This is a genomic window from Dysgonomonas termitidis, assembly GCF_042654545.1.
GTDB lineage: Bacteria > Bacteroidota > Bacteroidia > Bacteroidales > Dysgonomonadaceae > Dysgonomonas > Dysgonomonas termitidis.
This window is the reverse complement of record NZ_JBHSGN010000133.1, coordinates 1-57,671: the sequence shown is the minus strand read 5'-3', so window position 1 is coordinate 57,671 and position 57,671 is coordinate 1. Positions and strand designations below refer to the sequence as shown.

Annotated in this window: 38 protein-coding genes (1 of these 38 running past the window's edge); 20 read left to right on the top strand and 18 right to left on the bottom strand. The window is 42.2% G+C overall.

Annotated elements, in window-relative coordinates:
- Positions 1 to 334, bottom strand: the start of a protein-coding gene (locus ACFO6W_RS22070; protein ID WP_380000547.1) for a tyrosine-type recombinase/integrase. It extends 845 nt beyond the left edge of the window; the window shows 334 of its 1,179 coding nt (coding positions 1-334); it begins with the start codon at positions 332 to 334; its stop codon lies off the left edge, out of view.
- An 814-nt stretch (positions 335 to 1,148) separates the two neighbouring features.
- On the opposite strand from ACFO6W_RS22070, the gene ACFO6W_RS22065 reads away from it, so the two are divergent.
- A complete protein-coding gene (locus ACFO6W_RS22065) occupies positions 1,149 to 2,309 on the top strand; it encodes a hypothetical protein (RefSeq protein ID WP_380000545.1) in 1,161 nt (386 codons plus the stop codon).
- 66 nt (positions 2,310 to 2,375) lie between these two features.
- Here ACFO6W_RS22065 and purN read toward each other — a convergent pair whose 3' ends face one another.
- Entirely contained in the window at positions 2,376 to 2,975 is a 600-nt protein-coding gene (purN, locus tag ACFO6W_RS22060; RefSeq protein ID WP_380000543.1) for a phosphoribosylglycinamide formyltransferase, read from the bottom strand.
- Between the two features lie 154 nt (positions 2,976 to 3,129).
- On the opposite strand from purN, the gene ACFO6W_RS22055 reads away from it, so the two are divergent.
- The 3 genes from ACFO6W_RS22055 to rnc are packed head-to-tail and all read left to right on the top strand — an operon-like array spanning position 3,130 to position 5,487.
- A complete protein-coding gene (locus ACFO6W_RS22055; protein WP_006798850.1) occupies positions 3,130 to 3,366 on the top strand; it encodes an acyl carrier protein in 237 nt (78 codons plus the stop codon).
- Positions 3,367 to 3,387: 21 nt separating this feature from the next.
- Entirely contained in the window at positions 3,388 to 4,650 is a 1,263-nt protein-coding gene (gene fabF / locus ACFO6W_RS22050; protein ID WP_380000541.1) for a beta-ketoacyl-ACP synthase II, read from the top strand.
- 9 nt (positions 4,651 to 4,659) lie between these two features.
- A complete protein-coding gene (gene rnc / locus ACFO6W_RS22045) occupies positions 4,660 to 5,487 on the top strand; it encodes a ribonuclease III (RefSeq protein WP_380000539.1) in 828 nt (275 codons plus the stop codon).
- A gap of 71 nt (positions 5,488 to 5,558) precedes the next feature.
- Here rnc and ACFO6W_RS22040 read toward each other — a convergent pair whose 3' ends face one another.
- The 4 genes from ACFO6W_RS22040 to asnA form a co-directional block, all read right to left on the bottom strand.
- Entirely contained in the window at positions 5,559 to 7,559 is a 2,001-nt protein-coding gene (locus ACFO6W_RS22040; RefSeq protein ID WP_380000537.1) for a hypothetical protein, read from the bottom strand.
- A 503-nt stretch (positions 7,560 to 8,062) separates the two neighbouring features.
- Positions 8,063 to 9,034: a hypothetical protein gene (locus tag ACFO6W_RS22035; RefSeq protein ID WP_380000535.1), complete on the bottom strand. Its 972-nt coding sequence runs from the start codon at positions 9,032 to 9,034 to the stop codon at positions 8,063 to 8,065.
- A 537-nt stretch (positions 9,035 to 9,571) separates the two neighbouring features.
- Entirely contained in the window at positions 9,572 to 11,242 is a 1,671-nt protein-coding gene (locus ACFO6W_RS22030) for a nucleoside kinase (RefSeq protein WP_380000533.1), read from the bottom strand.
- 154 nt (positions 11,243 to 11,396) lie between these two features.
- Positions 11,397 to 12,434, bottom strand: a complete 1,038-nt coding sequence (gene asnA, locus ACFO6W_RS22025; RefSeq protein ID WP_380000531.1) for an aspartate--ammonia ligase — start codon at positions 12,432 to 12,434, stop codon at positions 11,397 to 11,399.
- Positions 12,435 to 13,043: 609 nt separating this feature from the next.
- Between asnA and ACFO6W_RS22020 the strand changes: the two genes are divergently transcribed.
- Positions 13,044 to 13,457, top strand: coding sequence for a nuclear transport factor 2 family protein (locus tag ACFO6W_RS22020; protein ID WP_380000528.1), 414 nt, complete (start codon positions 13,044 to 13,046; stop codon positions 13,455 to 13,457).
- A 112-nt stretch (positions 13,458 to 13,569) separates the two neighbouring features.
- Here ACFO6W_RS22020 and ACFO6W_RS22015 read toward each other — a convergent pair whose 3' ends face one another.
- The 9 genes from ACFO6W_RS22015 to ACFO6W_RS21975 all read right to left on the bottom strand — a co-directional run bounded on the left by ACFO6W_RS22015 (position 13,570) and on the right by ACFO6W_RS21975 (position 22,214).
- Positions 13,570 to 14,022 (bottom strand): copper resistance protein NlpE, encoded by a 453-nt coding sequence (locus ACFO6W_RS22015; protein ID WP_291107294.1) that lies wholly within the window; start codon positions 14,020 to 14,022, stop codon positions 13,570 to 13,572.
- 7 nt (positions 14,023 to 14,029) lie between these two features.
- Positions 14,030 to 14,350: a heavy-metal-associated domain-containing protein gene (locus tag ACFO6W_RS22010; protein ID WP_380000525.1), complete on the bottom strand. Its 321-nt coding sequence runs from the start codon at positions 14,348 to 14,350 to the stop codon at positions 14,030 to 14,032.
- A 114-nt stretch (positions 14,351 to 14,464) separates the two neighbouring features.
- Positions 14,465 to 17,317, bottom strand: a complete 2,853-nt coding sequence (gene gcvP, locus ACFO6W_RS22005; protein WP_380000523.1) for an aminomethyl-transferring glycine dehydrogenase — start codon at positions 17,315 to 17,317, stop codon at positions 14,465 to 14,467.
- A gap of 17 nt (positions 17,318 to 17,334) precedes the next feature.
- A complete protein-coding gene (locus ACFO6W_RS22000) occupies positions 17,335 to 17,976 on the bottom strand; it encodes an MBL fold metallo-hydrolase (RefSeq protein WP_380000521.1) in 642 nt (213 codons plus the stop codon).
- A gap of 159 nt (positions 17,977 to 18,135) precedes the next feature.
- On the bottom strand, positions 18,136 to 18,786 hold the full coding sequence (locus ACFO6W_RS21995; protein ID WP_380000519.1) for an NAD(P)-dependent oxidoreductase: 651 nt from the start codon (positions 18,784 to 18,786) through the stop codon (positions 18,136 to 18,138).
- 66 nt (positions 18,787 to 18,852) lie between these two features.
- Positions 18,853 to 19,263: an Rrf2 family transcriptional regulator gene (locus tag ACFO6W_RS21990; RefSeq protein ID WP_380000517.1), complete on the bottom strand. Its 411-nt coding sequence runs from the start codon at positions 19,261 to 19,263 to the stop codon at positions 18,853 to 18,855.
- Between the two features lie 70 nt (positions 19,264 to 19,333).
- Positions 19,334 to 19,954, bottom strand: a complete 621-nt coding sequence (rsmG, locus tag ACFO6W_RS21985; protein WP_380000515.1) for a 16S rRNA (guanine(527)-N(7))-methyltransferase RsmG — start codon at positions 19,952 to 19,954, stop codon at positions 19,334 to 19,336.
- Between the two features lie 4 nt (positions 19,955 to 19,958).
- On the bottom strand, positions 19,959 to 20,804 hold the full coding sequence (locus tag ACFO6W_RS21980) for a DUF3298 and DUF4163 domain-containing protein (protein WP_380000513.1): 846 nt from the start codon (positions 20,802 to 20,804) through the stop codon (positions 19,959 to 19,961).
- 228 nt (positions 20,805 to 21,032) lie between these two features.
- Positions 21,033 to 22,214: a vWA domain-containing protein gene (locus ACFO6W_RS21975; protein WP_380000511.1), complete on the bottom strand. Its 1,182-nt coding sequence runs from the start codon at positions 22,212 to 22,214 to the stop codon at positions 21,033 to 21,035.
- Positions 22,215 to 22,371: 157 nt separating this feature from the next.
- Between ACFO6W_RS21975 and ACFO6W_RS21970 the strand changes: the two genes are divergently transcribed.
- Positions 22,372 to 24,177: a tetratricopeptide repeat-containing sensor histidine kinase gene (locus ACFO6W_RS21970; protein WP_380000509.1), complete on the top strand. Its 1,806-nt coding sequence runs from the start codon at positions 22,372 to 22,374 to the stop codon at positions 24,175 to 24,177.
- Positions 24,174 to 24,932: a LytR/AlgR family response regulator transcription factor gene (locus ACFO6W_RS21965; protein WP_380000507.1), complete on the top strand. Its 759-nt coding sequence runs from the start codon at positions 24,174 to 24,176 to the stop codon at positions 24,930 to 24,932. Before ACFO6W_RS21970 ends, ACFO6W_RS21965 begins: the two co-directional genes overlap by 4 nt.
- A 26-nt stretch (positions 24,933 to 24,958) precedes the next feature.
- On the opposite strand, the gene ACFO6W_RS21960 is transcribed toward ACFO6W_RS21965, so the two are convergent.
- The 3 genes from ACFO6W_RS21960 to ACFO6W_RS21950 all read right to left on the bottom strand — a co-directional run bounded on the left by ACFO6W_RS21960 (position 24,959) and on the right by ACFO6W_RS21950 (position 32,358).
- Positions 24,959 to 26,188, bottom strand: a complete 1,230-nt coding sequence (locus ACFO6W_RS21960) for a glycoside hydrolase family 99 protein (protein ID WP_380000505.1) — start codon at positions 26,186 to 26,188, stop codon at positions 24,959 to 24,961.
- Between the two features lie 101 nt (positions 26,189 to 26,289).
- Positions 26,290 to 28,731, bottom strand: a complete 2,442-nt coding sequence (locus ACFO6W_RS21955) for a glycoside hydrolase family 95 protein (protein ID WP_380000503.1) — start codon at positions 28,729 to 28,731, stop codon at positions 26,290 to 26,292.
- 1,050 nt (positions 28,732 to 29,781) lie between these two features.
- On the bottom strand, positions 29,782 to 32,358 hold the full coding sequence (locus ACFO6W_RS21950; RefSeq protein ID WP_380000501.1) for a Kelch repeat-containing protein: 2,577 nt from the start codon (positions 32,356 to 32,358) through the stop codon (positions 29,782 to 29,784).
- 258 nt (positions 32,359 to 32,616) lie between these two features.
- Here ACFO6W_RS21950 and ACFO6W_RS21945 point away from each other — a divergent pair, with 258 nt between their 5' ends.
- The 13 genes from ACFO6W_RS21945 to ACFO6W_RS21885 all read left to right on the top strand — a co-directional run bounded on the left by ACFO6W_RS21945 (position 32,617) and on the right by ACFO6W_RS21885 (position 57,460).
- The gene (locus ACFO6W_RS21945; RefSeq protein WP_380000499.1) at positions 32,617 to 34,833 is read left to right on the top strand and encodes a glycoside hydrolase family 3 C-terminal domain-containing protein; all 2,217 of its coding nucleotides are present in this window, start codon (positions 32,617 to 32,619) and stop codon (positions 34,831 to 34,833) included.
- A gap of 766 nt (positions 34,834 to 35,599) precedes the next feature.
- Positions 35,600 to 38,863 (top strand): SusC/RagA family TonB-linked outer membrane protein, encoded by a 3,264-nt coding sequence (locus tag ACFO6W_RS21940; protein WP_380000497.1) that lies wholly within the window; start codon positions 35,600 to 35,602, stop codon positions 38,861 to 38,863.
- A 14-nt stretch (positions 38,864 to 38,877) separates the two neighbouring features.
- Positions 38,878 to 40,923: a RagB/SusD family nutrient uptake outer membrane protein gene (locus ACFO6W_RS21935; protein ID WP_380000495.1), complete on the top strand. Its 2,046-nt coding sequence runs from the start codon at positions 38,878 to 38,880 to the stop codon at positions 40,921 to 40,923.
- Between the two features lie 20 nt (positions 40,924 to 40,943).
- Positions 40,944 to 41,723, top strand: coding sequence for a DUF3823 domain-containing protein (locus tag ACFO6W_RS21930; protein WP_380000493.1), 780 nt, complete (start codon positions 40,944 to 40,946; stop codon positions 41,721 to 41,723).
- A gap of 156 nt (positions 41,724 to 41,879) precedes the next feature.
- Positions 41,880 to 44,141 carry a GH92 family glycosyl hydrolase gene (locus tag ACFO6W_RS21925; protein ID WP_380000491.1) on the top strand — a complete coding sequence of 754 codons (2,262 nt, stop codon included), beginning with the start codon at positions 41,880 to 41,882 and terminating at the stop codon, positions 44,139 to 44,141.
- A 15-nt stretch (positions 44,142 to 44,156) separates the two neighbouring features.
- On the top strand, positions 44,157 to 45,899 hold the full coding sequence (locus ACFO6W_RS21920) for a family 43 glycosylhydrolase (RefSeq protein WP_380000489.1): 1,743 nt from the start codon (positions 44,157 to 44,159) through the stop codon (positions 45,897 to 45,899).
- Positions 45,900 to 45,911: 12 nt separating this feature from the next.
- The gene (locus ACFO6W_RS21915; RefSeq protein ID WP_380000487.1) at positions 45,912 to 47,234 is read left to right on the top strand and encodes a glycosyl hydrolase family 28-related protein; all 1,323 of its coding nucleotides are present in this window, start codon (positions 45,912 to 45,914) and stop codon (positions 47,232 to 47,234) included.
- A 9-nt stretch (positions 47,235 to 47,243) separates the two neighbouring features.
- Complete coding sequence (locus ACFO6W_RS21910) at positions 47,244 to 49,613, top strand: glycoside hydrolase family 31 protein (RefSeq protein ID WP_380000485.1); 2,370 nt, start codon at positions 47,244 to 47,246, stop codon at positions 49,611 to 49,613.
- 114 nt (positions 49,614 to 49,727) lie between these two features.
- A complete protein-coding gene (locus tag ACFO6W_RS21905; RefSeq protein ID WP_380000483.1) occupies positions 49,728 to 52,397 on the top strand; it encodes a glycoside hydrolase family 3 N-terminal domain-containing protein in 2,670 nt (889 codons plus the stop codon).
- The gene (locus tag ACFO6W_RS21900) at positions 52,394 to 53,803 is read left to right on the top strand and encodes a GDSL-type esterase/lipase family protein (protein ID WP_380000481.1); all 1,410 of its coding nucleotides are present in this window, start codon (positions 52,394 to 52,396) and stop codon (positions 53,801 to 53,803) included. The genes ACFO6W_RS21905 and ACFO6W_RS21900 overlap by 4 nt, the downstream gene beginning before the upstream one ends.
- Positions 53,800 to 55,470: a GH35 family beta-galactosidase gene (locus ACFO6W_RS21895; protein WP_380000478.1), complete on the top strand. Its 1,671-nt coding sequence runs from the start codon at positions 53,800 to 53,802 to the stop codon at positions 55,468 to 55,470. Before ACFO6W_RS21900 ends, ACFO6W_RS21895 begins: the two co-directional genes overlap by 4 nt.
- 102 nt (positions 55,471 to 55,572) lie before the next feature.
- Positions 55,573 to 56,499 (top strand): family 43 glycosylhydrolase, encoded by a 927-nt coding sequence (locus ACFO6W_RS21890; protein WP_380000557.1) that lies wholly within the window; start codon positions 55,573 to 55,575, stop codon positions 56,497 to 56,499.
- A 25-nt stretch (positions 56,500 to 56,524) separates the two neighbouring features.
- Positions 56,525 to 57,460, top strand: a complete 936-nt coding sequence (locus ACFO6W_RS21885) for a family 43 glycosylhydrolase (RefSeq protein WP_380000475.1) — start codon at positions 56,525 to 56,527, stop codon at positions 57,458 to 57,460.
- The last annotated feature ends 211 nt before the right edge of the window (positions 57,461 to 57,671 follow it).

The window sequence follows — 57,671 nt, the reverse complement described above, 5'->3', positions numbered from 1 at the left end:
TCTTGCCCTCTGCTTCTTTGCGTTCTGTCAATGCCTGTAAATACCTGATGAAATTCGCCTTTTGTTTCAGTCCCATATTGACAAAGCCGTTTTCCTTGCTGGACAACTCATCTATTCGCTGAGCCTTGATACGGACGGCCTTGTCGAGCATACGGCGGTTCAGTTCCTTGTCTTCGGGTGTCCTTTCGGGTACAAGGTATAGTTTGGGGAACTCGTACAAGCGTTTGCCGTTCCTGTAGATATCGAAGTAAATGGACTGGCTGCCGCCGGAGAGTTGTTTGAAGCGGATCTTTACCGGTTCCTTTGCTTTGGGTTGTTTCCTGCTGTTTGTCATAAGGATCAATATTAAGTTAAAAACTAAAAATCAAGAAAGAAAAACTAAAAAAAATAAAATTAAAAATTAAACCGGGGGCAAGGTACAAACAAGGAACGACATGGCAAAAGAAAATAAGGATTAATTACCTTTTGATATATGTGTTTTTAAATAATTAGTAATCAGATGTTATATAAATACAAGAAACATAATAATTTACGAAAAACAAATAAAGTAACAATTATAAAAATCCATAAGTAACAAACAGGTAACAAATAACAGATAAAAAAGGATTATGCAAATGAAAAATAGAAATCTATTTTTGCTCTTGTTAACTAATTTAAATATCTGTATATAAGTGTATTTAGTTTCATTCATACCACTTTTATTTTCATTTTCTTTCTTGATGAATTTTGGTGATAACTTTTAAGGTAACAAAGGTAACAGTATTTACAGTCATCAGTTAACAGTCATCAGTCAACAACTCGTAAGATGTAGAACTTTGCGCCTTTGCGTCTTTGCGTGAAACAAAACAAAACGCCAGCCAACTTGTAACTCGTAACTGCCCGAAGGGCGCAAAAATAACATTCGCCGAAGCGAAGGCGAGGCAAACTTGTAACTGCTTTAATCAATATTTCAAAGAACTATCAGCTAACAGCTAAAGGCTACCGGCTCTTATTCTATAGATAAACTTCTTCAAAAAGATTAAATTTCATGCGTTTGCCCTAAAATTTTGTAAGAGCAAAATATCTTTCAATAAAAACTTGTATATTTGCTACGTATATAGTAACGTGGGTTATTGTATCGAATACATAAATTGCATAAAGAGACACAAATGAGTACAAGCAAATATATAATAATACTAATATCCCTGCTGCTTTTTCCTTTGCTTGCAGACGCCCAGATATACAGGGCTCCTACAAAAAATGAGGCAGAGCAGATAGGTAAAAAAATATATATTATCAGTACAGGAGATACCACGCGAGTAGTAAACAGAACTGGCGGCGGACTGACAGATAAATACTCAAAATTCCTGTTCCGAAAAAACCAAAGCGCAGAAGTTGATTCCATCTTTGGAGAAACAGATCCGACATACAGTGGTTTAGAGGAAGCCGCTTTAGATGTAGATAAATTACTACGTGAAATAGAAGCAGAAAAGAGGATTAATAACGAAAGAAATGATGCGCTGGGCTTCCGGCTCGCCAGAGACTACCGAAACCTGAAAAAGAAAGAACAGACAGCTATAAATATAGCGGACAGCCTGATAAAAAAAGATGCCTCTATCGAGGAATTAACGAATATGTACATTGGATTTAACGGAAAGCCTACCTATTATATCAATGGGCTGGAAGTACCGTTTTCGGTAACGAATCAATTATATCCGTCAGAAGTGATAAAACGTGAGATGCGGGTTACCGACACAGCATCGGGAAATCCTTTTGGGGAAATCTGGTATCTCGTATCGGAGAAAACACTGAACAGGCTAAAGATCCCGGTTGACCTGACTACTGATTATCTGTTCAATAATAATGTAGCTACTACGGCGACCTCTGTCCCTGTGAACAGTGCGGCTGAAGCAAAGAAAAAAACGCCAAAGACGCCGGACCCCGTCATAAGAAGAGAGATTACAGCCGATGGCAAGCAGATAGACCGTGTGGTAAAAACAGAAGAAGCTGATATACCTGAAGAGAAAAGTACGGCTGCGTCGGCCACCCGGGTTATTTCCAGAACCGTAAATGATGAAAAAGTAGGAACAGACGAAAACGCTACCTATATAATAAACAGACCGGGCATTAAACGGATAACCAATCCACCTCAGTCCACCATAAGGCAACAGCATTATAACAGCAGTAGTGTGACAACTAACAATGCGGCAAACAAAGACGAACCGGCTAAAGTTGAAGAAAAGAAACAGGAGGATAATACACCGAAAACTATCCCGAGAAAATCAGTCCGGAGAATAAAAGAAAAGCTTCAGAACCAGTATAAGGATTAATTAAGGCTGCAGGCCTGTTTATTATCCAGGGAAATAAAACTGCTTGCTGACGGCTGGCATAAGTTATTATTCGAAACCAAAATCATCAGATTCTGCCCGGCGCTTATTTAACAATTTATCTATAATCACAGGAAAGTATGTGTACTCCAGCGCATGCACTTTTTTTGCGACATCTTCGTAGCTGTCGGTTGCAGAAACAGGGCATTTAGCCTGGAAGATAACAGCCCCTTCGTCGTAATTCTCATTTACATAATGTATCGTGATACCCGACTCTGCATCACCCGATTCAACCACCGCTTTATGCACATTATCCCCATACATCCCTTTCCCGCCAAATTTAGGCAATAAGGCCGGATGTATATTAATTATTTTATCAGGATATGCACGCAGGAGATTTTCAGGAATTTTCAGTAAAAAGCCGGCTAATACAATAAAATCTATCCCTTTTTGCAACAGGCATTCCAGTACCTTGCCTGTGTGGTAAAAGTCGCTCCTGGAATATGTAACAGACTCTACTCCCAGGTTTTTAGCCCGTTGATGGACATACGCATCCTCTTTGTTCGAAACAATGAGTTGAATGTTTACATCCTCATTATTTGCAAAATATTTTATTATATTTTCGGCATTAGAACCTGAACCCGAAGCGAAAATTGCGATTTTAGTCATTAAGTATAATTTAAGATGCCTGCACACAAACAAAAAAAATGTGCAATTTTAACTATTTTATCCACAAAATATTTGTTTCATATGTATAAAAAACTGTTACTTTGCACCGACAAAATTAGAAATAAAAATTAATTATTAATCAAAACTAGAAATTATGTCAGAAGTAGCATCAAAAGTGAAAGCAATTATTGTTGATAAGTTAGGTGTAGAAGAATCTGAAGTAACAGATACTGCTAGCTTTACAAACGACCTAGGAGCTGACTCACTTGACACAGTAGAATTAATCATGGAATTTGAAAAAGAATTCGGCATTTCTATTCCAGATGATCAAACTGAAAAAATCGCTACAGTAGGAGATGCAGTCTCTTACATTGAAGCAAATGCAAAATAATTTTTTTTCCAATATTTACTTATGGAATTAAAAAGAGTAGTAGTAACAGGTCTAGGCTCGGTATCTCCTCTTGGCAACGATGTAGCCACTACATGGAACAATGCCATCAACGGGGTGAGTGGGGCTGGACCTATTACTCATTTTGACGCGTCAAAATTTAAAACACAATTCGCTTGCGAAGTTAAAGGATATGATCCTTCTGTCTATCTGGACAGGAAAGAAATGCGCAAATGCGATAGATATACATTACTGGCTATAGGTGCTTCCGAAGAAGCTATCGCAGACTCAAAACTTGATTTTTCAAAAGAGAACTGCGATCGTATAGGTGTAATCTTCTCCGCTGGCATTGGTGGTATAAAGACTTTCGAAGAAGAAGTCAGTTATTATGCGAAAAATGAAGAAAACGGACCGAAATTCAATCCTTTCTTTATCCCTAAGATGATTTCGGATATCGCAGCGGGACTTATTTCGATTCGTCATGGTCTGCGCGGTCCCAACTACGGAACCGTTTCGGCCTGTGCTTCATCTACTCATAGCGCTATAAACTCTTTCGACATTATCCGTATGGGTAAGGCTGATGTTATTGTAGTGGGCGGTGCGGAAGCAGCCATTACAGCCGCCGGTGTCGGAGGTTTTAACGCCATGACCGCATTATCCACACGCAACGATTCGCCTGAAACAGCATCACGTCCATTTAGCGCCAGCCGCGACGGATTTATCATGGGAGAAGGTGCTGCATGTCTTATTTTCGAAGAACTGGAACATGCACTTGCCCGTGGAGCTAAAATCTATGCTGAAGTCGTTGGAGGAGGTATGTCTGCGGATGCCTACCACTTAACAGCCTCTCACCCGGAAGGGTTAGGTGCTAAGTTAGTAATGAGAAATGCTTTGCAGGATGCGAATATGAACCCTACTGATATGGATTATATCAATGTGCACGGAACGTCTACTCCGGTAGGTGACCCGTCCGAGATAAAAGCTATTAAAGAAGTATTCGGTGAGCATGCATATAATCTGAACATCAGTTCTACAAAATCAATGACCGGCCACTTATTGGGTGCAGCAGGGGCATTAGAAGCCATGTTCTGTGTATTGGCGGTTCAGAACGACATCGTTCCTCCGACCATAAACTTTGCAGAGGGTGACGAAGATCCTGAAATAGATTATAAACTGAACCTTACATTCAACAAGGCTCAAAAGAGAACTGTTAATGTAGCACTTTCCAACACATTTGGTTTTGGCGGACATAATGCATGTGTGATAGTCAAAAAGTTTAAGAAATAGGAAAACAACGTGCTTAAAAAGATATATCGAGGTATAAGGCTTCTTCCTAAAAGAGGGAAGGAGCCTTATGTATCTTTTTGCAAAATACTTGGTTTCTATCCGTATAACATAACATTATACGAACAGGCCTTACTGCATAAGTCATCATCCATTAAGCTGAAAGACGGCAGATGGATCAACAACGAGCGTCTCGAATTCCTCGGTGATGCCATACTGGATGCAATTGTAGCCGATATTGTGTTCAAAGAATTCGAATACAAGAAAGAAGGTTTCCTTACCAATATGCGGTCGAAAATCGTCCAACGCGAAACATTAAACAGATTAGCTCTGGAGATTGGCATAGATAAGCTCATCAAAACATCTACACGCAACACCACGCCAAATACCCATATGTATGGCAATGCTCTGGAAGCATTGATTGGCGCTATATATCTGGATCAGGGCTACAGAGCCGCTAAACGGTTTGTATTCGAACGCCTGATACAGGAGCACCTGAATATAGAATCGGTAGCCGAACTGGAGGCCAATTATAAATCCAGACTGATAGAATGGAGCCAGAAGCAAAAAATATCGGTAAGTTTCGATCTCATCGACAGCTTTGTCAACGAAAATAATACTCCTATATTTAAAACAGCAGTAATAATTATGGGAGAACAAGCGGGGCTCGGAACAGGCTATTCAAAAAAAGAATCGCAACAGAAAGCTGCAAAAGAAGCCTATAACAAACTACAACGCAGTACCACTTTCCGCAATCATATATTTGAATTATATGAACAGCAGCAACAGTTGCAAAACGAAAAGTACGTAAACACTTCTGAAAAAAGAGAAGACGAATAATTTTATATTTTAAGATAAAAGAAAGCCACTTCATTTTATGAAGTGGCTTTCTTTGTAGACTGTACAGCATCTTATTTCACTGTATTGATACCATTAAATTCAGCCTGTTTTATAGCCCAGGCCATTATATTGCCAAATAATATTGAATTATATACTGTCTGATTTACATTTCCCATCGCCGATTCTCCATAATCGATACGGGGTATAGGCTGCATGGAGGAATTTATAGTGAATGGACAAATACCTTTATCTGCATATGTATTACCATAGTATGGCCCCAGATTAGAATTGAATCCGCCATCGCCTACCCAGAAAAGATTCAGGGTCTTATGCCTGAACATCGTCACCCCTGGAAGAATATTGCTACCTGTGGCATTCAACCGGCTACCTCCGCTATATGTATATATATCGCCTGCGGGCAGCCCCTGTATAACATATGTCTGTGAAGCATCTTCTCCCCATAGTTTTCCTCTGGCATCGCCAAACGGCCCGTTCAATATTTCATCATTTACGGAACTCAACGGATAAACAGCACTTCTTGCATTCTTCATGCCTCCTGTGATGTTAGGATCAGCGAAAATGTTGCGAAAGAGGGCCTCCGCACTCACAGCATTGCTTGTATAGTATTCTGTGAACATAACCAGTACACCGCCTTTATTCAGATATTCTGTAAGTTGTTGTATCGTATTTGCATTAAAAGATACGAAAAAGCCCAGTACAACAATATCCGGATTCTTAGCCAGCTCGGTACTAAGCGCTGTTGCATTTATATAACCCGCACCGTCGATATTGCCCTGGGTCTCACCTTTTATATAGCTGTAAGAAAAAGGCTTCTCCACTTTCACCGTACTACTTTCCAATGAGCCGAAGTTTATATCGGCATTCATCACCGCCAGTGATGCCGAGTTTTGAATATAATATCCATAATTCGTATTATAATAACCGATTCCCAATATCTTTTTTGGCGTATAGCACATATATACAGTCGCTTTACATGTCGCAACAGTCTTTTTACTATTAGAAGTGATAGTAAAGACCTTGTCATTCATACTATCCGGTATTCCATAACCCAACAATTTTACCGGCTGACTGGTATTATCCAGTATTCCTTCGGCTCTGAAATAAATACCATCCACAGTATTGGTCTCTATTATATAGCTTGCCCCCAGCGCTTCCGCATCGACAGTTAACACCATATCCATATAGTGTGCGTCAGGATCGAGAGGTACATCTATTTTATAAACCCCTCTAACCTTCGTCTTGCTACAATCCATTGTATAAAAGGGTTTCTTCGATGAATCTTCCACCTTGACATATAACGGATCACATGAAGATAAAGGCTTCCCGTTGAAAACGATCTTCATCAGATCCCCCTCACTGCCAATTCCGGCTGAGGGTGTATAATTAATTGGCGTGCCGGCTCCGGGTATAGTAATAAAGTAGTATCCAGTAGTCATGAATATACCTGATACAGTAAAGTAATAGCCGTTAGCCGGGTCTGGCATAACTGTAATCGTGTAAGCCCCCGCCTTTGTTACAAGCAAAGGAATAGTTACATAATTGGATGAGTTTAAAGATACCTTGTTCTGATATTGACCGTAAAACTTTAGTGAATCACAATTGGTTATAGTAGCTATGGCATTACCCATTTTCTCCTGGAAACAGTTCCATTTTTCCCCATCCCACTGATTTAGCCCCAGGCATAACTCTTTTTCATCATCTGCCGTTAAGTTATATACAATGAGACCTGTATGGGCTATTTTTTCCGAAGCATACCCCGGATCTGTATCGTCCGGATTATAGGCAGGATTATCATAATTTGAAGGGCTGTAACCTGATTCCCTTACGAAGGGGTATAACTGATACTTCCTTTCCAGATTTACTCTGGGCAGGAGTAAACCTCCCTTGTCAACAGTCGGACCTCCGGTTTTATCCATTTTCTCTTTTATATCCAATAGTGCGGCTTTCTCCGGCGGGAGATTTGATCCGATCGTAACCTGAGCTTTCAGTCCGTAAATAGGCAATAACATGAACAGCAGACTGTACAGCCAGCAGATTTTATGTAGTCTCATAAATTAAAATTGATAAATAATTATTCTATAGTTTTGATTATTACATTATTGTTTCATAAAAAGAAATTTAGCCAGCAATAGTTCTGCACGACGGTATACTGCAATGGACCTTCACAGGCATGTAAAAGAGCAGATATAAGAAGACAAACAATGCTAATGCAAAACTATTGTTGTCTAAATTCCTCTTACTTATTTCATCATATATTTTATAAAACAAATTTTAAAGAACCACAAAACATGAAGTATTAATACTTCAGATATACAAGATTAGGTCCAGAGAGACCTGCTTTTGAAATACAATGCATGCTGTCTTTATATGTACTATTTATAGAAATAGCACTTGTCTTCATATTTGTCTTTATTATAATCTTATTTAATGGTAAAATTAAATATTCACCATTTATATCATCAGCACAAAACTGAGAATAAGACATTTGAATTTGTCAATAAAAGAGGCCTAAAAATTCCCACCCCCTAGAAACTGACAATATCTTTTTCCTTGGTTAAAGCGTCAGATCCTCAATATTTTTAACAAACTCATTTTGTTTATTAAAAAAATCGGAACGTTGGATTTCATTACTTTGAGATATCAACGTCGAATACTTTAATAATGAATCGATCCACATCTTATGTCTTCTCGAAACCTCTGTATTATAGATAGTGATCGGGTCCGTATAGGTCCAGAACTGGGTACCGGTCTCATTATCATGCCTGAACCAGATGCTGTTTGAGCTAATGTTTAAAGTAGAGCAATACAAGTCGGTTTTTACTCCATTCTCATCAAACCCTTTTCTTGTATCATTTTCAAGTTTACTTATTACTTTATATAAGTCTTCCTGCAATAAGAGCAACTCTTCTTTTGTTATCAGTCTCCGCCTGTAAAAATATATTATTTCTTTAACGGTAGACAGGATAAAACTAGGACATAATATAGCTGTAACCTGATTTACCTTAGTTGCCGCATATCTGTATCTTTTATGTACAGTTGAAATTTGGACAGGAGGAGAAAATTCCGATAAATAAAAATTGAGAGGAACCTCCTGTGTTTTATGAATCCATTTGTAATAATAAAATTTCGAAAGATTCTCATACAACATATAATAAGGAAAAGGCAGCTGATTTGCGGTAAAGAATATCTCCGACTCTTTACTTTTTTGCATCTTTTTGTATATTTCAGCTGCAACATCCACTATTTCCGAATACATATCCAGGGGATCTTCCGATTTTGGGACAGGTAAGTCAAAAAAGGCCCTGTTTTTCTGTTCCTGTCCGGCTATTTCATCCAGAGAAAGGCCCAGTCTCAAGGATATTGCAATAACCTCTTCAAAAGTGAAAGGAATTTCGTTTCTTATACGCCGATACGCCGATTCTCTACTAAGATTCAATAAATCCATTAAAAAGGAAACAAGCTTTTCGCCTTCAGGCAAAGAGTTGTTGATTGACGTAACAAGCATTTGGTTTATTACAGTTTTCATAAAAAAAAGAAGACACCAGGTGGTATAGTTATTAATAAATATTTGTGTGTTTGCATTTAATAACAATGCACTTTTGCTATAAACAAAAATAGACGATCTAATTTCATTACCTAAGCATATTTAAGTCAAAATTACTACATTATCTACATATTTATGAAATAAAACAACTTAATTACACAAATAATAAGATAAAAAAACATATTAGCCTTACCTTATGTCACATTTTTAAACATCGTAACATTTTTATTTACACAAATTGACAATATATGACACAATAAAAAATGAAAAAAGAAATATTAAATAGTTATGGAACGAAAAACATCTGCATATTTTTTATCTTCTCCCTCTTTTAGCCTGATAATATATTGAAAAATTAATTTAACACTCACGTTAATCCGCATATTTATAAAAACTCCACAGAACTCAATGAGTAAATACAAAAAAACGATTTTCAATAATGGTATTTTATCCATGAATATAACAAAGAGGGCTGTCAGATATTCGAACAGCCCTCTTTTAGTATTTTACCTTATTACATTAATACTTAAAGCTGCTTCCACCCACAAATTCCCTCAATAATGAGGTTGGAGGCAGCTCCCTGTCATTTATATAATTGAAGTATTTGAGAAACTTCAATAATCTATGAGCCTCTGCATACTCTGCCGCACTATTCGGCACTTGCGACAGAATCGGCTCGGCATAACGGCGCAATGCCGCAAATTCATACATCATAGCCGAATTAAACATTACATCGGCATTTTCCTGATACGGGAAAATCCATTTATCCTCTCCCTTACGTACACTCGCCCAACGCGACAATGTATCTATGGCCGAATAACTACGATAACGATAATCACGAATCAAACGGCGCAACAAGCGGTTATCCGTTGTAGGTATCCAGTTGTGATTATCCAACGAAATTGTAGTTAAAGCCGAAACATACACTTTGAACTTCTGATAGTCGGGAATCCCTATTGTTAAATCCGGATTTAGCCCGTGTATTCCTTCTATAACTAATATAGTGTGCTCATCGAGCTTCAGCTTATCTCCTTTATATTCTCTCTGGCCTGTAGTAAAGTTGAATGTAGGCAATTCCACCTCTTCACCTTTAAGTAATTTCTCAAGGTCTTCATTGAACTTAGGTATATCCAGCGCGTATAGTGATTCAAAATCATAGCCGCCATCCTCATCCAAAGGAGTCTTGTCCCGGTTTACAAAATAATTATCAAGAGATAATCCGACAGGTTTTAACAAATTGACCATCAACTGTACCTCGAGGCGCATACGGAATGTCGTCTTTCCCGAAGAAGAAGGCCCTGATATGAGCACAACCCGGACCCCGTCTTCGGAGCGGGCTGCAATCTGCTCGGCGATATTGGCAATCGTTTTTTCCTGATAGGCCTCCGACACCTTTATTACGCCCGGCATCAGGCCTTCCTGATTGGCTTTATTCATATCGCCAACATTATCCAAACCTATTATATTAAGGAACTTAAGGTGCTCCTTATATACATTATACATCTTAGGTTGTTCTATGACAGGCTCCAGTTCAACCGGATTACTCCGATTAGGCACACGTAGCAATAAGCCATCATTGTACAACAGTAAATCGTATATGTTAATATATCCGGCTGATGGCACCAGGCAACCGTAAAAGTAGTCGACTGAATCCCCCAGGCGGTAATACTTGGAATACATCTCACCTGATGTTTCCAGTAAGATGGCTTTATCTTCGAACCCTCTTTCCCTGAACATTTTCACAACCTGCACAGTTTCTTCTTCAACTCCTTCGAAGCGCATATCGGCATTGATGTATTCTTCTATCTTCGCTTTTATAGACTCAATTGCAGCCTGATCTATAACAGAAGACACATTAATAATGCGGCAGAAATAACCTAGCGAAATAGGATGCTCGATATAAAGCTGTCCCTCCGGAAAAATCTCCGAAACTGCTTTTGCCAGCAAGAAGCACAATGAACGCACATAAGTCCGCATTCCGGAAGGCTCTGTCAGATCAACGAATATCACTGTCTTATTATGGTAAGCCTGATAGTCCAGCGGTTCTGTCTTATTATTAACTTTCGCATTTACTACCGGAAATTCTGTTTTCAGAGAAAAACCTTTTAATATATCAATCAGGCTTGTTCCTACGGGGAAGTCCTTATAGCTGTCTGTATTTGTGCAGTGAATAGTTACCTTATTTTCCATGTTTTGTCTAGTTGAATAATTAAAATAACGAAGGATGTCTTTAATAAAAAACATCCTTGAATTATAAAGTTAAGAAAAATAATCCACTTACAGCTCAATCCCGATTCTTTCAGCGTCTGAATAGCGCTTATTTAAATCTTTTTATGAAAAGCCCCTATATCAACGGCATCCCCAGACTTTCAGCCTCCAAACGCATTTTTGCCGGCCATATACCAGCCTGTATTTCACCAATATGCCCTTTACGCAAGTAAAACATACAAAGCCGGGACTGACCTATTCCTCCTCCGATAGACTGAGGTAGTTCACCATTCAGCAAACGCCTGTGGAAATATAATTGCGTGCGGTCTTCCTGCCCCGATTTTTTCAATTGCTCGAGCAATACCTCCCTGTTGACACGGATGCCCATTGAGGAAAGTTCCATTCCCTGGTTCAATACCGGATTCCAGACAATAAGGTCTCCATTCAGTCCATTAAAACCATTTTCAGATCTGGTAGTCCAGTCGTCATAATCGGGAGCACGTCCATCATGCGGTTCGCCGTCACTCAGTTCTCCTCCAATACCTATAATAAAAACAGCACCATATTTTTCTGCGACTTTATTTTCCCGCTCCTTAGATGAAAGGCCCGGATATTTGTTCAGTAATTCCTCTGCATGGATAAATTTTATCTCACCGGGCAAGATCGGAACTATAGCAGGGAATGCCTCATACACAAGATATTCGGTACGAACCAAGGCGGCATAGATACGACGAACCACTTCTTTCAGGAAGTCAAGATTACGATCTTTCGGCGACATCACCATTTCCCAGTCCCACTGGTCAACATACAGAGAATGCAGGTTACCCAGTTCCTCATCGGCTCTGATCGCGTTCATATCCGTATATATACCGTAGCCTTCATTTATACCATAATCAGCCAAAGTCAGACGTTTCCATTTCGCCAGCGAATGAACAATTTCGGCTCGTTCGTCGCCCATATCTTTGATCGGGAAATTAACGGCACGTTCCACACCATTCAGGTCATCGTTTATTCCCATTCCTTTCAACACGAATAAAGGAGCGGTTACACGACGCAGCCGGAGTTCGGACGATAAATTTTGCTGGAAGAAGTCTTTTATTCGCTTGATACCCATTTCGGTTTGTTGCAAGTCAAGCAAAGCAGTGTACTGTTTTGGTTTTATTAAATAGCTCATTTTTATATTTTGAACGTTTTCGCTGTTAAATAACACACAAAGTTAACTTTTAAATATTAATATGAAAACATTTTCAGATCAATTAATGCATTATGATATCCCGGATCTAATGTACCAATGAGTAAATATGCCGATGTTCCAAGGAATTGTTGAACTATTAGCCGATAGCCGTTAACTTTAACTATCATATAAGATTAAGGCTGCCACTTGTTAAAAGGTAACAAAGGTAACACTTGTTTCAGTGAACAGTAAACAGTTAACAGTACGTGGTCTGTCATGCTGAGAGAAACGAAGCATCCCGTCAGAGAGTAGTAAACAACCTGTCTCTTGTATCTTTCTCCAAAAAGGTAACAAAAGTAACAGTATTTTCAGTCATCAGTCAACAACTCGTAAGATGTAAAACTTTGCGCCTTTGCGTCTTTGCGTGAAACAAAACAAAACGTCAGCTAACTTGTAACTCGTAACTGCTTTAATCAATATTTCAAAGAGCTAAAATAATATAGATAAACATTTTCTTTTTTTCTACAGATTTCTATCTTTGTTTTTTAGCGCTTTGTCAGAATAGCTTAAAGCTTTATTAACAATTTTGGTTAATTGTAATTGCATAAAATGGATAAGAAGTTGAAGATGGATATAAAAGATATATTTTATCAATATATAGATGCCATAAATGAACATAATGTGGAGAAAATTTATCATTTAATGGCTGATGACTATATATTTTCTGATGCATGGGGTGGAAAATCTAAAGGAAATGATAAAATGAAAAATGGATGGAAAGATTATTTTAAAATGTTTCCCGATTATAGAATAGAAATTACAGATATATATTTTGATGGAAATAAAATAGCGGTATTTGGCCTTGCTAGTGGAACATTTGAAAATAAAAAAACAGAATTGAATGAAAATTATTGGAAAGTACCGGCTGCATGGCAGGCTGAAATAATAAATGGAAAAATAAAATCATGGCAAGTATATGCCGATCAAAAAAAAGTATTTGATATACTGGATAAAAATAAATGAGAATAAGTAGAACGTAAATAACGATTTACCATAAAACTAAAAGATACTTTATTCAAGAAAAAAGTCCTTTCCATAATCATGAAAAGGACTTTCTTTATATAAAATCAAAGAATTATTTCTTCAAAATATACAGGTCAGCCATATCTCCGGTTATTTTATTACCTTCCATATCCAACTGTGTCAATGTATTCTCTCCTACGAAATACTGGTTAGGCGCATCTTTCACACCATCCAAAATAATTGTATTACCGGCAGCATTCCAGGTATATTTTCCTTTTTCTTCCGATTTACTGTTTTTCTTATTTACATACTCTGTATTTTTAACGTATGTACTGTCAGATAATGTAATAGATACAATCATGCCTTCGCCACTGGCTGTAGGCATTTTGCCAGTATATGTTCCCACATAATCCAGCGAATTTTTAGCATTATGCTCGTCTTTTACCTGCTTCGCGATTTCAGAGAATTCATCGACAGAAGCTTTTTCTTCCTGTCCTTTTTGAGTGCCACCACCACAGCTATACATCAATCCCATAGCTGCAATAATGATAAATAATTTTTTCATGTTTCTATTATTTTTTTTGTTCACTATTGTGTATTTTGACCTCATACCCCAATTTTTCAATTGCGGCTTTAAGATTTTCCACGGTTGTCTGAGTTTTCTTGAATTCGATCTGTACTGTTTTATTTTCAAGATCTACTTTCATATCCGTTACCCCTTTTTCGAATGCGATATTCTTTTCAATACGCTTCTGACAATTCTCACAAGTCATCGAAACATCAAATAAAACTGTCTCTTTATCATTCTTCAAAGGTTTTTTATTCTGAGCATCCAGTGTTGTACTTATACCCATCATTAATATAACCGTCATTAAAAACAATTTCAATTTCATAGTTTTACAATTTTGTGTTTATTTTACAATAAACAAATTAATACGATTTTAGTTTAAACTATCTTTATATGTTTACAACAATTCACATCCCAAAGTCCTACTACAATAGATGCCTTATCCCATATCACACAGGCAGGTAATCAGGTTCCTGTCCCCAAAAGCATTATCTACACGGGCTACATTTATCCAGAATTTATTATCCTTCACAAATTGAAGCGGATAAGCAGCCTTTGATCGCGGATAAGCATGTTTCCATTCGTCCGCACATACTTCATATTCAGGATGAGGAGCATTTACCAGCACATTATCTTCTTTGGTATATGTACCGTTTTCCACTTCCCTGATTTCCTCCCATATCTGGTTCATTGTATCTACAAAACGGTTAAGTTCCGCCAGACTTTCACTCTCGGTAGGCTCTATCATCAATGTACCGTGTACAGGGAAGGACAATGTAGGCGCGTGATAACCGTAATCCATCAAGCGCTTGGCAATGTCCGATTCGGTTATACCGGATGTATCTTTCACCTTGCGGCATTCCAGTATCAATTCATGTCCTACCCTGCCCGATGTACCTCTGTAAACGACACCATAGGTATCCTTAAAACATTCGGCCAGATAGTTTGCATTCAGTATAGCTATTTTAGTCGCATGCGTAAGCCCTTCCGCACCCAGCATACGGATGTATCCATAAGTGATAGGCAATATTCCCGCACTACCAAACGGAGCAGAAGCAACAGTATTCACCGTGCTGCCATCCAGCTCAGGATGGTGAGGAAGAAACGGGATCAGGTGCTCAGCCACACAAATAGGACCCTCACCCGGGCCTCCGCCACCATGAGGAATAGCAAATGTTTTGTGGAGATTGAGGTGACATACATCGGCGCCGATAAAGCCCGGATTGGTCAGTCCGACCTGTGCATTCATATTTGCTCCGTCCATATATACCTGCCCTCCTTTTTCATGGACAACCTTGCACATTTCCTTTATTTCCTTTTCGAAAATACCGTGTGTAGACGGATATGTAATCATGCACCCTGCCAGATTGTCTTTATGCAGATCAGCTTTCGCCTGTAAGTCTTCCAATACTACATTCCCATGCGCATCGCAATCTATGGTAACAGTCTCGTATCCGGCCTGTATAGCGGATGCCGGATTGGTACCGTGAGCCGATGCAGGAATAAGGATAATGTTGCGATGCCCCTGTCCGATACTCTCCTGATATTTACGGATTGTCATCAAGCCCGCATATTCTCCGGCTGCACCCGAATTAGGTTGAAAACTAACGCCTGCAAAACCTGTTATTTCTTTGAGGTATTCACCCAGTTCTTCTATCAATTCGTTATATCCCTGAGTCTGCGACTGAGGTGCAAACGGATGGATATTCTGGAACCCGCCCAATGAAAGAGGGAGCAGTTCTGATGCAGCATTCAGCTTCATGGTGCATGAACCGAGCGAAATCATAGAATGGGCAAGTGATATATCTTTTCTGTCGAGGCGTTTAATATAGCGCATCAACTCCGTTTCGGTATGATATGAATTAAATACTTCGTGCTGCAAGTATTCGCTTTTACGGAGAAACTCATCTTTAATAGTCAGTTTTTCGGGAAGATCATCAATCATAAATACCTCCATACGTCCGGCAGCAAGGGAAAACACAGCCAGAAGTTCATGGGCTTTATATTCCGTGATAGTCTCATCTATACTGACACCGACTTCCCCACCCTCATAATAACGCAGATTGATATCGCGCATTTCAGCATATTCGCGTAAAGAATATTGAGAGACACCACTAGCCAGACCTATTTTTAATGTATCGAAATACTGCTCGTTAAGGACAGTATAGCCCAGTTCTTTCAGTTCATCCGCTATCAATGCTGTTGCCGAGTGAATCCGTTTCGCTATCTCCTTCAAGCCTTTAGGCCCGTGATATACGGCATAGAAACCGGCCATAGTAGCCAACAATGCCTGAGCCGTACAAATATTTGAGGTTGCTTTCTCCCGCTTGATATGCTGTTCGCGGGTTTGCAATGCCATACGATACGCCGACTTACCATAAGCATCTTTCGATACACCGATGATACGTCCGGGCACATTCCGTTTGTTTTCTTCTTTTGTTGCGAAGAATCCGGCTGAAGGCCCCCCATAAAACATCGGAATACCAAACCGCTGGCTGCTTCCGAATGCTATGTCTGCACCCCATTCTCCCGGAGGGACCAACAGGGTCAATGCCATCAGATCGGTAGCTACAGCGACTTTACATCCTGCTGCATGCACTTTTTGAGTAAAAGCTGTATAATCTTCGACACTACCGTTCGAATTCGGGTATTGGATAATAGCACCGAAAAATTCACTGTTAATATCAAATACCTTATAATCGCCAACTACGACCTCTATACCTTGCGGCACGGCACGGGTATTGATTACAGCGAGTGTTTGCGGGAATATATTTTTATCAACAAACAATTTGTTTGCTCCGTTTTTCACCTGATCGCGGCTGCGCAGGGCATGCATCATTGCAGCGGCTTCCGCTCCGGCTGTAGCTTCATCTAGCAGGGAACAGTTCGATAAAGGAAGACCTGTCAACTCGCTCACCATTGTCTGGAAGTTCATTAAAGCTTCGAGACGGCCTTGCGATATTTCCGCCTGATATGGTGTATAAGACGTGTACCAGACAGGATTTTCGAACACATTACGGAAAATAGGCGCAGGACATACCGTATCGTACCATCCCATCCCTATATACGAAGCGCATATACGGTTTTTCGAGGCCATCAATGCCATTTCTTCGGCATATTCGTGTTCGCTGAGAGCCTCCGGCAAATTCAATCCACTTTGCAGCCGGATATTCTGAGGAATCGTCTGGTCTATCAGCTCATCAAGGGATTTTACCCCGATTTTAGCCAACATTATTTTCTCTTCTTCTGCATTGATGCCAATATGGCGATGTTGGAATCTTTCGCTTTTCATGTGCTTTCCGTTCTGTTTTATTGTAAATAAAAATTACTTTTAATTTCTTCCCCTATTGTAGTTAATGGCCCGTGGCCTGAATATATGACTGTTTCTTTAGGCAGTGTAAGCAGTTTGCTCTTTATACCGGCAATAAGCTGTTCATGGCTTCCTCCGGCAAGGTCGGTACGCCCTACGCTTCCCCTGAACAATACATCTCCGACAAAAGCGCAGCCAGCATCCTGATTATAGAAAATGATGCTGCCCGGCGAGTGCCCCGGTATTTCCAGGACTATAAATCTCTGATTACCGAATGTCACCACATCGTTTTCATTCAGATACTTGCTAATCCGGGGAATTTCAGCACTTTCATTCTTAAAGCCGAACATTTGCAATTGGGCCGGCAATTGCTCCAGAAGAAATTCATCTCCTTTGTTTGCCTCTGTTTCCAGATGGAACTGTTCGTATATAAAATTATTTCCGAATATATGGTCGAAATGCAGATGGGTATTCAAGAGGTGCTTTACCACCAGGTCGTTATCGAGGATAAAATTCAGCAAGAGCGTCTTCTCATCCGGGAAGAAACAGCCCGGATCGATGATGACACACTCCTTCGTTTCATCATATGCCACATATGTATTTTCGCTAATCGGGTTAAACTCAAATATTTTTACGTTCATAGATTTTACAAATGACTTTCTGTTAAAAAACAGCCTAAAGATAAAACTTTTTTCGTTTCGAAACTAGCCATTTAAGCTTATATCTTATGTTATAAATATACAAAAAGGCAGTATTCACATTCGAAATACTGCCTATACCGTATAGATTCTATATATCAATTAATATCCGGCCGTAAAGCGTTGGCGGGAGAATTTATGATTTTCAATCTCGTCAACAACAGCTACCGAAAGATCTTCGACAGACAATACCGATTCGCCATCCTTATCAAATACAGGTTCATCCGTTCCCAGCCTGTATTTACCTGTTCTTCCGGTCTTAATACCCGGATGCATATTGATAGCAGGTGAAAACATTGTCCAGTCAAGTTCTTTTTCTTTTTTCAGCACATCCAGGTAATCCCTTGCCGCAGTTGCTCCGGGTTTAATACTTTCGGGAAAATCAGCGCCATCTACGATTTGCCGGCCATCTATATACAGGCTACCGGCCCCTCCTATCATTACATAACGTTTTACTCCGGCTTCCTTTACTGCTTGCCGGATAGCTTCCGATCCTTTCATAAAATCATTATAAATGTTCGGATTCGACCATCCGGGATTAAAAGCACTCAATACGACATCATTTCCCTTCAATACCGCGGCTAATGCTTTTAGGTCTGTTACATCTGCTGCAACCGCCTTTGGCTGGCCATCCTTCACCGGAATCTTATCTACCGAACGGGCCAGTGCTGTTACTTCAAAACCTCTGTTTACCAACTCTTGTAATAAATGTGAGCCTACAAACCCTGTTGCTCCTATCAATGCTACTTTCATACTGTTTTATTTTTTAATGTTATCCTTTTCTGTATCTATATTTATTACAGTTTTGCGTAAAAAAAATCATTCGAATTTCTTCTTGAAATCGGCCAGTGTCTGGCCCGAAAGTTTTGCGATTATAAAATCTTCTGCTTCCATATTCAAATCGTGCAAATGTTCATTAATCTGTTTCCCTACCGGACATTTCGGATTCGGGGATGCTAATGAATTGCCCAACGCTGTCTGCGAACTGACTATTCTATATATATCTGAAAGAAGTATCTTGTCTGCCGGTTTTGCCAGCATACTACCTCCGTTTTTACCTTCTTTACTTACAACAATCCCATGCCTGCGAAGGTTCGACAATTCTTTTCTTACCAATACAGGATTGATATTCATACTTCCTGCCAGATAGTCGGAAGAAATCCATTCATCCAAACTCGTAGCCAGGAGTACTAATATATGCATTGATATTGAAAACTTACGATCGCTCATACTGTAATATTTATAATTACAGTACAAAGGTAGATATATTTTTCTCTTAGCAAAAAGAATTAACAATTATTTAAATAAGAACGTAAACGATTTTCTTGGTCTTGAAATATTCTTCTTCGAAGAACATAGATAAGTCATCTGCTTCGGCTGTCTTCTTAAAAGGCTTCAGTTCGCCTTCAAGGTTTCCCCCTTTAAGGCAAATCAGACCGTTTGGCAAAGCATTGTGCTGTTCTTTCGAAATATTCTTTTTTATAATTTTTACTAGATCGGGCAGCGGCATTACTGCGCGGCTTACTACAAAGTCAAATTTTTCTTTTACTTCTTCGGCCCTACAATGGCGGAACTGGATATTCTTCAATCCGATAGCCGTAGCCACCTCGGTCGCCACCCTTATTTTTTTACCGATACTATCTACCAGCAGGAACTTACATTTTGGAAACAATATAGCCAGTGGCACTCCGGGAAATCCTCCGCCCGTACCTACGTCCATAAGCTGTGTCCCGTCAGTAAACCGTATAAGCTTTGCTATAGCAAGAGAGTGCAGGACATGATGTGTATAAAGATTTTCTATATCCTTGCGCGAAATTACATTTATCTTTGAATTCCAGTCAACATATAAATCATAAAGAGCTGCGAATTGTGCCTTCTGCTCTTCGCTGATATCCGGAAAATACTTAAGAATTATTTCCATATTATTATTTCCCGGCAAAAATTGATATTGGTGAATTATCTCTCAGCAAATCCCTGATTTCATTATAGGAAAGGGATACACGGATCTCCCCAAGAGAAGGAGCCGAATATTCTCCCGGATTGAAAATATAGGTCAGACCATTATTATCTACAAGGAAATTTTCATTCGATGTCAGGTCTTCAATTCCCCAGTAACCGAATTCGAGAAGGTCTTCTGGCTTCTGCACTTTATTTTGAGCAACTATTTTTCTTATCAGAATAGCATTCAGTAATTTCCTGTATTCAGGCAAGAATATATCCTGTTCACTCAATATATTCCCGGTCTTTAAATCTATCACAATATTGCGGTAAGCCGTAGAAGAATTCGCCCCGCCTTTATAATCCATCGATGATATCTGATACGATAATATATCGTCCATATCGAATATCACTTTTGTATCCAATGTTTTATAATACGAAAAATAATCCTCTGTGTCGCCTGATTCCTGCCAGTCGGGAAACTGCTCTTTGGCATCAGTCTTATATTTCTCCACATAATCTTCCACATATTCATTGATGGCATCCTGCGGCTTCATTTGCTCGTATTTCTCATCTTCCATCAGGGCAAAATTCAATACCTTCTGTACCGTAGCCAGGATCTTCTCATCCGTAAACTTCACGGGGAAGATATATGTAATCTTTAACGAACATGACGGTTTTGTAGAATCGTTATCCAAATGATATATCTTGGAAACCGATATGGAATCGTAAGATATCTCGTTCGGTGTATTCATCTTTTTCTCTGTCTTACAGGATATAAAAACAGCGAACGATAATACTAATAAGCTGATAGATGTAAGTATGATTTTCATATATACTATTATTTAACAATACAAATATACGACAAAATGGAAGAATGCCGATTTTTACCTAACATTTTTACATTTCGATATCCTTTTATCTTTATAGATAAAGTAAGCTACTTCCTGTAAATCCAGTCAGTAGCCTACTTAACATAGAAACAAAAAACTAATGGATTTGTTTACCTCTTCAGCATTTGCATCGGTATAGTTTTGCTCGGGCACAAGGCCGGAAGTCCATTATTTACTGATAGTATAACCCTTCTGATTGGCAAATGCAAGAACGGATTCGTTAATAGCCTTGCCTAGATCGTCGCTGGTATCATCGTTTTTCAGTTGCTTGTCTATATAGTCCTGACGTTTTTTTGCCAGTTCATTTATTTCTTTTTGTATAGCGGCTCTTTCGGTTTCTTTTCCGGCAATTACATTTTGTATTTCAACCTTCGATTTATCCTGCAATTCTTCCGGAAGGTCGGATTGCCTTATATTATCCAGGGCATCTTTGTCTTCTTTAACCCTATCCACCAGATCCCAGCTACTATTCTTATAAACGCTTGCCGATTTACTCACCGCACGTTCCGCCATATTCGACCACGATATGGATTTCGCATTCACATCCTGAACGGCCTGCATTTTTTTCCGTGCAAAACCATTGTGCCCATATCCCAGATAAGTCGCATTCAGACGGTCGTTACAAATACTTATTCTGTCATCGTAAGGAGTATCGTAATAGCGCACTTTCGCATTATGGTCGATATTAAAAAACTTCCCTTTTCCCCTTATAGCGGCATCACGCCACATTCCCTGAACACCTGAGCTATGATTGCCGCAATGTATTGTATTCACAAATATATCCTTGCCCAAAGCTCGGTCTATAGCAGATTTATAAGAAATACGCCCTTGAGTGAAAGGTTCATTACCCGCGATATAAATAAGCTTCATATCCGATGTGTTTCTGCCCCAGTCCAGCACTTCTACGGCTTTATTTATCACTGCCCCGCAATATTCGTCTCCTCCGTAGGTGGTCAGAGCGAATAGCTTTTGAGAAATCAGATCGAGATCGGTAGTCAGAGGCGTCACCTGCCGGATATAATCGCTCGTGCGTACACCGTCATTACCATATTCATACAAAGCAATTTCTATACGGGGAGCTTTCCCTTCGTACCGCAGTGTGGTAAGTGTATTCACTATGTTCCATAAACGAGACTTAGCCTGTTCAATCAGTCCGTCCATACTGCTCGATGTATCGAGTAGAATAGCAACCTGTATTTTCGTCCCCCTGTTCATTTCATTATCAGTTGCAGATACGGACAATTCCGGATTCTGTTCCTTTCCTCTGTTTTCAGCTGTTGCTGCGGAACAGCCGGCAGTTGTTGCGACAAAAGTGAATAACACCGAGCTTAATAGTACAAACTTTTTCATATCATTGTGTTTTAATTGGTTTCTTTGCTCAAATGTATTACGTTAAGAATTAACAATAGTGGAAAAATGGGTGAACGGTCATTTTGAATTGGTGAACTATAAGGTATAAATGTTTTAAAAGTATTTACTTTACAATCTCAATCAAACACAACAGCTTATGCATATCAGATATATACTTATACTCCTTCTTATCCTGATCTCAGCACCAGGTTGGGCGCAGCAGCCGAAGAGCGCATCCAAGCAATCAAGGGAGAATATACGGATACAGGAGGTTTCCAAAGCCATAGAAGAAGGTAAGTCCGATATGGAAGTGGCCGAAAGTTATGAGAAACTGGCAAAAGAACTGTCCGAAAGAGGAGAATATGCAAAAGCCGAAGATTATCTGACAAGAGCTAAACGAATATACCAGATCCGCAGAGAAAAGGAGAAACTGGCCGCTGTGGAACGGGAGCTGGCAAAAGTTCAGGAAGCACAGGATAAGAGGTATGATGCCTTTCTTAACTTTAGTTCTGCACAGGCAAACACCTCCAACAAAAAGATGCAGCAAATCAATACCAATGATATGTATCGTGTGCAGAACTACAACAATCCGGCTGTACAATCGGGATATATACAACAGAATATACTGCTGGCCGAAGAACTGGACAGCAAGGAAGATAAAGTCCTTGCCTACCGGCAAATGGCACAAGTGAACAAAGATATGGACAATACTCCCGAAGCAATCAGAAACCTCGAGAAAGCCTTGATCACTGTCCAGGGCCAGCCGGAAGCATCCATGCAGATACGGCAGGATATAGCCAGCACCTATGCCTCCGACAACCAGATAGGAAAAGCAATAGAAATAAACAAGGATCTGGTTGCGGAAGCCAAAGAAACGAACAACCCCAAAGCCGAGATCAAGCAACTGCAAGCCCTGTCTGAAAATTACCTCGAGGCCAATAAGCTAGCCGAGAGTGTATCCGCCCTGCAACAGGCATACAGCCTCGCCATAGATAACGGACAGACCATAGAGGCCAAAAACAGCCTTAAGTTGCTCGTAGAACAATATCAGAGGATGCATCAACCCCAGAAAGCCCTGGATGCTTATTCCGACTTCATGAAGAAGCTCGAAGACCTTGTAAAGAACGACAGTACGCTGCTGGACGAAAGATTCTTTCACGTACAGGAGGAGAAAATACTCCGGCTGGAAAAAGAACGGGCGCTAAAAGATGAACTGATATCCAGAACCAACAGGTTCAACTATGTACTACTCATAGCCATTGTGCTTATACTCATCTCACTCGTCTTTATAGCCAAAGCCCTCTATTCCATCAAGAAGAAGAATAAGCGGATAGCCCTGCAATCGCTGCGCAGGGAAATGAACCCCCACTTCATTTTCAACAGCCTCAATAGCGTGAACCAGTTCATAGCGCAAAATAACGAACTGGAAGCCAACAAATACCTGTCTTCCTACTCCAAGCTGATGCGCAATATCATGGAGACTTCAAACAAGGACTTTATTCCGTTGGCTACCGAGATGGAGCAGATGAAGGAGTACCTCGATCTGGAATACATGCGCTTTCACGACAAGTTCACCTATAAGATGGAGATAGACAATTCGCTGGATGCCGATTCCCTGTTCATTCCCAATATGCTGATACAGCCACAACTGGAAAATGCCATCTGGCACGGACTACGCTACAAGGATGGTATGGGACTGCTTACGTTGAATGTAAAGCCCGAAGGTAATCATCTGGAAGTCATCATCGAAGATAACGGCATCGGACTCACAAAAAGCAAGGAGCTAAAAACCAAGCACCAAAAAGAACACCGTTTCCGCGGACTGAATAATACACAGGAACGCATCAACCTGCTGAACAGCCTGTACCATACCAACATATCAATTTCCATCACCGAGAAGGAAGGGACGGAAAGCGGAGTGATAGTCAGGTTATTATTCCCCTTAATGAACAAGAACTTATGAATACACTGCAAAGAATAAAGAGCGTAATAGTAGAGGATGAACCCGCCGCCCGGGAAGCCCTGAAAAACTATCTGGCGAAATACTGTCCGCAAATAGAAATTACAGGCGAAGCGCATAATTGCAAGGATGCCATCCCCCTTCTTCACGATCTGGAACCGCAACTTGTATTCCTCGATGTGGAAATGCCGTTCGGTAATGCCTTCGATGTACTGGAAGGCTGTAAAGACCTCTACTTTGAGACGATATTCGTCACGGCTTTTTCCGAATACTCTTTGCGGGCATTGAACCAAAGCGCGGCATACTATCTCCTGAAACCCGTAAGCATCGAGGAACTGATATTAGCCGTGAATAAAGTTCAGCAGCACATCATCAATAAGGAAGTCTTCAACCGCAACAAAATACTGGTAGAGAACTTCCGCGAAACCAAGCCGGAAAAACAGCAGGTCATACTTCCTACTCTCGAAGGCTTCGAAGTGGTGAAGGTGGAGGATATCATCCGCCTGCAAGGCAACGGAAACTTCACCGATATCTACCTGAAAGACAAGAGCAAGAAGATGGTTTGCCGGTTCCTCAAGCATTTTAGCGAGATACTGCCCTACCCTTTCATCCGCATCCATAAGTCACACATCGTAAACTTCAACTTTGTAAAGTCATATCACAAAAACTCCGGTGGATATGTGACTCTGGAAGATGGTACGGAGATCGAAATATCATCCAGCTATAAGGAAGATTTCCTCAGGTTCTTTAAAGCATAGATCCGGAGCCTGCTTAATCAATCCTACTACCGGGAATCCCTTTTCGGCATCGGGATACTCAATGGTTTCTGTCTTTTCAGCATTTTAGACGCTTCCCCTGTAAGCCAGAGATAATGATCGGAAGGCACTCCGTCCATCCCTACGAACTTAGCTATATCACTTACCGGAGGATTGTCGCTGCATTTGAATATTGCCGTTCCTTCATTTACTTCATCGAACATAGCCGCATAGATCATACCGGCGCCTGCATTGATAGCAGTAGATATCTGCTGCCAGTAGAAACGTCCCCCCTGACGCGGTATGGAACCGGACGGCTTTATATCATCCGGAAATTCAAAGCGGCTGAGATTATGCCAACTGAATCCCGGGGTCACACAAGGTACATAATCTATATTATTATTCTTACACCACTCCATATCACCGATTATCAGGTCGCGGAAACGGTCCATATCGTTATGCAGAAGCGGCGTAAAACGCTGGACAGTCCAGGGCAGAACGATGTCGGCTTGTTTGATTATCGTATGTAAATAGTGGTCCGGGATACAATCGGCAGTCAGTTCGCGCCAAAACGTCGGTACACCCAGCATAATACTGCAACCTCCGTATTCAGGGTCATTTTTCAGGAAGTCGATGAAGCGCTCAATACCTATATTACGGATATTATAAGGCCTGTCGGGGAAACCGATACCCCAGATAGCCACAAGAGGTTTCCCGTTGAAAAATAAATATGTCTGATTTCCTTTCTGGTTTGTCACCCTTATGGAATCTACAAGGTACTTCCAATCCTCTATCAGGCTGGAACAATCTTCTCCCGATCTTTTCAAACCCGACAAGTCGTACATGACAGCTATCGCACGCTGATATTTAGATGCAGCCTCAAACGCGTTTCTGATCACCGCTGCCGGAGCTTCCCTTCTGGCCTTTGCCTGAGCAGAGCCAAAGAAGCGTTGCATAAACACACCGTCTACGCCATATTCCTGCATCCATTTGAAATGCAAATCTATTGTGCTTTTGTCCGTAGAACTGAAAAAGTGGGCTGTGGAACCATCCGCGTGCTTCAATCCCGTAGGATATGTCTTTTCATACTCGCTCACATCCGGCCACATGTCTATGCGGACTTGTTTTTCATCGGGATACATCACTCCATCGGCCGGCGCCCTGAACCATCCCTGATAACCTGCCATAATCAGGCCTTTATAGCTTGGATACTGTGTTTTAGCAGAGTGCTTGTTTGTCTGGGCTGTAATCTTACTCATAAAAAGACAGGATAAGATTATCACAGACAGAATAATTCGCTGATTCATTATACTTTAGTTTTATATATTAAATAACTGCTTTAATTCTAACATTTTAGATCTTATTTCAAACCTCTCTTAAATGTATATACCTGCCCCTGCCGCGTATCCACGTCATACTCGTATATCTTATACAGCAACGGATACTGAGCGTTTATTTCTTTTGAGACCAGAGGTTCCTTTATCCGGGCTGTCCCGTATAACGGATTAGGATTTACACCCTTAGCCTCCGACAATCCCGCACCCGTCAATGGCACATAAGACCGCAGGCGCATATTCCCACCCAATTTGGATAGTACCGAGACAGTCAGAAGTTCCCCGTTTTCCCACGCCATAGAGACCTCGAAACCGCCGCGAGCCATCAGCCCTTTCACTGCGCCCTTTTTCCATGCATCGGGCAGGGCAGGAAGCAGATGGAGTGCTCCATCGTGGCTTTGTAATAACATTTCGGCCACTCCGGCAGTGAACCCGAAATTACCGTCGATCTGGAAAGGCGGGTGCGCATCGAACAGGTTCGGATATGTACGCCCGTCGTTATTTCCCGGCTCTACAAGCGATAACATATTGGATATAATCTTATATGTATGATTTCCATCCAGGAGGCGTGCCCAGAAGTTTATCTTCCAGCCTATCGACCACCCCGTAGCCATATCGCCACGGTAAAGCAACGAATTCTTTGCTGCCTGAAACAATGCAGGATGCGAATAAGGAGATATCTGGTTGCTCGGATACAGCCCGTACAGATGCGACACATGGCGATGGTCGTTCTTTGGGTCGTCCACGTCGTCGAGCCACTCCTGTAACTGGTTGTATTTCCCTATCTGCATAGGGGCAAGACGCGAAATCATATCTTCCAGTCTTCTTTCATATACATTATCGGCCAGTTGCAAAGCCCTGGATGCGTTCAACGCATCACTCAGCACATCGAATACTATCTGGTTGTCCATCGTAGAACCGGCCGTGATGCTTGTTCCGGTTCCCGGAGGGCCTTGTTCGGGCGAAGTGGAAGGAGCCGATACCATCCATTTATATTTCGGATGCTCTACAAGGAAATCCAGAAAGAAATCGGCAGCACCTTTCAGTACGGGATATACATCCCTCAGAAACACCTTGTCTCCCGTATAGAGGTAATGCTGCCACATATGGCGGCTTAACCACGCCCCGCCGTTGGGCCACATCCCGTAAAACGGTCCGTCCACAGGTCCGGTCGTACGCCAGATATCCGTATTGTGGTGTGTAACCCATCCGTTGGCATTGTACATTACCCTTGCCGTCTCTTTACCTGTTTCGGCTATTTCTTTCACCATTTCGAACAACGGAAAATGTGTTTCGCTAAGATTGGTCACCTCGGCAGGCCAGTAATTCATCTCCGTATTGATATTGATAGTGTACTTACTATCCCAGGGCGGCACAAGCTGATCGTTCCATATACCCTGCAAAGTCGAAGGCTGACCGCCCGGCTGTGACGAACTGATGAGCAGATAGCGTCCAAACTGGAAAAGCAGTGTAACAAGGTTCTGGTCTTTACCATCCTTAAAGTTCCGTACACGGCTATCGGTTTCGTCGTTCATTCTTTCGGAAGTCCCCAGATCCAGCTCAACACGGTTAAACTGCTTCTGATAATACTTTATATGGTCGTTCAGCGCAGTCTGATACGGTTTGGCCAGCGCGGACTTCAATATTGTTCCTGCTTTTCCGGCCTCGTTACCGCTCACATTCTTATAGTCTATAAAATTAGTGGCGATGGATATGTATATTGTCGCTGTATTCGCGTTTTTCACAACGATATTATCTTTTCCGGCTTTTACCGTTCCGCCCTCCGTTTTTATTTCGGTCTGGTTTTCGAATCTTACTACTCCTTTTATTCCTTCATGGTCAGAGCCTGTACCTTTCAGCACCAGCCTGTTGCCCTTTGCCGATACGGAATAGCCTTTCACCGGAGAATCGTATGACGCGGAGAAGTTGATACTGTTCGCCTTATCTGCCGTAATACGCATAATAATCACATTATCGGTAAACGAACTGAATACTTCACGGGTATATGTCACACCATCCACAGCGTACCGGATAGTTGCTACCGCCGTTTTTAGATCCAGATTGCGCGAGTAATCCGAGAAATTGTCATGCCCGGTGAAGTCCAGATACAAGTTTCCGATAGTCTGATACGGCATGCCATTGTGAGGAGTCCTCATCGTTTTGTCCAGCAATGCCTCTGCCTCTTTTTCCTTTCCTTCGAAAATAAGATTTCTTACTTCATCCAACGAACCTAGCAAAGCGGGACTATCATTCCGGTGCGGCCCTCCGGCCCACATTGTTTCTTCGTTCAGCTGCAAACGCTCCCGGGCCGGGCTGCCAAAAACCATAGCTCCCAACCGCGAGTTCCCTAAAGGCAAGGCTTCTACCCATTCTTTTGCGGGACGTTTATACTGTAATTTGATATCACCGGCCTGAACGGTAAGGATGCTCACGGCGAAAAACATAAATAATCCGATTTTTTTTCTCATGGTGTTATTTTAAGTATTGGTTATTTCCCGGAACAAAATAAAGCCAGGGGTATTAACAGGAGAGTTAAAAACGTATTAATAATGTATTAAAAATAAGGTTAGATGTGATATTTTGTTCAAAAAGTAACAAAGGTAACAGTTTTTTCAGTAAACAGTAAACAGTCAGCAGTTAACAACTCGTATCTTGTCTACTCGTAACTCGTAACTGCCCGCAGGGCGCAGAAATAACATTCGCCGAAGCGAAGGCGAGGCAAACTCGTAACTTTCTTAAAAGGTAACAAAGGTAACACGGAAAGCAATTAAGAATGAAGAATGAAAAAAATTAAGAACCAACGGTCAGCGGAGCTAATTTTTACCCTTGCAGATTCTTATATCCTCTTTGTCATGTTGAACGAAGTGAATTGCAAATCGCCGAAGCGAAGGCGAGGCAAACATCTCCTAAATCGAAGGCGATCCTTCGTTTCACTCAGGATGACAGCAGAAAATAACGCCCGCTTCGCTCTGCCGAACGTTGTTTCTGAATGCAATGAAGAATCCCGGCCCTCCAAAAACGAGATGTTTCACTCCGTTCAACATGACAACCAACGGTCACAGGAGCGTAGCGTATGTAAACAGAAAGCAAAAATTACTTTTGACACACTCTCTTCCAAAAGGTAACAAAGGTAACAGATATATCAGTTAACAGTAAACAGTAAACAGTCATCAGTTAACAGTATCGTGGTCTGTCATGCTGAGGGAAACGAAGCATCTCGTCAGAGAGTAGTTAACAACCTGTCTCTCGTATCTTTCTCCAAAAAGGTAACAAAGGTAACAGTATTTACAGTCATCAGTTAACAGTCAACAACTCGTAAGATGTAGAACTTTGCGCCTTTGCGTCTTTGCGTGAAACAAAACAAAACGCCAGCCAACTTGTAACTCGTAACTGCCCGAAGGGTGAAGTAACTTGTAACTGCTTTAATCAACACTTCAAAGAACTATCAGCTAACTGCTAAAAGCTGCCAGCTGATATATAGATAAAATTATTTTCAATTAAGAAAGGAAATGAGATTATTAATCTTCGATATTGTTCCGGCTTATCACATCGGTAAGGGAATACTTATATTTCGAGCCCAGCAGATTATAGTATTCTTTACAGAAATTGTCATAAATGCTTTTTGCAATTCCTTTTTTACCCGAATTGAACAAGATAGAGCATTTGAGGTATAGCGCCTCCTCATTTATATAATCGTGCAGGAATAAAGTATCCGCAATCTTCAGTTTCAGGTCGTCCGTCAGCTTATAATAATTACTTTTCGAAAGTTCGGTCAATATATCGATTGTCGTATTAGAGAAATCGCTTTTGAAACCGTCTACCCAATCCGCCTCTGTATTTGGCAACAACACCCCCCTGAGCAATAGTTCGAGCAACCTATCTATATTCGTCTGATCGGAGGTAGTATTTTCCTTTATTAAACCGAACAGCCGCATAGACTCCGTATAATCGCATACAATGCCTTCGTTCAGTTTTATACTCCAAAATCCGTTTTGGTTTATAATATCCGCATTCCCTACATTTTCGAGTATCGTCCGCAACTTGCTGAGATAGACGTTTCTGTTATTTTTCGCAGATTCTTCATTTTTATCGAACCACAACAATTGTATCAGCTTCTTGCCCGATATACCTTTGCTGTCCTTCTCTGTACTAAGTATCAGCAATACGAGCAGGTATTTCAGCATCGGTGTAAACTGGCCGGTTATATTCCGCCCGTCCTTATCCATTATCAGGAAGCCTCCCAGAAAACAAATCGACTGTCTGGAGAAATCATAATACCGGACTTCCGGTTCTTTCGCTTTTACCTCTGTGGCCGAAGGAATTATAAGGCTCCGGGACGAAGTCATCAGCCTTTTACCGGTTTTCTTTCTGAAAGGCTTCCTCTTAATCAGGAAATATACCGTAAGAGCAATTACACACAGAAGCCCCAAAGCTATTATTACAATCTTCCATATAGACAGCGCCGGTACCGTCTCCGCCACCGGCGGGGTTACCTGTATCTCGCTTAAAGCGATCGGAGGGTAATTAAGCGAATAGATCGCGACTTCGGCCGACTTATCTGTTTTTATCTTATTTATCAATACATAAAATTTATTATCCTTTTTTGAATGATACAAATTCATATATAAATAGTGAGCTGTGAGATCTTCATATATAGGAAAAGACATTAATTCAAAACCCGGATGATCTTTCCTTAGCCTCATCAATGTCCCGCCGTTTTGGTTTGTAAATACATAAAAACAATCATCTTTCTCATCATAGATCATATTCTCTCCCGGAAGGAATTCCAACTCGGGTGCGGGAGTTTCCATTTCCCACAGCTTATTTGTCTGCTCTGTAAGGAGATTGACCGAATAAAGATCGTAATAATTACGTGGCGACAACTCCTGCCGTCCTGTTTTATTACCCCATCCTCCATAGATATATAAAGTATTGTTTACGATAACTGTTGAGGATGAATGGCGGGGAGAAATATCAGGTAAATTGGATTTTTTTATGGACTTCCGGCTCGGATTTAAACGGAGCAATTCGTTATTATACTTATAAAAGCCATAGCCTCCAAAAGACACTAGCGACGAGTCGGAGGAAAAAAAAGAAACTGAATTGTTCCAGTAGGCATGCTCCAGAAGCGATTTTGTATTGTTTTCCCACGACTCTGAAACCGGATTAAATGCAGATACTATGTTTTCGTCCAGATTATAGGACAATAGTTTATTTGAAACCGGATTATAGAACAACTGGTTGGGAGCATTGGCGGCAATTATCCCACCCTTCACTGTTATTATATTCTCTTTTTTTTGGTCGGCATCGAAGGAGATGAGCTGTTTCGAATCGGGAGAAGCGATATATATTATACCCTCATCCGGATTGAATGCAAACAGCGAGTTTTCCTTTATATGCTTCGAATATATTTTTTGCCAGGTAGCATAAATATCTATTATCCAGCGTGGATTTTTTGCTAACGCCGGCACCTGGCTCACAGAGTCGGGACTCTGCCTCTCGTCGTGTTTTTCCAATTTCCAGTGCCTCTGTAGATTTTTACCGTTGAATATCTTTACATCCCTGATATTCACTGATGCTATATCATACAACGTATATCCGTCGAAAGGACATAAACCGAATGATACTTTAACCTCATTGGCCCGTGAGATCTGGTAAGGAACAGATAATTTAGTCTCCCCATATACTATCGTGATTTCATTTTTTTCCGACGATAAGGTTATGCTTACCGGTAACCATTTATTGCATGATATCTCTTTGGAGATCATGTAAACGGATTCGTTGACCACAAGCATCGGATATCGCTTATCTTCTTCACCCACAGTAAATATTAAGTCTATATTCTCCTTCTTATCGGTAATCATCCTGAATACAACCCCGAATACATTGTCTTTGCGTACACTTATATCGAATGTCATGGTTGTTTCACCATGCAGTTTGATAGGTTGATCATTTTCGAGGATCAAAGATGTCTTTTCCTGATCATTGAACGGAAACGACTTTATATATAAACCATAATCTATACTATCGGCTTGAGCAGCATTGGTTAATACCGACAAAAAGATAAATAAAATAGCAGAGAATAGTTTTTTCATTTAGATTTTTTGTAGAGGATAAATTGCACTTTTAAAAACCACAACAGAAGCTAACGATCGTAAAAATACTTTATTTCTTTTTTTATTCCAACTAAAAGATTTTAGTTTTCCGATAAATCATCTATTTTTAATAGCATTCTTTTAAAATATAAAATATTAATCGTATTTTAACCGATACATTAATGTTTGATTTTGACTTTTATTAATGCCTTTTGCTTTAATTTGTATTTATAAATTTCCTAAAAAAAAATCTTTATCATGAAAGCCAAGAAACTATTATTTCTCATTTTTCTTACATTTTCGGCCACCATGTTATCCGGTCAGTCATATCCCTTCCGGGATACAAAATTATCTACCGACGAACGTATATCTGACTTGGTTTCCCGCCTGTCATTAGAGGAGAAGGTACTACAGATGCTCAATAATACTCCGGCCATAGATCGATTGAATATCCCGGCTTATAACTGGTGGAACGAATGTCTGCATGGCATCGGACGCACAAAATACAAAGTAACCGTTTTTCCTCAGGCAATAGGAATGGCCGCGGCCTGGGATACCAGGTTGTTGCAAGATGTGGCCAATGCTATTTCTGATGAAGGACGGGCAATATATAATGACGCATCGGCAAAAAACAACTACTCCATATATCACGGCCTGACGTATTGGACGCCTAATGTTAATATATTCCGTGACCCCCGCTGGGGACGCGGACAGGAAACCTATGGCGAAGACCCTTATCTCACAGGGACTTTAGGTAAATCATTTGTAACAGGTTTGCAAGGTAACGACCCCAAATACCTAAAAGCAGCAGCCTGTGCAAAACATTATGCCGTACATAGCGGCCCGGAGAATACACGTCATACGTTCAACACATTTGTCACCACATTCGATCTGTGGGATACATACCTTCCGGCATTCCGTGACCTGGTCGTAGACGCCAAAGTAGCGGGAGTGATGTGTGCATACAATGCTTTCAGTGGGGTGCCTTGTTGCGGTAATAACCTGCTGATGCAGGAAATATTGAGAGATAAATGGGGCTTTACAGGATATGTGACATCCGACTGCGGCGCTATCGACGATTTCTACCGTCATCACAAAACACATCCCAATGCTAAATACGCTGCTGCCGACGCAGTATTCCACGGAACTGACATCGACTGTGGAAATGAAGCATACAAAGCTCTGGTGGAGGCCGTTAAAACAGGGCTGATTACAGAAGAACAAATCAATATATCATTAAAGCGCTTATTCGAAATCCGTTTCAGACTGGGAATGTTCGACCCTGCCGAGGATGTGAAATTTTCAAAAATACCGCTTTCGGTATTGGAATCGCAACCCCATAAAGATCTGGCTCTTAAAATAACCAGAGAATCAATCGTATTATTAAAGAATGAGAATAACTTCCTGCCATTGAGCAAGAAACTGAAAAAAGTAGCGGTCATCGGCCCTAATGCAGATAATGAAGTATCTGTACTGGGCAATTACAATGGTTTCCCTACTCAGATAATAACTCCTTACAAAGCCATTAAGAACAAACTGAAAAATGCAGAGGTGATTTACGAAAAGGGCATTGACTTTGTAAAACCATCGGAAAACAGCAAAGGAGAGATCGCCGCCCTGGCAAAACGCCTGAAAGGAATGGATGTGGTCATATTTGCAGGAGGTATATCTCCGGAGTTGGAAGGAGAGGAAATGCCAGTCAATATAGAAGGATTTACGGGGGGAGACCGCACCAGCATAAAACTGCCGAAAATACAGACAGAGCTGATGCAGGCTTTGAAAGCAGAAGAAATACCAACAGTCTTTGTGATGATGACCGGAAGCGCAATAGCTACCGAATGGGAATCGAAAAACATACCTGCAATATTGAATGCATGGTATGGCGGGCAAGACGCGGGAACAGCTATTGCCGACGTCCTTTTCGGGGACTATAATCCTTCGGGGAAATTACCTGTAACATTCTATACGAAAGACAGTGACTTACCGGCATTCAACTCTTACGAAATGAAAAACAGGACTTACCGTTATTTTGACGGGCAGGCGCTTTATCCTTTCGGCTACGGACTAAGTTATACTAAATTTGAATACTCCCCTATACAAATACCAGCCATTATAAAAACAGGAGAAAACATGGAAGTCTCCGTTACTGTGAAGAATACAGGAAAAACTGATGGGGAAGAAGTAGTCCAGCTCTATATTTCCCATGACGGGGATGGCTCTAACAAACAGAAACCTCTATATGCCCTGAAAAGCTTCGACAGGATTTTCCTAAAGGCAGGTGAAAGCAAAAGCGTAACTTTCAGGTTAACTTCCAGAGAACTCGCCCTGGCTGATGAAGACGGGGTACTGAAGGTGAATAAGGGTAAAGGCCGGCTGTATATCGGAGGTACTTCCCCGGCAAAAACAAGCGCAGAGAAATTACCTGTTGTAGAGGCTGGCTTTGAGATAACAGGAAATGACCATATAGTTAACTAAAAAGAATTAATCCTTCCGGAATAATTTCTGTGAACGGAACAAATCGGAGTGGATAAGCATTCGGCAAATACGGGTGTTTATCCGCTCCTGTTATATGACCCCTCCGAATTAATATTATCCGGCATCCCCGAATACCCGAAACTTATTATACATGGTTTTCAGACAACCGTTATATTGATAAATTTTCATAAAATATTCCACCGGCTTCTATCTCTGTTTTCTCATTATTTTATTCACGGTCAAATACAAAAGCGCCAGTTATCCTCCAAATTAATGAAACCCTTATGGATAAAAGGTTTAAAAGCCTAAATTATTGAAATTTTAATGGCTTTGTTAATGATATTTTTAGAAAAATATTAATATATGTTATATAAATTCGCCAATGCTTAAGTGCCATTAAATCTTATTATAAATATGAAGAAAACCGTAAATTCATCATGAAGCCTAAATGAAAATTTCTGAAAAATCAAGAACCGTATCTATAATGACAATACTTTTAAAAGTATAAAGTAACCTAAATCAATTCTATTAAACAAGCCGTTCTCTATAAGCAATATTCCTGATATTTTTCACTTTAAGAACCGATAATAACGATCCTATAAATATGTAAATAATAGAATTTAACAACGCATTTTACGAATCGTAGAATAGGTCTGCAATCATACTGTTTACACATTTCACAGATTTGTATTAGTCATTATATATTTATGCATTCTGATAAAGCACTATTTGTATTATTTAATTACTCTCCATTTAACAATGTATTATGGAAAATCACAAACAAAAAATTAAAATTGGAAAAGGGGATACCATGCGTGTTATGCAACGCTATGCTTTCCTCATGTTTTTGTTTCTGGCACTGCCTGTAATGGCATTCTCGCAAACAAGAACTGTTCGTGGTACTGTTACTGATACGCAAGGCGAAGCAATTCCCGGAGCATCTGTAACCGTCAATGGAACCCAGAGAGGAACATTGACAAACGTAGACGGTAGTTTCAGTATTGACGCTTCTCCTAACGACAGGCTCACTATTTCATTTATCGGCTTCCTGAAACAGGAAATAGCCGTAGGGAACAATACCCGTCTTGACATTACAATGAAAGAAGACAATACCGAACTGGAGGATGTTGTTGTAGTAGGTTACGGTACGCAAAAGAAAGCGACATTGACAGGTTCCGTATCAAGCGTAGCCAGCAAGGAAATTACCGTAACAAAGAACGAAAACGTGGTGAACATGCTCGCCGGTAAACTGCCGGGATTGCGCGTAACACAGACCAGTAGCCGTCCTGGGGCATTCGATTCTAAATTCGATATTCGCGGGTTAGGTAATCCGCTAATTGTCATCGATGGTGTTCCTTCCGATAATGATACTTTCCAACGTATGGATGGTTCCGAAATAGAAAGCGTTTCCATCCTGAAAGATGCCGCCGCCGCTATTTACGGGTTGCGTTCGGCCAACGGTGTTGTACTGGTAACCACCAAGAGAGGAGCATCTAGTGTTAAAGCTTTTGAAATCCAATATGGATTTAACGTCGGTTGGCAGCAATTCCTGCATGTGCCCGAAAATGTGAATGCGGTACAATATATGGAGTTGGTAAATGAAAAACTCTATGCCGGAAGTTGGTTTAATACACTGACAGGCAACACAGTGCCTCATTTTACAGATGCGAACTTCCAACCCTATCGGGATGGTACGCTCCAAACAACCGACTGGTTGGGAGCAACCTTTAGAAATAATGCTATGCAACAGCAACATAATATCACCATGGACGGTGGTTCTGAAACGGTTCGTTATTTCTTCAACTTGGGTTATATGAATCAGGAATCTGCCCTCAGGAGCAATTCCATGAACTACGACCGTTGGAATTTCCGTTCCAATGTCGACGTAAATATCACCAAACGCCTCAAGGCTTCGGTCTCTTTGGGTGGATACATGGATGATATGGTAGAACCGGGCATAGACATCTGGACCGTTTATAAGAATGTATATGTACAGCAACCCCATGTTCCTGTGTACGCAAATAATAATCCGAACTATCTGAACGCCTCTCCGGGCGAGGCATATAATCGCTTGATAGACGGACACCCTTTAGCTAACACCAATTCCGACTATGTGGGAGAAAATAAGTATATCAACCGTAAATTCAACGGACAGTTATCCCTCACTTACGACATTCCGGGCATCAATGGATTATCGGCTAAAGCTTCGTACTATTACGATTTCCGCGACAAAGATTCCAGATGGTTCAAAAAAGGCTATAGCCTCTACTTATATAATGATACCAACGACACCTATACTCCGGGAGGAGCTATAATGGGAGACGGTCAGTCCCCGTCGAAGCGCTCCGTCCAACGAATGGATGAGAAATGGGAAAACCGCAACCTGCAGCTCTCTTTGAACTACAACCGCACATTCAACGATGTGCACAACGTAGCAGCCCTGGTGCTCTTCGAAGACGGATATAGCACAGGCGATAACTTTTATGCGAAAAGATTTATATCGTTGAATTCCGAATACCTGTTTGCCGGCGACGCTCTCGGTCAGGTGGGTTCTATGAACTCAGGCTCTCCTTGGGACAGATCGAGCCAGGCTTTTGTAGGTAAATTCAACTACGATTATGCAGGCAAATACTTATTGGAAATCGCCGGTCGTTATGACGGTTCATCGAAGTTTCCGAAAGATTCCCAATGGGGGCTGTTCGGCTCGGTTTCGGCAGGATGGCGTATCAGCGAAGAAACATTCTTCAAAGAATCTCCCCTGGCATTTATCAACAACCTCAAGCTGAAAGGGTCGTATGGTGTGATGGGAGATGACGGCGCAGCATCCAATTATCCGACAGTGAGCGCAGCATATCAAATAGCGCAGGAAATAGCTTGGATATATGGCGCTAACGGAGGCGTGGAAGCCGGATTGAAGCCAACTTCACTACCGAATCCCGACCTCACATGGTATACGGCCGATATGCTTAATGTGGGTGTGGAAGCTGAAATGTGGAACGGTCTGCTGGGCGGTAGCTTCGAATACTACGTGCGCAACAGGGACGGGCTTATAGGCAGATCGACGGAAGCACTCCCAAAAACAGTCGGTGCTGATATGCCTGAGGAAAACATGAACAGTGACCGCACCTTCGGATACGATGTATCAGTGTACCATCGCAACAAGATAGGCGATGTCGAATACAACATCGGCGCCAATATGTTTGCTACCCGCAACGAATGGAGAGACAAGTTAGACCAGGGACCCGCAGGAAACTCTTTCGAGAACTGGAAACGCAGAGACAATACGAATCGCTACAAGGATATTTGGTTTGTCCGGAATACATTGGGACAATTCCAGAGCTTCGATCAAATCTACAATTTCGACACGTATCGCATCGGCGGGGGCGGAGGTATGCGCCCGGGTGAATACTACTACGAAGACTGGAACGGTGACGGTATAATCAACGATGACGACATGCAAGCCTTGGCTACTTTCGGTATGCCTTTGTTCAACTACGGATTCAACATAGGAGCTGCCTATAAAGGCTTCGACCTGAACGCCAACTTCCAGGGGGCTGCCGGCATCTATTACAGATATACCGAAACTTATGCCATGCCTTTAGGATGGAATGACGGAGGCACGAATATCAAATTCTGGGACAGATGGCATCCGGAAGACCCTGCAAAGATGTACGACCCACAATCTAAATGGATACCCGGAAAATTCCCGGTTACTACGGGCGGCGAATATGACCCTGACGGATCGACCCGTATAGAAAATGCATCTTATGTGCGCTTGAAGTCTTTAGAAATAGGATATACCCTCCCCAAAAATATAGTGTCAAAAGTAGGTGTGAAAAACATGCGTGTGTATGTGAGCGGATACAACCTGCTTACCTTCACCGGCTTGGACGGTATGGACCCGGAACATCCCGGAGGACAGGGTGGCGCGATAGATGGTAATAGAGACAAAAATAACAATGATGTAACGGGTAATTACAGATATCCTCTGAACCGTACATGGAACATTGGTGCAACTATTAAATTTTAAAGAGATTCATAATTATGAAAAAGATAAAATACATATTACTTTCAGGACTGGCAGCACTTGCGCTGGCTTCCTGTAGCGATTTGGATTTGGAACCGAAAGGCCAGATGGATTCTTCCGTTTTGTTAGGAAGTGAAACAGGTATTAAATCGTACTTTGTACTCGCTTATCAGATGCTGCCCATCGAAGATTTCAACTATAAAGTAAACAGTCCGGGCTATGGTTTCAATGGCGGTAACAGATGGGATATCCCCAAAGATTATCAGAGCACGGTGAACGGTGAGCTTGTAGGCGGCCGGGGCAATGTAGACGAAACCGGAGGATTCGATTATTGGCCCTACGACCGGATACGCTATGTCAATACCGTGATCGAGACATTACCTACTGTTCAGGGTAATTTTAATGAAGCGGTTTATAACGCATTGATGGGTGAAGCCCGTTTTCTGAGAGCGTTCTATTATTTCGGATTGGCGAAGCGTTATGGCGGTGTACCCATTATCACTACCGTGCAGAATCCTACGGCGCCTAGAGAAGAATTGATGGTGAGCCGTGCTACCGAACTGGAAACATGGCAGTTTATACACGACGACCTGGAGTTTGCCATGGCCAACATGACGGAAAAGTCAGATATAGGACGAGGCAATAAATATGTAGCCGCAGCTCTGATGTCACGCGCCATGCTGTATGCAGGTACCATTGCCAAGTACGGTGATTATACCACAGCTTCGCCCGAACCCGCTGCAGCAGCCGGTTTGGTTGGTATCCCTGCCGACAAGGCCAACTATTTCTTCGAAGAATCGCTGAAAGGTAGCAAAATGGTGAAGCAAGGCCCTTATGAACTGGTGGGTGAGAATCTTCCGCAGGCTCAGAAAGAACAAAATTACGTGGACCTGTTCCTTACAATTAATAAGGAAGATATTTTTATAAAGCAATACAGCCAAAGTGCCAATCAGGATGCGCAGCTTTACCATAGCTACGATGGCGCTGCTTCTCCGCAATATCAGAACGGAAATATAGACGGTATGGCACAATGGCCCGGCTCGCTGTGGTATCCGTCGGTGGAAACACTGGAGTTGTACCAGAAATTGCCGCTGGAAGATGCGAACGGTAAACCGCGCCGCTTTAATACGCGCGAAGAATTGTGGCAAACCACGGACTTCGAACCACGTATGAGGGCGAACTTCTACTTCTCGGGACAAGAACTCCGAGGAAACAAATTCGCAGTACAAAGAGGTGTTTACAGTACCTACACGGGAACAATGCTTGATGCCGCACAGGGAGACATCAATGCCCCAAGCGGTATAAACGCGCTGACCAACCGTGCTGTAGGCGGAGGTAAACGATGGACATACGATCCGAACAACACGAATCAGACAAAATGGGATTGGTCCAAAAGCCCGGATAAGTTGATTTCCGATTATCATGGCTGTTGGGGAGGAAATGAGAACAACAGCCTTACAGGCGCCTTTATGCGCAAATATGTGGATTATAAACTGAGCATAGGAATGGCTGCGGCAAACACATGTTATCATCCTTGGAAAGTATTCCGCTTTGCCGAAATCTTGCTGAACGAGGCGGAAGCCGCGTATGAGTTGGGGCAAAAAGACTTGGCTTACGAGAATATCGCCCGCATCCGCAACCGCGCCGGCGGCGTTGTATGGACTCCTAAGGCGGCTCCGGCAGCTACATATATTATCAATGGCCAGACTGTGGACGAAAACCTGGAATACATCCGCGAAGAACGCGCCAGAGAATTGCTTATCGAAAACCATCGCTGGTTCGATATCCGTCGGTGGAGAGTGGCCGATCAGCTTAACCGGCTCGATGGTGGCGATGCTGTGAATCCTGTAACCGGAGCTAAAGGTTTTACCTTTGCCCTTCAGCAATTCCGCCCGCACGCATTCTATCCTTACTTTGTACTCAGTGAAGGTAAATATATCTTTATCCGTGAATACACTACAGACTGGAAACAGTTTACTTTCGAGAAAAAAGCGTATTACGAAGATATTCCAGGCGGTGAGATAAATATAAATCCGAATCTGATCCAAAATCCACTATGGTAACAATTAATAAAATAACAGATATGAAACGAAATTTATTATATAGATTGTCGGTGGTAGTAGGAGCAAGCTTGATGTTATCATCTTGCTTTACCGGAGTCGACAACTACAAAGCTCCCTCTTCAGCCATGAGGGGAAATGTGATCGATAAAACCACCGGTAAGAATCTTCTTACCAGTACGGACGATTTCCAGATTCGTATATGGGAAACAAGCTGGAGCGATGCTGTTTCACCGCAAGATATTCCGGTGAAGCAAGACGGAACGTATCAGGACACCAAGCTTTTTGATGCAACGTATGCCATGCAACCTTTCAATGGACCTTTCTGGCCTGTGAAAAGAACAGAAGGCCACATACTTAATGGTATCCTGACCCAAAATTTCGAGGTGACGCCTTATCTGCAAATCACAGATTTCACTTGGGAAGTAGTAACAACTACCAAAGGAGACGGTACTAAAGTAGATACCCTTCACATGAGTTGTAAACTGAAAGCGCCTATTACCGAAGGCCTGCCTAACGTAAGAGAAATCAAACCGTTCATCAGTTGGACACCGTTCTGCGGAGCAGGCGCCAATATCGGCGAAATCAGCGAGCAGAACAATAATGCGAACAGGATTACATTGAATAAGACCTGGGCAGATATTGGCGATATGGCCACCGGTATCGGACGTAATACATATACGTTTAAAATTGGACTTATTAAGAATTCAGGCTATACCTACCGGGCAAGAATTGGAGCCAATGTAAATGATGCCAGTCAGAAATACAATTATTCCGAAATTATCGAATTTAAGTGCGAATAATTAATAAATTATATATTAATCCGGGGCTTAAAACCCCGGATTAATATATTTCATTATATTTTTCAGGATATTAATCCAAAATTAATCCTTTTGTTAGTTAGGATAAGTTTCCTTCGCTTTGGTAAAAAATAATACCAACTTAATAAATTACTAATTATGAAAATCAGTAATATCTGTTTTTTTATCTGTATCCTTATTTTATCAGCTTGTACATCAATAAACAATGATAGTACAAACAAGCAGCCGGTCGACTATGTAAACCCTTACATGGGAAATATAAGCCACTTGCTTGTACCAACCTACCCCACCATCCACCTGCCAAACAGCATGCTCAGAGTATATCCCGAACGTGCCGATTTCACGGGTGATGTAATCAACGGACTGCCATTGATTGTGACCAGCCACAGAGGACGTTCGGCATTCAACCTTAGCCCTTATCAGGGCTCCGTAGAAAACATAAAGCCTGTCATAGCATATAGTTACGACAGGGAAAAGCTGGCCCCATACTTCTACGAGGTAGACCTGGACGACCAGCAAACGCATATTCAATATGCACCTTCACATCAATCAGCCATTTATCAGATTGATTATACACAAACAGACTCGCCTGTTTATCTGATACTTAATTCCAAAAATGGAGAAATCAAAGTAGATGGAAATACAGTTAGCGGATACCAAAAACTTGAAAACAATACCAATGTCTATATATATCTGCAAACAGAACAAACCCCTATACAATCCGGCACATGGAAAGATAACACAATCGATGAAAGCCGGAAACAAGCCCAGGGCAGGGATTCTTTTGTCGTTTTATATTACGGCGACAAGCCGCAAACTATAAACCTTCGCTACGGTATTTCGTTTATCAGCGAAGAACAAGCAAAGAATAACCTGCAAAGGGAACTAAAAGATTATAATGTGAAGCAACTCGCCGACAAAGGCCGCGCGATTTGGAATGAGGTTTTAGGTAAGATTAAGGTGAATGGGGACAACGATACAGAGAAAACCGTATTTTATACATCTCTGTATCGTTGTTATGAACGTCCGGTTTGCATCAGTGAAGACGGGCACTATTTCAGTGCCTTCGACGGAAAGGTACACGAAGACGGAGGCAAACCATTCTATACCGACGACTGGATCTGGGATACTTACAGGGCGACCCATCCGCTACGCGTACTCATCGAGGCAGAAACAGAAGTAAACATCATCAATTCGTACCTGCTGATGGCCGAACAGATGGGCAACAACTGGATGCCTACATTCCCCGAAATCACAGGAGATTCGCGCCGGATGAATTCGAATCATGCCGTAGCTACTGTTATAGACGGTTATACTAAAGGGTTGAAAGGCTTTGACCTTGAAAAAGCATATACCGCCTGCAAAAAAGGTATAGAAGAAAAAACTCTAATTCCGTGGTCGGGTGCGCCTGCCGGATGGCTCGACGAATTCTATAAAGAATATGGCTATATTCCGGCCCTGTACCCGGGAGAGAAGGAAACTGTAGAGAACGTAAATTCGTTCGAGAAGCGCCAGCCTATCGCCGTCACTCTCGGTACATCTTACGACCAATGGTGTCTCTCTCAAATAGCTAAAGCATTGGGCAAGACAGATGAAGCCGACTATTACCTGAAATGTTCTTATAATTACAGAAACGTCTATAATGCCGAAACAGGATTCTTCCATCCTAAAGATAAAAACGGAAAATTCATCGAACCGTTCGATTACCGCTATTCGGGAGGAATGGGCGCACGTGATTATTATGGGGAAAATAATGGCTGGGTCTACCGCTGGGATGTACCTCACAATATAGCCGACCTTATCGGCCTGATGGGTGGAAACGAACAATTTATCGCTAATCTGAATCGTACATTCACAGAGCCGCTGGGTAAAGGCAAACCGGATTTTTACGGACAGCTACCCGACCATACAGGCAATGTGGGACAATTCTCAATGGCAAACGAACCGAGCCTTCATATCCCGTATTTATATAATTATGCCGGACAGCCGTGGAAAACGCAAAAACGCATCCACACACTGATAAACCAATGGTTCCGTAACGACCTCATGGGTCTGCCTGGGGATGAAGACGGCGGCGGTACTTCTGCCTTTGTCGTATTCTCTATGATGGGCTTCTATCCCGTAACCCCGGGAATGCCTGTGTATAATATAGGCAGTCCGTTTTTTGCAAATACTAAAATGGCAATGAGTAACGGTAAAGTATTCGAAATAGAGGCTCAGAACTATTCCGATGATAATAAATACATCCAGTCGGCAACATTAAATGGAAAAGAATGGAATAAAGCATGGTTCAGCCATTCGGATATAGAAAACGGAGGTAAGTTGATACTGGTGATGGGTAATAAACCGAACCGGAATTGGGGAGCAAAAGACGTCCCGCCTTCTGCCGGAAAATTATAATTAAATTATAAAAGCATGTATAAAATACATTCATACATATTATTTTTTTTAGGTTTATTCATTCTTTACAGTCCTTTTTCTAAAAGCCAGACTAATAGTGGAAACAGGCAAATAATAGCTAATCCCCTTAATCTGAATTATCGATTCCAGTTCGATGATCCGACACGGAGGGAAGCTGCCGACCCTGTCATAGAATACTTTAAGGGAAAGTACTACTTATTCGCCTCTAAGTCGGGGGGCTACTGGAGTTCCCCCGATTTAAGCGAATGGACTTATATTCCGTGTAAATCTATTGAAACCATTGAAGGCTACGCGCCCACCGTTCTTGTACACAACGATGCGCTGTATTATCTGGGTTCGGGTGCACCTAAAATATTCAGGACTACCGATCCCGAAGAAGACAACTGGGTAGATACAGGCAGCCGGTTTAGTCACGGAATGACCGATCCTGCTTTTTACAAGGACGATGACGGAAAGGTTTATCTTTACTGGGGATGTTCTGATACAGATCCTATAATGGGTGTCCGGGTTGACCCTGACAACGGGTTTAAGGAAATAGGTGAAGCTGTCGTACTCATCAGGCATAACGGTGATAAATACGGATGGGAAGTACCGGGAGCAAATAATGAAGAAGACCGAACCGGATGGAATGAAGGCCCTTGTATTATCAAACACAAGGGTAAATACTACCTGCAATACGCTGCACCGGGCACACAATACCGCATCTATGGCGATGGATTATATATATCCGATAGCCCTCTGGGCCCGTACACTTATGTAGAAAGCAGCCCGTTCTCCTTCAAACCCGGAGGATTTATCGGCGGTGCAGGACACGGCCACACATTCAGGGACAAATACGGAAATTACTGGCATGTGGCTACCATGACTATCTCGGTAAGGCATATGTTTGAACGAAGAATCGGATTATTCCCTGCTTATATATCGGCTGACGATGAGTTGCATTCACATACCGTGCTCTCCGACTATCCTTTCTGTATTCCCGGTAGGAAAATAGATATGGAAAAGAACGACTGCTCCATGTCATGGAATATATTATCCTATGGCAAAACAATTACGGCATCTTCGTCCCTGACAGGATACGAACCGACAAAAGCAAATGATGAGAAAATAGAAACATGGTGGGCTGCTGCTTCTGGTAAACCGGGTGAATGGTTACAAACCGACTTGGGCAAACCGATGACTGTAAATGCTATTCAGATAAACTTTGCAGATCATAACTTCACGATGCGAGCTCCGGAAACATATTCCTATCAGTATATCATAGAGTGCTCAGCAGAGGGCGCCGACTGGGAAACAATCGTCGACAGAGCTTCCAACAATAAGGATATGGCACATGAACTTATTCTCCTCGATAGCCCACAGGAAGCAAGATATATCCGCATAAAAAACACAAAAGATGTACCCGGCAATTTCTCATTATACGATCTCAGGATATTCGGAAACGGACAAGGAAAGATACCGGAAAAAACTCCTGATATCCACATTGAAAGAGATGCCGTAGATAAGAGAATAATAAGACTGAATTGGGACAAAACCGCTGATACAAACGGTTATATCCTCCGATGGGGAGTAAAAAAAGACCAGTTAAGAAATGCAGCAATGATATATTCCGATAATTTCTTCGAAGGACGTTTCTTCAATCGAGATTCGGAGTATTATTTCTCCATGGACTCATTTAATGAGAATGGTATTAATAAAGGAAAGAAGATATATAATTCAAAAAATAAAGTTCAATAAATTCTATTTATTATGAAAAAAATAATATTTACACTGCTCTTCATCCTTGGTACAACAAGCATGTCGGCACAGGGATTAAGTAAAAAACAACAGGATGCGGACATCAAGCCTTATCCGGAATCCGTTGATGTTGTTTCTGTTAAGGATTTCGGAGCAAAAGCGGATGGAGTCACAGATGACACGGACGCTATCCAAAAAGCAATGAACTCTTTCGGTAAAAGAGGAGGGACTGTTTATTTGCCTAATGGCACCTATCTGATCGCCGGATCGCTGAATATTCCGCAAGCCATTACCTTAAAGGGTTCGATAGAATCGGTACCATCACATAATGGTATCCGCAACGCCGGACTGCCAAAACCGGGTGATGACGGCACAACACTACTCATCACAGGAAATAAAGGGAAAGACCTTGATGGTACTCCTGCCATAACGATCAATACAAACAGTACCCTGCGAGGCGTTGTAATGTACTGGCCATCACAAGACCCGGACAAAATACCCGATGCTTATCCGTGGGGGGTAGCTATGAAAGGTAAAAATCCGGCTCTTCTCGATGTGGAAATGCTCAATCCTTATAATGCTATCGACGCATCGCATAACGAACGCGCCCTTATCCGCAATATCAGCGGGCAGCCGCTTCGCCGAGGCATATATGTAGATGCCATCTATGACATAGGCCGTATTGAAAATGTACACTGGAATCCATGGTGGAGTATGAAACCTACTCTTTACAACTGGCAAAGGGAGCATGGCGAAGCGTTTATCTTCGAGCGTACCGACTGGCACTATGTAATAAATACTTTCTGCTTCGGATATAATGTAGGATATAAGTTCGGGGCAAGCCAGGGGAGTACAGGCTCATGTAACGGGAACTTCCTGGGAATAGGTGCCGATGCCTGCCACACATCTGTAAAAGTAGAGCAAAGCGCAGCTTATGGAATACTTATCACTAATGCCGAATTTGTTGCCCTGAATGGCGATGACCCTACAATGGTGGAAGTAACATCGGCCAATCATGGCAATGTACGCTTTGTAAACAGCGCGTTCTGGGGCCCTTGCAACCAGATTGCCAAAATCAACGGAGAAGGAACAGTAGGTTTCTCCGACTGTATTTTCGTACAATGGGACAGAAACAAGGAAAACAGAAGTGCAATACAGGCAAACAGCGGTTCTATCGTTGTACGTGGATGCGACTTCATGCACGACAGTCCGCAGATTACTATCAGTAAAGACGTACAGCGCGCTATTGTCAGCGAAAATACCATCAAGGGGAAAGTCCGTATCAGCAATAATGCCACTAACAGCTATATAAACGGAAATCTGGGTACAGAATAACAGCAGGGCATGAAGAAATCTATAACAATCCTTATGTTGATGGCTTTGTCAACGCTATTGAGCGCACAAAGCTATCAGCAAACATCTCAAGGCGTAAAAGCTGAAGTCGGCCGCACTGCGATCGAATTGCAATTCTATAGTCCCAGGATTGTCAGGGTATTGAAATATCCTAAAACCGAGAAGGTTAATAAAAAGAGCCTTTCAGTGATAAAGATACCGGAAAAGACAGATTTTAAAACAGAGAGGTTTAATAATGTAATTTCCCTTTCATCTTCTGAAATAATTGTTACCCTCAACCTGACAACAGGGGATGTACAATTCAATGGATTGGACACCCGTCCGTTCATTGCTGAAAAAAGCTCTTCCTCTCTCTTTACGGACAAACAGTACAAAAGCGGAAAGACCTACGAGATTCAACAAACCTTCCTGCTGGACAAGCAGGAAGCGATGTACGGACTTGGGCAACACCAGCAGGGATATATGAATCAGCGGGGAAAAAGCGTGCGCCTGCGTCAGATGAATACGGAGATTGCTGTTCCTATTATCCACTCAGTAAAAGGATATGCTGTATTCTGGGATAATTATTCGGAAACCGAATATAAAGACTCCTTCGATGGGATGTCATTTACATCGGTCTCGGGCAAATGTATCGATTATTACTTTATGTATGGGAAGGATGCGGACGGCACTATCGCCCGGATACGCAACCTTACAGGGCAGGCGCCTATGTTCCCGCTCTGGACGTATGGATTCTGGCAGAGCCGCGAGCGTTATACCTCTCAGGATGAACTGGCAGGCACTGTCAGGAAATACCGCGAACTGGGAGTTCCTCTCGATGGCATCATACAGGACTGGCAATACTGGAGTACCGATAACACGCATTGGAACGCTGTCGAATTCGGAAATCCGGCCTTCCCCAATCCAAAGCAAATGGTGGAGGATATACACAGGCTGCATGTGCATGTGGCTATATCGGTATGGCCGTCTTTCGGCCCGAATACTAATATTCACAAAGATTTGAATAAAAGGAAACTATTGCTGAACTTCGATACTTATCCCCACAACAATGGGGTAAGGGTGTACGATGCATTCAACCCCGAAGCCCGTAAAATATACTGGGACTACATGAACAAGAACATTTTCTCGTTAGGTATGGATGCTTGGTGGCTCGATGCCACGGAGCCGGAGGATAATATCAACGGGGAAACTCTCGACGGAGCAACTTTTCTGGGAACTTACAGAGACATCTCCAATGCTTTCCCCATCGTTTCTGTCGGAGGCGTTTATGATAACCAGCGAAAAGTTACTGCGGATAAGCGCGTGTATATTTTCACCCGTTCAGCTTTTGCCGGACAGCAACGTTACGGTGCAAATTCCTGGTCGGGAGATATCGATTCCAGATGGAGCACTCTGCGTAAACAGATTCCGGCAGGATTAAACTTTTCTCTTTGCGGTATCCCTTACTGGAATACCGATATAGGCGGTTTCTGGGCAGGCAGGGCATATCCCGGAGGGATTAAAGATATTGCTTTCCACGAGCTGTATGTACGCTGGCTGCAATTCGGGACATTTACTCCGATGATGCGTTCGCATGGGACAAATACCCCGCGGGAAATCTATCAGTTCGGGAAAAGAGGAGACTGGGCCTTCGACGTACAGGAGAAATATATCAATATGCGCTATAGCCTGATGCCGTATATGTATTCGACAGGACATGACATTACAAATAATTCGGGCTCGATGATGCGCGCTTTAATGATGGATTTTGCGAAGGACCCGAAAGTATATGACATAGACAACCAGTTTATGTTTGGAAAATCTATCCTCGTAACACCTGTAACCGACTCTATGTATGTAAACCGTACACGGGATGGCAGGACGGTCGCCGACTTCAGCGCGGCAAAAATACAAAAAGTGTACCTGCCGAAAGGTGCTGACTGGTATGACTTCTGGACAGGAGAGAAAATCAAAGGAGGACAGGAGATAAGCAAAGCCGCTCCTATCGACATTATTCCTTTATATATAAAGGCCGGTACTATTCTGCCTTGGGGGCCAAAAGTGCAATATGCAGAAGAAAAGAACTGGGATAACCTCAATATTTTCATATATCCGGGTGCTGACACCGAGTTTGTCTTATATGAAGACGAAAACAATAATTACAATTATGAGAAAGGTATTTATTCCACAATCAAAATGATGTGGGATGATATAAGCCAAACCCTTACCATAGGTGCAAGACAAGGAGAATTTCCGGGTATGTTATCTAAACGGACTTTCAGAATTACCCTTTTGCCTGCCGGGAAAAGCATCCGGTCTTTAACAGACAAGGCTGATCACCTTATTGTATTTGATGGAAAAGAAATTAACGTTAAAATGTAGTATTAATGCGTTATTAAGCGTGTCTTAATGTTCCTGTTAAGGTTATTTTAATGGAGTAGAAATACTTTTGATCCAGGAAAAATCAACTAAATAGCCTTGATTAAAATTATACCCATGAGAAAGATAAATTACATCTGTGTCGCAGCTTTTCTGCTGCTCCTCAGTGCAGGATGTTCAGACACGCCACGTTACAAAAACGCAAACGCGCCGGTAGAAGAGAGGGTAAACGACCTGCTCTCCCGGATGACATTAGAGGAGAAAGCCGCCCAGCTGGATATGCTTTCAGCGAATGATATACTCGATGGCCCCGATAAGCTGAATGAGGCGCAAGCTATGCATTTCATAGATTCCATGTGCATTGGTTCCATTCATGATTTTTATCCTAAAACGGCTGCAATTGCCAATGCAGTACAAAAACGCGCGATAGAGAATTCCCGTCTGGGAATCCCCTTAATATTTATAGAAGAAGCATTACACGGTTATCAGGGCGAGGGAGCGACTACATTCCCCACCCCGATAGGCAATTCATCCTCATGGGATACCATATTGGTAAATAATATAGGCAAAGCTATTGCCGCCGAGGCCCGGGCACACGGCGTGCATTTCATACTGGGGCCGAACCTCGATCTGGCCCGCGATATCCGTTGGGGACGTACCGAAGAAACATTCGGGGAAGACCCATACCTCTCGTCACGTTACGCCGTTAACCTGATAAAAGGAATGCAGGGCAACAGCCTGAAAGACAACAATGCCGTTGTCGCCGAACCGAAGCACTTTGCCATACACGGCATACCCGAAGGGGGAGTAAATACTTCACCGGTCTTTATCGGGGAACGGGAAGCCCGTTCCACACATCTCTATGTATTCGAGAAAGCCGTTACCGAAGCAAAGGCAAAAGGGATTATGGCAGCCTATCACGAAAGGGATGGTGTGCCGGCTATTGCTGACCCCTGGCTGCTAAAAACCATATTGCGTGACGAATGGAAATTCGGCGGCTTTGTTGTATCCGACCTAGGAGCTATTGCCAAACAATATAAAGACCACCATACTGCCGCGTCGGGCGAAGAAGCGATTGTAAATGCGCTCTCTGCAGGACTGGATATGCAGTTTTATGATTATCCCCACGATGTATTTCAGAATACAGTTGTGCAGGCTGTGAAAGATGGTAAACTATCTGAAAAAGATTTGGACAGGGCGGCAGGTAGTGTATTGAGGGTAAAATTCGAACTCGGGCTTTTCGATAATCCCTATACGGATGAAGCGTTAACAGCGAAAGTATTCCATAGTGAAGAGCACCGGAAATTAGCCCTTGAAGCTGCCCGGAAATCAATCGTATTACTCGAAAACAAAGACGATATATTACCTTTAAAAAAGAATATCAAGTCTATCGCCCTTGTCGGTAATCTGGCCAATGTATCTTCGTTAGGAGGTTACTCTCCGGCCGGAGCAAAAGGTGTAACAGTATATCAGGCCTTGAAAAAAAGATTCGGCGATAATGTAAAGATCAATTTTGTAAACAGTGATATATCGGAACGCTTCTCAAACATTCCTTTAACGGCTCTGAATCCGAAATCAACTCCCGATAAGAATGGGTTGGATATGGAGTTCTTCAACAATACCGACTTTCAAGGCTCGCCGGTCTATACGTCTACCGGTGATAACCTGTCCGTTTACTGGCACAACCTGAGTCCCGCTCCCGGTATAAACTCTGATAATTTTTCCGTCCGTTGGAGCGGAACTATCACAGCCCCCGTATCGGGCGAATACGAATTCCAGCTGAATGCTGATGATTATGCACGTGTATCCATAAACAATGAACTCCTTATTGACTGCTGGGGAAATGACAAACGGAAACAGACAGGCAGTAAGAAAATAAGTATGACAGCCGGAAAACCTGTTCCCGTTACACTGGAATATGCCGAGATAGAAGATATTGCTTACATCAATCTGAAATGGAGAATGACACAACTTACATCTTCATCTTTGTACAGGGATGTGGCAAATGCTGCCGCCGCTTCCGATGTTACAATAGTTGTAATCGGCGAAACAAACGACGAAGTAGGTGAAAGCCGCGACAGGCAAAACCTCTATCCTCATCAAACCGATCTGGATATTATCAAAACAGCTAAACAGGCCAATAAACCTGTTGTAACAGTAATGCTTACAGGCCGCCCGCTGGTGCTTACGGAAATAGCTGCAAATTCGAACGCCCTTCTTCAGGCATGGTATCCCGGCGAAGCCGGAGGAGATGCTGTGGCCGATGTCCTATGGGGCGACTATAATCCTTCGGGTAAATTATCAATCAGCTTCCCGAAAGAGCAAGGCTCATTACCTATATATTATTCAAAGAAACCATCTGCCAGCCGCAGATATGTAGACGGGAACGGGGAACCGCTATATGAATTCGGGTATGGACTTAGCTATACCGATTTCACTTACTCAGCACTAAGCATACAACCCGAAAATCCAAAAACAACTGACAATGTCACGGTAACTATCAACCTGAGAAATACAGGAAATGTAGACGGGGCAGAGGTAGTACAGTTATATATAAACGATAAAGTTAGTAGTGTCGCAACTCCGGTAAAACTATTAAAAGGCTTTGCCAATGTATTCCTGAAAGCAGGAGAAAGCAAGGAGGTAAAGATAAATCTTACTCCGGAACATTTGTCATTGATAAATGCCGGAATGAAACGTGTGGTAGAACCCGGGGAGTTCGAAATAATGGTCGGAAGTTCATCAAAAAACATACATCTCACTCAAAGTATAACCATAACAGAATGAAACAGTTATTAACACTAGCGCTTTCCTTATTACTGACGACAACCATCAGTGCGCAAAAAAGGATAGCCTGCATCGGCGCCAGCATCACCGAAGGAGCAGGAACTACCGATATGGCAAAGAATTCATTTCCGGCACAACTGGGAACCTTGCTTGGAAACGAGTATAAAGTTTTGAATTTCGGCCTCGGTGGCCGCACAATGCTTCGTAAAGGAGATTTTCCTTACCGGGAAACAGAGCAATATAAAAAAGCGCTCGCCAGCAATCCTGATATTGTATTCATCGATTTGGGAGGGAACGATGCCAAAGCCCGGAATCGTATCCATATGAATGAAATGGAAGGGGATTGTATCGATATGATAAAGTCTTTCAGACAACTGCCGTCCAATCCGCGGGTAATACTGATGCTTCCTATTGTTTCGTTCGAACCCGATACAGCGCAGATATGGGATGCGGTGATTGTGAATAAGATAATTCCCTGCCTTCGCAAAGCGGCCTATAAGGAAGGTATTGAAGTACTGGATATGCACCCCTTACTCATTAACAGGAAGGACTTAATGCCTGATAATATTCATCCCGACAATGAAGGCGCTGCCATTATTGCCCGCAGGTTGTTCGAACAGGTAACCCTGAAGACAGACAAGGACTTTGATATACTGACGAATATAAAGGTACCGTATACCACTTCCGAATTCAGCGGATATGTATGTGCCGACTTCAAATTAAGAGGACGTGAATGTAAAGTGGTAAAACCCAAAGAAGCCGCACCGGGAAAACCATGGATTTGGCGCACCCGCTTCTGGGCACACGAACCTCAGACAGACATAGCCTTGCTCGAAAGAGGATTCCATCTGGTCTATTGTGATGTGGCCGAACTGATGGGAAATCAGGAAGCATTATCTATCTGGTCTGATTTTTATAAGATACTGATCAAAGCGGGATTATCCAGAAAGAGCGCCATGGAAGGCATGAGCCGCGGAGCTATGTACTCATTCTGCTGGGCAGCAGCCAATCCCGACAAGATAAGTTGTGTATATGTAGATAATCCTTTGCTCGATTGCCGCTATCTGGCCGACAGGGAAGGCGACTTAGGGGAAATGACAAGGGATTTTATGGCCGCATACGGACTGAAAACGAAGGATGATATCCGCAACTTCAATGGCAGCCCCACAGATAAGGTAAAGGAAATCGTAAAAGGGAGATATCCGATACTGATACTCTGTGCCGACCAGGATGAAGCGGTACCACCTACCCAGACACTTCTTTTTGAAGAGAAGATCAAGGCCCTGGGCGGTGATATTACCGTAATGATGAAACACGGATTCAAACATCATCCGCATAGTTTCCCCAATCCTGCACCGATAGTAGACTTCATATTAAAAGCTAATAGCAATCAAATAATGAAATGAGAAAAGCTATAATCTTCATATTTATATATTTATTATCAGCCGGATCGATATGGGGACAGGATATTCCTCATTTAAAGAGGAATGAAAACAATATTACCCAACTCATTGTAAATGGCAGGCCATACATAATGCTTGCCGGCGAACTGATGAACTCCAGTGCTTCTACCCTGGAAAGTATGGCCCCAAAATGGAAGCAGCTAAAAGCACTTAACCTGAATACAGTGCTGGCAACCATAGCTTGGGAACAAATAGAACCGGAAGAAGGCCAATATGACTTTTCCATTGTAGAGGGTCTTATCAAAGAAGCCCGCCGACATGATTTGAAACTCGTCTTTTTATGGTTCGGTAGCTGGAAAAACGGCTCCTCAGGATATGCCCCGCATTGGATGATGAGAGATACCAGGAGATTTCCACGAATGGAAAACGACAAAGGGGAAAACCGTCCGTTCCTCTCAAATTTCAGCGAGAACCTGATAAAAGCCGATAGTAAAGTATTCGGCGCTTTAATGAACTTCATTAAGCAAACAGACGGCGAAGAACATACTGTGCTTATGATGCAGATAGAAAACGAAATGGGTCTGCTGGGAGATAGCCGCGACCGTTCTGATAAGGCGAATGAGCTATTTGCGAAAGAAGTGCCTGTCGAACTGGTTCAATATCTCCAAAAGAATGAGAAACAAATTCTACCCGAAATAACCGGGCAATGGAAAGCCAACGGGAAGAAATCCCGGGGAAACTGGCTCTCGCTATTCGGGAATGATAGTCAGAAACTTGCCGATGAAATGTTCATGGGATGGTATTATGCCAGATTCGTAGAGCAGGTTGCCGCCAGTGGGAAGAAAGAATATGCCATTCCTATGTTTGTAAACGCATGGACCATTTATCCGGGCGATCCGGTACCGGGAAACTATCCCAGTGGCGGCCCTAATCACCGGATGCTGGATATATACCAGTGTGCAGCTCCGTCTATAGACTTTCTGGCCATAGACAACTATAATGAAGACTATATATCCCAACTAAAGCAATACAACAGAAATGGTAATCCGGTCTTCGTTCCCGAAGCTGTCGCCCTGTGGCGGGGGGAAAAGTGGAGCAGCCCGGCAAAAGCATTCTATACTTTAAGTGAATTTGACGCTTTGGGATTCTCTCCCTTTGCCATTGACAACGCTATCTATGACGATAAACACCCTCTGAAAGATGCATATCATGTATTGAACAACCTGATTCCCCTGATTACTAAAGAGCATGGATCGGGCAAAATGAGGGGATTTATGCAACAAGATAATAAGTCCGATAAAATTGATTTTGGAGATTATGAGATCAATATCCATTACAATTATCCTTATCTGGGCTATGGATTGGTAATAAGGCTTTCCGAAGATGAGTTCTTAATTGCTGGAAACGGAGCAGATATATCATTCCGCTCTAAAGTAAAATCATTACGGGGTATCAGTTATGGAACTATCAGGGAGGGCTACTTTGTAAACGGGGAATGGAAGACTTCAAAATATATAGGAGGAGACGAAGCTATGCAGGGAGTAGGCGGTGTCAAGCTCCCTCCTGTTTATCTGAGTGAAGATGCAAACCAGAATCTGGTATCCATCCTGCGAATCAAAGTAATACCTGTCAAGAGTTCGACTTATACCAACAAAAACATCTTCGATTAACTGAATAATTATACAACTTAATAACATATTAAAGAAATGAAAAAGTACCCTGTTCTTCGTAAAGCCAAAGCCATTTATCCATTATTCGGATTATTCTTATGCATGCTGTTGTCCAATAATGTTTCCGGTCAGAAAAACCCGTTTATACAACATATGTACACCGCCGATCCTTCGGCACGTGTATGGGCCGACGGCCGCCTGTATGTATATGCATCGCATGATATTGCACCCCCGAGAGGTTGCGACCTGATGGACCAGTACCATGTATTCTCTACCGACGATATGGTAAACTGGGTAGACCACGGCGAGATACTCCGTTCGAGCCAGGTGCCTTGGGGCAGACCCGAGGGCGGATTTATGTGGGCTCCCGATTGCGTCTACAAGAACGGAACGTATTACTTCTATTTTCCTCATCCGAGTGAATCAAACTGGGGCAAAAGCTGGAAGATAGGTGTGGCCACAAGTAAGTACCCGGCAAAAGACTTCGTAGTGCAAGGCTATGTAAAAGGTATGGAAGCTCATATCGACCCCAACGTATTTATCGATGATGACGGACAGGCTTATATTTATCAGGGTGGAGGCGGTGTCTGCCTTGGTGGTAAACTGAAAGACAATATGATGGAGGTAGACGGCAAACTGCAAAAGATGGAAGGATTGTATGATTTCCACGAAGCCACATGGGTACACAAACGCAATGGTATCTACTACTTGTCATACTCCGATAATCACGATGATAACTGGAATGACGGAGTAAAAGGGGATAACAGGATGCGTTACGCGACCAGCAATAGTCCGCTCGGTCCATGGGAGCATCAGGGTATCTATATGGAGCCTACCAACAGTTATACAAATCACGGCTCTATAGTCGAATACAAAGGACAATGGTACTCATTCTACCATGACAGTTCGCTCTCCCTCAAAAATGGTGAATTCAACGACTGGCTCCGTTCCATTTGTGTAGATAAACTATACTATAACGAAGACGGGACAATCCGGATGGTGAAGCAGACAAAAGAAGGCCGGAAATAACAACAACCCATAAAATAAGCTTATAATGAACAAGATAGCACACCTATTATGTATTATAACATACATTCTTGTCCCAAACAATACGTATGCTCAAAAGAATCCGTTTATCAGACACATGTACACAGCCGACCCTTCAGCACGTGTATGGGCCGACGGACGGCTATATGTATATGCATCACATGATATCGCTCCTCCGAGAGGTTGCGACCTGATGGACCAATACCACGTTTTCTCTACCGATGATATGGTAAACTGGACAGATCACGGCGAGATACTTCGTTCCAGTCAGGTTCCGTGGGGAAGGCCCGAAGGCGGATTTATGTGGGCACCGGATTGCGCCTACAAAAATGGTGTATATTACTTCTACTTTCCTCACCCAAGCGGAACGGAGTGGAACAAAACATGGAAAGTGGGGATCGCGACCAGCACCAAACCGGCCAGTGATTTCAAGGTACAGGGATATCTCGATTTAGGAGAAGATAATTTTGCCATGATAGACCCTTGTGTCTTTACCGATGATGACGGACAAGTCTACTTCTACTATGGTGGAGGAGGCCGGTGCAAAGGCGCTAAAATGAAAGCCAACATGATAGAATTAGATGGTAAACTACAGGAAATGACCGGCCTTGACGATTTCCATGAAGCTACATGGGTACACAAATACAATGAAACCTATTACCTTTCATATTCGGACAATAATCCCGGAGCCAACCGCAAGAAGTATGCAACCAGTAAAAGCCCGTTGGGACCATGGAAATATCAGGGTGTATATATGGACCCTACCGGCTGCGATACAAACCACGGTTCGATAGTCGAATATAAAGGACAGTGGTATGCATTCTATCATGACAGTTCGCTTTCCGGAAAAGGCAATCTACGTTCTATTTGCGTAGACAAGCTATATTACAATCCTGATGGTACCATCAGAAAAGTAATCCGGACGAAAGAGGGCTGGAAATGATATCTGGCGTTTAACATTCTATTAAATCACTATGAAAAGCACATACTCCCCTATTGTTTAACATCCCTCTGTCTGTCAGGAATTAACTATCAATACTAAAAATAGGAGAAGGCTGGATTGTCAATAATCCGGTCTTTCCTTTTCAAGCGTTGATCTTATCAATCCTGGCCTGATGCCTCCCCCCTTCAAAGTCGGTATTGAAGAAGACTTC

Bases quoted from the DNA above. Each gene is read 5' to 3' on its own strand.
- rsmG (WP_380000515.1), bottom strand. From the start codon at position 19,954: ATGGAAATAATTCTTAAGTATTTTCCGGATATCAGCGAAGAGCAGAAG.
- ACFO6W_RS21900 (WP_380000481.1), top strand. From the start codon at position 52,394: ATGAAACAGTTATTAACACTAGCGCTTTCCTTATTACTGACGACAACC.
- ACFO6W_RS21960 (WP_380000505.1), bottom strand. From the start codon at position 26,188: ATGAGTAAGATTACAGCCCAGACAAACAAGCACTCTGCTAAAACACAG.
- ACFO6W_RS21905 (WP_380000483.1), top strand. From the start codon at position 49,728: ATGAGAAAGATAAATTACATCTGTGTCGCAGCTTTTCTGCTGCTCCTC.
- asnA (WP_380000531.1), bottom strand. From the start codon at position 12,434: ATGAGCTATTTAATAAAACCAAAACAGTACACTGCTTTGCTTGACTTG.
- ACFO6W_RS21930 (WP_380000493.1), top strand. From the start codon at position 40,944: ATGAAACGAAATTTATTATATAGATTGTCGGTGGTAGTAGGAGCAAGC.
- ACFO6W_RS22020 (WP_380000528.1), top strand. From the start codon at position 13,044: ATGGATAAGAAGTTGAAGATGGATATAAAAGATATATTTTATCAATAT.
- fabF (WP_380000541.1), top strand. From the start codon at position 3,388: ATGGAATTAAAAAGAGTAGTAGTAACAGGTCTAGGCTCGGTATCTCCT.
- ACFO6W_RS21980 (WP_380000513.1), bottom strand. From the start codon at position 20,804: ATGAAAATCATACTTACATCTATCAGCTTATTAGTATTATCGTTCGCT.
- ACFO6W_RS22015 (WP_291107294.1), bottom strand. From the start codon at position 14,022: ATGAAAAAATTATTTATCATTATTGCAGCTATGGGATTGATGTATAGC.
- ACFO6W_RS21890 (WP_380000557.1), top strand. From the start codon at position 55,573: ATGCTGTTGTCCAATAATGTTTCCGGTCAGAAAAACCCGTTTATACAA.
- ACFO6W_RS21910 (WP_380000485.1), top strand. From the start codon at position 47,244: ATGAAGAAATCTATAACAATCCTTATGTTGATGGCTTTGTCAACGCTA.
- ACFO6W_RS22010 (WP_380000525.1), bottom strand. From the start codon at position 14,350: ATGAAATTGAAATTGTTTTTAATGACGGTTATATTAATGATGGGTATA.
- purN (WP_380000543.1), bottom strand. From the start codon at position 2,975: ATGACTAAAATCGCAATTTTCGCTTCGGGTTCAGGTTCTAATGCCGAA.
- ACFO6W_RS21935 (WP_380000495.1), top strand. From the start codon at position 38,878: ATGAAAAAGATAAAATACATATTACTTTCAGGACTGGCAGCACTTGCG.
- ACFO6W_RS22055 (WP_006798850.1), top strand. From the start codon at position 3,130: ATGTCAGAAGTAGCATCAAAAGTGAAAGCAATTATTGTTGATAAGTTA.
- ACFO6W_RS21945 (WP_380000499.1), top strand. From the start codon at position 32,617: ATGAAAGCCAAGAAACTATTATTTCTCATTTTTCTTACATTTTCGGCC.
- ACFO6W_RS21995 (WP_380000519.1), bottom strand. From the start codon at position 18,786: ATGAAAGTAGCATTGATAGGAGCAACAGGGTTTGTAGGCTCACATTTA.
- ACFO6W_RS21940 (WP_380000497.1), top strand. From the start codon at position 35,600: ATGGAAAATCACAAACAAAAAATTAAAATTGGAAAAGGGGATACCATG.
- ACFO6W_RS22065 (WP_380000545.1), top strand. From the start codon at position 1,149: ATGAGTACAAGCAAATATATAATAATACTAATATCCCTGCTGCTTTTT.
- ACFO6W_RS21965 (WP_380000507.1), top strand. From the start codon at position 24,174: ATGAATACACTGCAAAGAATAAAGAGCGTAATAGTAGAGGATGAACCC.
- ACFO6W_RS22040 (WP_380000537.1), bottom strand. From the start codon at position 7,559: ATGAGACTACATAAAATCTGCTGGCTGTACAGTCTGCTGTTCATGTTA.
- ACFO6W_RS21975 (WP_380000511.1), bottom strand. From the start codon at position 22,214: ATGAAAAAGTTTGTACTATTAAGCTCGGTGTTATTCACTTTTGTCGCA.
- ACFO6W_RS21915 (WP_380000487.1), top strand. From the start codon at position 45,912: ATGAAAAAAATAATATTTACACTGCTCTTCATCCTTGGTACAACAAGC.
- ACFO6W_RS21955 (WP_380000503.1), bottom strand. From the start codon at position 28,731: ATGAGAAAAAAAATCGGATTATTTATGTTTTTCGCCGTGAGCATCCTT.
- ACFO6W_RS21950 (WP_380000501.1), bottom strand. From the start codon at position 32,358: ATGAAAAAACTATTCTCTGCTATTTTATTTATCTTTTTGTCGGTATTA.
- ACFO6W_RS21885 (WP_380000475.1), top strand. From the start codon at position 56,525: ATGAACAAGATAGCACACCTATTATGTATTATAACATACATTCTTGTC.
- gcvP (WP_380000523.1), bottom strand. From the start codon at position 17,317: ATGAAAAGCGAAAGATTCCAACATCGCCATATTGGCATCAATGCAGAA.
- ACFO6W_RS21925 (WP_380000491.1), top strand. From the start codon at position 41,880: ATGAAAATCAGTAATATCTGTTTTTTTATCTGTATCCTTATTTTATCA.
- ACFO6W_RS21895 (WP_380000478.1), top strand. From the start codon at position 53,800: ATGAGAAAAGCTATAATCTTCATATTTATATATTTATTATCAGCCGGA.
- ACFO6W_RS22030 (WP_380000533.1), bottom strand. From the start codon at position 11,242: ATGGAAAATAAGGTAACTATTCACTGCACAAATACAGACAGCTATAAG.
- ACFO6W_RS22035 (WP_380000535.1), bottom strand. From the start codon at position 9,034: ATGAAAACTGTAATAAACCAAATGCTTGTTACGTCAATCAACAACTCT.
- ACFO6W_RS21990 (WP_380000517.1), bottom strand. From the start codon at position 19,263: ATGAGCGATCGTAAGTTTTCAATATCAATGCATATATTAGTACTCCTG.
- ACFO6W_RS22000 (WP_380000521.1), bottom strand. From the start codon at position 17,976: ATGAACGTAAAAATATTTGAGTTTAACCCGATTAGCGAAAATACATAT.
- ACFO6W_RS21920 (WP_380000489.1), top strand. From the start codon at position 44,157: ATGTATAAAATACATTCATACATATTATTTTTTTTAGGTTTATTCATT.
- ACFO6W_RS21970 (WP_380000509.1), top strand. From the start codon at position 22,372: ATGCATATCAGATATATACTTATACTCCTTCTTATCCTGATCTCAGCA.